This window comes from Mesorhizobium sp. B2-4-13 (assembly GCF_006658535.1).
GTDB classification, from domain to species: domain Bacteria; phylum Pseudomonadota; class Alphaproteobacteria; order Rhizobiales; family Rhizobiaceae; genus Mesorhizobium; species Mesorhizobium australicum.
The window spans coordinates 511,932-568,027 of the sequence record NZ_VFVB01000003.1; the positions used below are offsets into that span (position 1 = coordinate 511,932).

The window sequence follows — 56,096 nt, forward strand, 5'->3', positions numbered from 1 at the left end:
TCTGGCCGACCGGCCAGTCCTCATAGAACCAGTTCTCGGCGTTCCACACCGGCAGGGCGGCATGATCGGCGGGCATATTCCTGGGATGCGTCGAGACAACGCCAACGGTTGGCGCGAAATCGCTCATGGCGTAGTCCACCGGGCTCGCGAGAGCGCCCATCCAGCCATTCGAGCACGCTTCAAAGCGCCTGGGTGCACGACGTCTCCTTCCGTCAATCTTCTTTTGTAAATACTATTTTCACATATGGGGTTGCGTTGCAAGCGAGGACAAGCGAAATTTTGGCGGTCCCACGGTACTGAGCACCGGCGGGCAGGGAGGGAAAACATGCGCAAAGCCTGTCTGGTCTTCGTCGGCAGCCTGAACCGCGAAGCGCCTTATTTTCAGAGTGCGCGAGGCGTCGGTCTTGGTGTCTACAGCTTCGACGAGGAAACGCTGCAAACAAGAAAGCTGGCCGAGACGAATGATGTCGACAACCCTACCTTCCTGTCGGTGACACCGGATGGCTCGCGCATCTACGCCAATTCGGAAGTCTTCACCTGGCGCGAGGGCACGGTCTCGGCCTACAGCTTCGATCGCGGCTCGGGCACGCTCGCCTATTTGAACAAACAGCCATCGCTGGGCAGCATCACGGCGCACAATACCGTCACGCGCGACGGCACCAAACTCCTGGTCGCCAATTACGGCATGGGCGAGGGTGGTCCGGACCGAGCGGTGGCTGTGTATGGTTTCGACGGGGAGGGCGCACTGTCCGCGCCATTGGCCAGCGTTTCGCACAAAGGCACCGGCCCCAACGCGACGCGGCAGGAACGCTCGCATGCCCACAGCGTCACCGAAACCATTGCCGGTGGAACGGCAATCGTCGCCGATCTCGGCATCGACCGGCTGGTGTCCTATCGGATCGGACAGAACGGAAGTCTGGTGAAGCTCGCAGAGTCCGCGCTCCCTCCGGGTGCCGGCCCGCGTCACATTGCCTTGCACCCGAACGGCCGCTTTGTCTTTGTCATGAACGAGCTGGATTCGACCGTCGCGTCGATGGCGCTCGACAATGCGACCGGCAGGCTATCGATCATCGACACCAAGCCGGCGGTGCCGGCCGAGGCCCGCGACAGCAATCACTGCGCCGATATCCAGATCTCGCCGGACGGCCGTTTCGTCTATGGCGGCAACCGTGGCCACGACAGCGTCGTCATCATGGCGGTCGACCAGCAGACCGGCAGCTTAAGTCTTGTCGGCTATGTCCCTTGCGGAGGCGCCACGCCACGCAACCTGGCGCTGACGCCTTCGGGCGGCCATCTGTTCTCCGCCAACCAGAATGCCGACCGCATTTCGATCTTCGTCCGCGACGCCGGCAACGGCATGCTGACCAATACCGGGCGCAGCATCGACATCGGCACGCCGATGTGTGTCAAGATCGTCGCGTGACCGCCGGCCAGCAGACTAGCCGGGCTCAAGCCTCTTGGATGGCCGAGAGCTTCCAGGTCGAGCCATTCTGGCGCGTGAACGTCCACAACTCGGTCGTCTCCGTCGGATGCTCTTCGTCGCCCTCGACGACCTTGCCGCTCGCCCGTTCGCGCATCACGTCGCGAGACTCGTAGCGCAACGCCGCCGTGGCGTAGTCGCGGTCATCCTCGCGCCAGCTTTCCGCGATGTCGGCCTGCAGCAGGGTGACGTCGGACACTTCGTTCCTGAGACCTTTCTGGGCATTGTCGGCCAGCTCTTCCGAGAGATAGGATACCATCTCGGGCGTGACCGACCGGCGCAATGCCGCATGGTCTTCGCGCCCGAACGCTTCCTGGACATCGGTCAACAGCTGCTGGAACGCGTCAAGGTCGGCCTGGGCCAGCGTGATCTCTTCGGATCGGGTGGTCTCGTAGCCTCCGCCCGATCCGCCGCCAAACCCGGGAATTGTGAAGGAGCCAGCGCTGCTCGTGTTCTGCTGTGCCGTTGCGCGGTTCTCGAACCGTGAAGCTTGGGCATCGCCCATGCCGGCGAGCGCGGGCGCGGGGCCACGCGCGGATTGCGACCGGAAGAACCTGATGGCCAGCATGATCGCGCCACCGATGAGCAGGGCCTGGAGCAGGAATCCGAACATGCCGGCGAGGCCGCCGAAACCTTGGCCAAGGAGCAGTCCGATCAGGCCGCCGATCAGCAGGCCGCGCATCATCGTTCCACCGAAGCCGCTCATGAAGCCGGGCCTCTGCAGGCCGGTCTGTGGTTGCCGGGCAGCATTGTTGACGCCGGCGTTGGGTGTCATCGAACGCTCGACCGGAGCGGTCGGCGCCGGCGCGGTCCGGGTCGGCGGTGCCGATTGGAACGTGCGTGTGCCTCGGCTGCCGAAACTGCCGCCGCGCCGCGCCTCGGCATGATCGATCGCGACCATGGAGAATGCAAGGAACAGGCCGGCAAAGAGGGTGACAAATCGGCTTGTGCGGGAAATCATCGGGGTGACCTTTATCGCTGTGGTTTCGGGCGTTTTCGGCAAAGGGCCGGCCTTGGAAAGACCGGCCTCATGGTCAATCGAACAGCTCTTCGAAAAATGATTTCTTCCGCTTCGGATAGCGGTGGCCATGCGAGCGGGAATAGTCGCCATCGCGGTCCCGGCTGTGTTGCGGCTGGGCAAATGGCGCCGGCTGTGGCTGCGGCGCGGGAGACGCGTCCCTGGTGGACCGTTCGATGATCTTGTCGAGTTCGCCACGATCGAGCCAGACGCCGCGGCACTGCGGACAGTAGTCGATCTCGATCCCCTGGCGTTCGCTCATCACGAGGGCGACGCGGCAGGAGGGGCAAACCATGCCGAGGAGGGAAGATGTCATGTGGGGCTCCTAACCAGAAAGTAATGAGCCCACTTAACCGAAAGGAATGGAAACGGGCCCGTTGAAGCGGTCCGACATCACGGTCGCCAAAGCGACAGTCAGAGGGGCCCGGCCCGCACACGGGAGTTAGGAATGCGGGACGAAGCCTTCAAGGGGCAATGTTGCCGGTGAGAGCGATTTGCTGCTCAAACCGTCACCACGATCTTGCCGAACTGCCCGTTCGATTCGAGATAGCGATGCGCCTCGACGATCCGGTCGAAGGGAAAGATCCTGTCGATGATCGGCCTGAGCGCGCCGTCCGCGAGGCCTTCGAGGATGAATGCCTTGGCCGGCTCCAACTTCTCCGGGTTGCCGGTGATCTCATGCACGAGATAGCCGCGCAACGTCAGTGTCTTGCCCAGTACCGCAGGCAACGGGAACGGCGTCGGCTGGCTGCTGAGGCCGCCATATTCGATCAGAATGCCGCCTCGCGACATCGCCGCAGTCAGCGGCTCGAAGATCGGCCCGCCGATCGCATCCAGCACCACGCGCACGCCTTGCGGCCCGGCGATCTGGCTCAGTCTGTCGGCAAGTTCCTCTTCCTCAAGGACCACGACATGCGCCGCGCCGGCGTCGAGCAGAGCCTGCCTCTTCACCGATGTCCGCGTCACCGCGATTGCTATCGCACCAACGCTGTTGGCGATCTGGATCGCTGCAAGCCCGACGCTGCTCGAAGCCGCCGTGATGACGACGACCTCTTCGCGGCGCAGCCTGGCGATGTCGATCAGGGCGCCGTAGGCGGTGAGGTACGGCATCCAGACCGCCGCCGCGGTTTGCCAGTCGAGGGACGCCGGATGCTTGACGATGAGCCCCGCGGGAAAGGTGACAAGCTCACCGTAAGCCGGCCAGCGAACCATCGATTGCGGCGGGATGACGCTCACGGCGTCACCATGTGCCAGCCCCATCACGCCTTCGCCAATTGCCTCGATGACGCCCGCCGCTTCCAGCCCAAGCCCGGAGGGCAGGACGGGTGTCTCAATGTAGCTGCCCGCGCGCAGCAGCGCCTCGGCGCGGTTGAGGCCGAGCGCCTTGACGCGGATCTGAACCTCGCCCGGACCCGGTGGCGGAAGGTCGACCTCCTCGATGCGCAGGACCTCGGGACCGCCATGCTGGTGGAAGCGAATGATACGGGCCATTTGGCTCACTCCAAAATATTTGACACTGAATGAGCTATGACGCGAAAGCTTTGTGCGATAAACGGCTGTTTGGATTGTTCAGTAGAAACCAGGAGTTTCGAATATGGATAGGCTGGAAAGCATGGCCGTGTTCGTCAGGGCGGTCGATCTTGGCTCGTTCGCGGCGGCGGCCACCGCGCTCGATCTATCCGGACCGATGGTCGGCAAGCATGTCCGGTTTCTCGAGGAGCGGCTTGGCATGCGTCTGATTAACCGGACCACGCGCCGCCAGAGCCTGACCGATTTTGGCCGCGCCTATTATGAGCGGTGCCGCCTGGTGCTGGCCGAGGCCGAAGCGGCCGATGCGCTCGCCGCCGACCAGCTCTCGGAACCGCGCGGAAAACTGCGTGTCACCATGCCGGCGCATTTCGGGCGCCACTGCGTCACCCCCGTGCTGCTGAAGCTGGCAGGGCAATATCCAATGCTGGAACTCGACCTGTCGCTCAGCGACCGCTTCGCCGATCTCGCCGAGGACGGTTTTGACCTCGCCATCCGGACCGGCGGTCTGAACGACAAGGCTGGCGTGATCGCGCGTCGCCTTGCACGCCAGGACATGGTCGTCTGTGCCGCGCCTTCCTATCTTGAAATTCATGGCGAGCCACGGCGGATCGAGGACCTCGCCGATCACCAGGCGATTGTCTACCGCCGGCTCGGCATGATCGTTCAGCCGTGGCTATTTCCGCGCGAGGGGCAGACTGCGCTCGAGGTAACCCCAAACGGCCGGCTGCGGCTCGACGATCTGGATGCCATCGCCGATGCGGCCGTCGACGGCATGGGGCTGGCGTGGTTGCCTTACTGGCTGGCTCGCGAGCGCATCCAGGCCGGCACGCTGGTCGAGCTGTTGCCGGACCAGCCGCGCTATCCCTACGATTGCCATGCGCTCTGGCTTCGGACGCCGCATCTGTCGCTCAAGGTCCGGCTGGCCGTCGACGCATTGGCGGCCGCCTTGCCGAAAATGATGGCGTGATCGCCAACAGACGGCTTGCGCTCTTTGAGGCGTGACGTTCCGGTGCCATATGAAGGTGGCTGATGGGTGTGCGCATCGCAGGAGAGACGGTTGATGACCAAGGGTTCGGATCTGTTCGTGGCGGCCCTCGAAAATGAAGGGGTCGAACGAATTTTCGGCATTCCGGGCGAAGAAAATCTCGACATCGTCGAATCCATCCGCCGCTCGTCGATCCAGCTGATCCTGACGCGCCACGAGCAGGCGGCGGCCTTCATGGCCGCCACCTATGGCAGGCTCACCGGCAAGCCGGGTGTGTGCATCACAACACTTGGCCCCGGCGCGCTCAATTTGACCACCGGCTCTGCCTATGCGCTGCTCGGCGCGATGCCGATGATCATGATCACCGGCCAGAAGGGCATCCTGTCGTCCCGGCAGGCGCGCTTCCAGATCGTCGACATCGTCGCGGCGATGAAGCCGCTGACCAAGCTGTCGCGCCAGATCGTCTCGCCTAGGATGATCCCGTCGCTGGTGCGCGAAGCCTTCCGCGTCGCCCAGGAAGAGCGCCCCGGCCCCGTGCACCTCGAACTGCCGGAAGACATCGCGGCGGCGGAATGCGAGCCGATCGCGCTGGTGCCGACGCATCCGGTCGAATTGCCCCTGGCCAGCGCTGGCGCGCTCGATCGCGCCGCCCGCATGATCATTGAGGCCAAGCGTCCGCTGCTGATGTTCGGCGCCGCGGCGTCACGGCCGCGCGTGACTCCCGATGTCGCCCAGTTCGTGCTGCGAACGCAGATTCCCTATTTCACCACGCAGATGGGCAAGGGCACGGTGCCCGGCGGCACCGAGCTCTACATGGGAACGGCGGCTCTTTCGGAACGCGACTACGTGCACGAGGCCATCGAACAGGCCGATCTGATCATCACCATCGGCCACGACACGGTCGAGAAGCCGCCCTTCATCATGGGGGCGAAAGGACCGAAGGTTATTCATGTCGGCTACCAGACGGCTGATGTCGAGCAGGTCTATTTCCCGCAAGCCGAGATCGTCGGCGACCTCGGCCCATCGCTGGCGCTGCTGGCGGACCGCATCGAGGGCAAGATTCCCAACGCGCAGGCCCTGCTGCCGCTGCGCGAAGGCATTTTGAGCCGCATCGCCGCGCGCGCCACCGAAGGCCGTTTCACGCCGCAGCGCATCGTACATGACGTGCGCGCCGTGATGCCGGCCGACGGGATCCTCGCGCTGGACAACGGCATGTACAAGATCTGGTTCGCGCGCAACTACCGCACGCGCATGGCCAACACGCTGCTGCTCGACAATGCGCTGGCCACCATGGGTGCCGGCCTGCCGTCGGCGATGATGGCGGCACTGCTCTATCCCCAGCGTCGTGTCATGGCTATCGCTGGCGATGGGGGTTTCATGATGAACAGCCAGGAACTGGAGACTGCTGTTCGGCTCAAGCTCAACCTCGTCATCCTGCTGCTGGAAGACCACGCTTATGGCATGATACGCTGGAAGCAGGCTGTCGACGAATTCCCGGATTTCGGCATGACCTTCGGCAATCCCGACTTCGTCAAATACGCCGAAGCCTATGGCGCCAGGGGCACCAGGGTTGGCGCGATAGCCGACCTGCAACCGGCGTTGGAACAGGCCTTCGCCGGCGGCGGCGTGCATCTCGTCGTGGTGCCCATCGACTATTCCGAAAACACCAGGGTGCTCGTCGACGAATTGCGAGAGCGACTGCCGGCGCCAAAGGCACCCTGACGGCAGCGGCAAAGCCGCCGTCAGGATCGGTTGATGCCTACAGCTTGCAGTAAGGCGTTACCGGCGCGATCGTGCCGAAATCCTTGACGATCTCGTAGCCGATGCCGTCCGCCGCCGCCTTGCCGACATAGGAATGGCAGAGCGTGTGGTTGTTGCTGGCATCGACCCGGATCTTGCCTTGTGGCGCATCGAACTCGATCGTCGGCAGCGCCTTGAGCACATCGTCGTCCTTCAGCGAGCCGGCCTTCTCCGCCGCCAGCGCGTAGAGATGCAGGCCGTTATAGCCGGCCTCGCCGATGCCATTGACCATCTTCTCCTGGCCGAATTTTTCGCGGAAGTTCGCGATGAACTTCTTGTTGACCGGGTTGTCGAGCGCCATCCAGTAGGGCTGCGGCGCGTAGGTGCCGGCGGCGACGCCAGGCGGCAGCGCGTCCTTGTTGAAGACCTCGTCGAGCGGTGCGATCAGAGGCTGCTTCATGTCGAAGCTGCGATACTGCTTGAGCTGCGTGACGGCGTCGTTGCCGACCACCATCGACCACACGACGTCGGGCTTCAGCGACTTGATCTTCTGGAAGGCCGGGCCGAAATCCGTGGTGCCGAACGGATAATAGTCGGCGCCGACAATCTTGCCGCCGGCCTTTTCATAGGCGGCTGTGATCGCCTCGGTCATTTTCTGCGGCCAGGCATAGTCGGACGCCATGATGTAGATGGTCTTGCCGAGGTTTTCGGCCACCCACGGCATCATCGGGTCTACCTGCTGCATCGGGATAGGTCCGGTGGCGACGAAGTAGCGATTGCATTCGCCGCCCTCGAAATTGGTCGGGTAGAAAAACAGCTTCTTGGCCTTCGAGGTGACGGAAAGCGTGGCGCTGCGCTCGGGCGAAATGATCGTTCCCATGATCACGTCGACCTTGTCCTCGTTGAGGAGCTTGCGGGCCTTGTCGATGGAGCCCTTGGTCGTGGTCTGGTTGTCCTCGATGAAGAGCTCCACCTGGCGCCCGCCAATGCCGTTGGCGGCGTTGAGTTCGGCGGCGGCGAGCTTGTAGCAGTTGAGCAGCGTCTCGCCGAGGATCGCCTGCAGCCCGGTGATCGGGATCGACAGCCCGACCTTGACCGTGTCTGCGGCGCGCAGGATTCCCGGCGCGCCGACCATTGCGAAGGCGGCCGCGGCGCCGCCGGATTTCAGAACAGTTCTTCTGTTTATCATTGTTGTGTTCCCTTCCAGTCCAGGCGCGCCCCATGCACGCCTTACAAAGCCAAGAGGTCCTTCAGCAGGATCTCGTCGGCGAATGCTTCCGGCGTGCCCTCATGCACGATCCTGCCCTTCTCCATCACCAGGCAGCGGTCCGCCGCCTTGAGGACGAGATCGAGATTCTGCTCGACCAGGACGATGGCGATGCCGCGCTCGCGCGCGATGCGCGGCACCAGCTCGGCGATCGACTGCACGATGTTCGGCTGGATGCCTTCCGAAGGCTCGTCGAGCAGCAGCACCGACGGCAGGCCGCACAGCGCGCGGCCTATCGCCAGCATCTGCTGCTGGCCCCCCGAGAGCGTACCGGCGATCTGCGCCTCGCGTTCGCGAAGGATGGGAAAATAGCCAAAGATGTCGGCTGGAATGTCGCCGTCGCCACGATCCTTGGCGGCGCGCGTGCCGACTTCCAGGTTCTGTCGCACGGTCAGCTGATTGAAGATGCCGCGGCCCTGCGGCACATGGGCGATGCCCGCCCGCGCGCGGCGGAAGGCCGGCGCGTTGGTGAGATCCTGGTCGCCGAGAACCACCGCGCCGCCGCTCGCCTTCAGGCCGCCAGCGATGACGCGCAGCAGCGTTGTCTTGCCGGCGCCGTTGCGGCCGAGCAGGCCGACCACTTCGCCCGCCGCGACGCCGAGGTCGATGCCGTTCAGCACCGGGAGCAGGCCGTAGCCGGCCGAAACGGCAAGTGTCCGCAGCATGCTCAGCGCCTCCCCAGATAGACGTCGCGGACCATCTCGTCGGCCTCGATGTCGTGGAAGGGACCGCTGCGAAGCCGGCGCCCCTGGTGCAGCACCAGCGTCTCGCAATTCAGCGCCCGCACGAAGCGTATGTCATGCTCGACCGCGACGATCGAGAACTCGCCCTTCAGCCGCAGCAGCATTTCGGCCGTCGCCAGCGTCTCCTGCGGCGTCATGCCAGCGGTTGGCTCGTCGAGCAAAAGCAGCCGTGGCCCGATGGCCAGCGCCATGCCGATCTCCAGCCATTGCTTCTGGCCGTGCGCCAGTTCGCCGACCAATGTGGCGGCACGATTGGTCAGCGCGACCAGTTCCATCAATTCACCGATTGGCCGGGCCGGGGAGGGGGCACCCCATCGTGCGACCTTGAGGTTGTCCTCAACCGAGAGGCTCGGGAAGACCGACGGGATCTGGAACTTGCGGGCAATGCCGAGCCGGGCGATGCGATGCAGCGGCAGGCCGGCAATGTCGCGGCCGAGGAAATGGACGCTGCCGCTGGTCGGGCGCAACGTGCCGGTCAGCACGTTGAGGAAGGTACTCTTGCCGGCGCCGTTTGGGCCGATGATGCAGCAGAGCTCCTTGTCGCGGACCGTCAGGTTCAATCCTTCGAGGGCCTGCAGCCCTCCGAAGCGGATACCGACATTTTCGGCCTGGAGCAGGACGTCGCTCATCAGGCCTGCCTCCTGCCTTTGAACAGGCTCTTCAGCCGCGCATAGATCGACAGGATGCCGTCCGGCAGGACAAAGACGATGATGACGAAGACGCAGCCGAGCAGCAGCGGCCACAGGCTCGGATTGAAGCTGCTGATCGTCTGCTGCGCGCGCTGGATGAAGATTGCGCCCAGCACTGGGCCAAGCAGCGTGCCGCGCCCGCCGACCGCCACCCAGACAATGACCTCCGTCGACAGAAGCAGTCCGGACAGATCGGGGGCAACCAGCCCGGCCATGCAGACATAGAGCGCGCCGGCAAGCCCGGCGATAGCTGCCGAAAGGATGAAGGTGACGAGCAGCCGTAACGGCGCATTGTGGCCGAGTGCCGCCGCCCGGAGCTCATTGTCCTGGATGGCGGTCAGCACCGTGCCCCAGCGGCCACGGCTGATCGACCACAGCGACAGAACGGCCACCGCCACGATGACCGCGACGAAGATATAGCTCGACAGGTCCTGGCTGAGATCGACATGCCGGCCGCCAAGATCGAATTCGATCGGCGGGATCCCGATCAGGCCGCTGTCGCCGCCGGTGACCGAACTCCAGGAGATGGCCGCCTGCTGGCAGATGACGCCCATGGCCAGCGTGACGATGGTGAAGTAGCTGCCGCGGATGCCGCCGAAGAACAGGAAGTAACCGATGATGGCGGCGACGAAGGCAGCCCCCGCAATGGCGCCCACGATGCCGAGCAGGCTGCCGAAAGGAATCGCGTCATTGAGCGTGACCAATGCCATGATGTAGCCGCCGATGCCAAAGAAGGCGGCGTGGCCGAAACACAGGATTCCGGTGCGGCCCCAGAAGAAGTCGAGGCTCGCCGCGAACAGGCCGAAGATCAGCGCGTCGCGGATCACCGTCAGTTGGTAGCCGTCGGCGAAGAAGGGATAGGCGATGGCAAGCGCCACGCAGACGGCGAAGATCAGCAGCCAGTTGCGGTCCCGGGCGATCATCGCGACGCCCCGTTGAACAGGCCGTTGGGCCGCACCCGCACGGCGACGATGGCCGCCAGCAGCACAATGGCCTGCGCCAGCGATGGCGAGATCTGGTAGTTGAGGATGCTGGTCAGCCCGCCGACGAAGACGCTGCCGGCTACGAGGCCGCCAATCGAGCCGACCCCGCCGACGATGACGACGAAGAAGGCGTTGGCGAGATAGTTCACCCCCATCTGCGGCAGCACGATCGCCAGGGGCGCGACCAGTCCCCCAGCCAGCCCCGCGATTGCCGCGCCGAAGGTGAAGGCAATGGCGTAAGTGCGGCGCGTGTTGATACCGACGCCCTCCGCCATTTCGCGGTTCTGGATGACGGTGCGGATGTCGAGCCCGAACGACGTCCGGCTGATCAGCAGGATGACGCCGAGCAAGGTCGCCATGGCGATGCCGATCAGGATCAGCCGATAGGCCGGATAGACGGTGAAGAAGAGGTCGAGCGTGCCTTCGACCGGCGGCGTCACCGGCTTGGCGCCGAGCCCGAAGGTCAGTTCCAGCCCTTGCTGCAGGATCAGGCTGACGCCCCAGGTGGCGAGCACGGTCGAGACCGGCCGCGAATAGAGATGGCGGATGATGGCGAATTCCAGGATGCAGCCGACCACGGCACCGGCGATCGGCGCCGCCGCCAGGCCCAGCCAGAACGAACCGCCCATGCTCTGGATGAAGTATACCGCGAAGGCGCCGACGGTCACAAACTCGCCATGCGCCAGATTGGTCACGTTCATCAGGCCGAAGCTGATCGCCAGCCCGAGCCCGACCAGCATCAGGATGCTGATCAGCGTCAGCGCATTGAGCAATGTCGTGATGGCAAAATCCATCGCTTCAGGCCGCGCTGGCGAGGCGTTGGCGCAAGTCCGCGAGCAGGCCCTCGGCGGCATCGATCACCGCTGCTTGATGCGGCTGCAGGTCCTGCCCCGACCACTCGTCGATATGGTCCGACAGCGGGTCGACGACCTCGGTGCGGTGATTGGCCAGCGTCTCGATGACGGCGTGGCCGCAGAATGGCACATAGCCCTCGGAATAGCCGCCTTCATGGCTCATCATCAGCCGTCCATTCGAGACTTCGGCCGCAAACGCCACCATGCGCGCGGCAAGGCGGCGAAAACATTCGCTGTTGAGCATCATGCGGCCGAGCGGATCGAAGCCGGACGCGTCGAAACCGGAAGCGACGATGACGAGGTCGGGCTTGAACGCGCGCAAGGCAGGACCGATGACGCGGTCGAACGTGGCTTCATAGGCGCCGGTGCCGCTGCCGGCCGGCAGCGGGACGTTGATGTTATAGCCTTCGCCGGGTCCCTTGCCGTTGTCGACGAGCGCGCCGCGTCCGGTCGGGTACAGATTGTCCTGATGGAGCGAAATCGTCAGCACCGACGGATCGGAATAAAACACCGTCTCGGTGCCATTGCCGTGATGCACGTCCCAGTCCACCACGGCGGCACGGCCGAGCAGGCCCTCGTGCTGCAGCCGCCGCACGGCGACGCCGATGTTGGAGAACAGGCAATTGCCCATGGCCTGGTCGGGTTCGGCGTGGTGCCCGGGCGGCCGCGCCAGCGCGTAGGCGTTGTCGACGCGGCCGGTCAGCACGGCTCGCATGGCGGCATAGGTGGTGCCGGCGGATAACAGCGCGATGTCGAAACTGTTGAGGCCGATCGGTGCCTGAGGCCCGGCGAAACCGGATCCGCCTTCGCTCAGCATCCTGATATCATCGACGTGGCGTTGCGTGTGGACGCGCAGCAGGTCTTCCACCGTTACCGGTTCGGCAATGATCGGAACCAAATGGCGTGCCAGGCCACTGACCTGGATGAGATTGTTGAGCCGTCGTTTGGATCCAGGCGATTCCAGGTGGCGTCCGGGTTCCACGAAACGGCCGGGAGGCATCATGTCGGCGCTGGAGCCAGTATCATGCCACATCAGCTGTTCGTGAAAAACGTAGCCTGTCGCCATCCGCGGCATCCTCTAAAAACCAGACGCTAGCAGGCTAACAATCGCCCGGCCCGACCCTAAAGAGGGGCCATGTCAGTCATCTATGCCCCTCCTTTCGGAGGGGTGCGGAGGTTTGCGGCGACCTGCGCGGCGCGCACTGCCTGGACGCGGTTCGATACCGAGAGCTTGCCGAAGATGTTTTTCAAATGCCACTTCACCGTCGTTTCGCTTACCGACAGTGCAACGGCGATATCGCGATTTGACATGCCTTCCGACAGAAAGTGCAGCAGCTCGGACTCGCGCTGGGTGAGCTGTTCTTTCTCGACCGTCGGGGCGGCTGTTTTGCGCGTCGTCACGGGCATCGTCTGCGCGGCATCGATGATGCGCGTCGCATAGGCCGACAGTGACGGGTCGGCCTTTGCCTGGGCCGCCCGGAGCCGCATCAAACCCTCGACGACAGACTTGCCTTCGTCGACGAAGGAGCGGATGAAGCCCGAGGGTTGCGCAAGGCGCAATGCTTCGTGCAGATGGCGGTCTGCTTCCCGCTGGTCATGGCCGGCGCTCTTGGCGCGCAGGATCAGCGCCAGTATGTGCCGGCGCATGCGCCCGCTGCTTTTCGTTCGCTCCAGCAGCGCGTCGAAAATCGCCGCCGCCGCCGCGTAGGATTTTTCCGCCGTAAGCAGCCGGCCTTCGGCGAAGAACTCGAATTCGTTGGCGATGGTAGAGGCGGTTTCACCGCTTTCGCGGCGATGCTCGTCGAGCAGCGCGCGGGCTTCCGGGGTGCGGTTCTGGTCAAGAAGCAGCCGGATGCGATCGTGCACCAGCACCGAAGCGAGGCGGCGGTAGACGGAGCCGCGCACGCGCTGGTAGACGCGCTCCAGCATGTCGAGGGCGGCTTGGCCGCGACCGGTCAGCTGCAGCACCCGGGCATAGGTCGGCACGCTGGCCAGGGGATAGACAATGACCGCTGCGCCCTCGATCAGCGGCCCGAGATTCTCGACCAGCGCCAGTGCTTCGCCGGATGCGTTGGTCTCATAGGCGAGTTCGGCAAGCAGCGTTCCGGCGAGGGCCTCGGCATAGGAGTTGGCGCCGATCCGCGTCCTGGCCTCGATGATCGCGTTGCGCAGCAGCCGTTCGGCCGCGGGCAGGCGGCCGGCCGAGCGCTCGATGACGGCCATGTAGCAGTTGGCGATGGTGACGCCGAGCAGGCTGCCGCTTCGCTCATGGGCCTTGCGCGCCGCGTCCACAGCAGCGCGTGCCCCCTCAAGGTCGCCCAGCGCGTAGAGATTGTAGCCGATGACGTTTGCAGTCGCGCCTTCCATGAACCACGCGTCGGGGGCGATGATGCGCAGGGCCGCCAGTGCTGTGTCGCGCGCGTCCTCGAACTGTTCCAGCGTGCTGTGCACGGCCGCTGCAAGGACCTCGAGTTCCGCCTCGATGGTCGTGCCGGTCAGCGTGCCCGGGTCCTTGCTATCGGTCGGCCCGGTTTCGACGAGCTGGCGCGCATTGGCGAGGGTCTGCTGGGCAATCTCGGGCTGGCTGCTGTGCACCGCAAGCCACAGCACGACGAGTTGCAGCCGGATGCGCTGGTCGATCAGTTTCCTTGGCAGCAGCGCCAGCAGCTGGCGCACATAGAGAAGCTGGCATTGGGCGATGAGTTCGAGCGCGTTGTTCTCGATGAACACCGCGGCACGGGCTTCGTCGCCGGCGGCGAGCGCATGGCCGATGGACTCGGTCAGCATCTTGCGTTCACCGAACCATTCCGAAGCCGCCAGGTGCAGCGGTGCGATCATCTCCGGCTCGCGCCGTTCCATTTCACGGCTGAGGAAGTCGTGGAAAAGGTGATGATAGCGGAACCAGCGCCGTTCCTCGTCGAGCGGAACCAGGAACAGGTTGCGGGTCTCGATCTCGGTGATGGCAACCTCGGCGTCCGCCGCCCGCATCACCGCGCGGCAGGCCTCGGCGCTGAAGCGCTCGAAAATCGAGGAATAGAGCAGGAACTTCGCCAGCGCCGGCGGCAGTTCCAGGAACACTTCTCCCATCAGGAAGTCGGCGACGTTGCGGTTGGCGCCGGTGAAATTGCCGATGACTGTTTCGGGCGCATGGGCCGCACCGAGCGACAGCGAGGCGAGCTGCAGGCCGGCGGCCCAGCCTTCGGTGCGCGAGCACAGTGTTTCCACCGTGCCGCTGCTGACAGAGAGGCCAAGCTTGTCGTTGAAGAAGGCTTCGGCTTCCGACGAGGCGAAACGCAGATCGTCCGGGCCGATTTCAAAGATATCGCCGAGCACCCTGAGCTTGCCGAGCTGCAGCTCGGGCAGGTTGCGCGAACCGATGACGAAGACGACGTTGGTTGGTGCCTGCCGGGTCAGCCGTTCCATGAACCGCTTCACCGCCGGTGCATCGATGGCGTGATAGTCGTCGAAGAACAGGGTGATGTCGGCGTGGCGTGCCGCCAAACCCGACACGAGTGCCGCAAGCACCACGTCGAGTTGCGGGATGGGGCTCGACTGGAAGGCGAGGTCGAGCTCGGCCGGGTTCTGGACGAGATGGCGCAACGCCCCCACCAGATGCGACAGGAAGGCGCCTTCGTCATTGTCCGTCGCCTCGCACGACAGCCAGGCCGTCAGCCGGCCGTGGCGCGCGACCTCGGCCGCCCATTGCGCCATCGTCGTCGATTTGCCGAAGCCAGCGGGCGCGGCGAACAGCACGATGCGCGTGTCGACATGCCGCTCCAGCCTCGACAAGATGCTCTCGCGCCGTACCCACCGGCGATGGTGAGGCGATGCCGGGCTGGCGGGTTGCGACGACGGTCTCATCTGGCGCCGGGCACCCATTCCGTTTCGATCAGCGGAATTTGCGGCGCGCAATCGCGCGGCAGGGTGCCCTTGATCCTGGGATCATCGGTGATTTCGAACCCCGTTGCATAGGGTTCAAATCCGCAAGCCCGGTAGAAACCGATAACGCTGTGATGATCGAAGCTGCTGGTGTGCAGCCAGATGCGGACGGGGCCCAGGCGCCATGCCTGGTCGAGCGCGCCCGCCATCAGCCGTTTGCCGAAGCCTTGGCCAGTCAAGGAGGGAAACAGGCCGAAATAAGTGATCTCGATCTCGTTGCTGTCGGCGACCGAGAATTCGACCATGCCGACATGGCCCCCACTCTCATCATGGCCGTAGTAGAGATGCTGACGTGGGTCGGCGAAATGCGCCGCGATGTCGGCGTCCGACATTTCGGCGGCGCGGTCCCAGAGCCAGGGAGCGCCGATCTCGAGGAAGACTGCGCGGTAGACGGCGGGATCGGGCTTGGTGACGCGGGTCATCGCCAGCGGATGCGCGAGACCGGGCACCGGGGCACGTGCCTCCATCCACGTCACCGCATTGATGATTTTGCCTGCCGGCACGCGCCGGTAGCCCGGGACGAGATCGGTGGTTTCATCCGGCAATGAGCCTTCAGTGACTTGCATCTGTCCTCGGTCTTCCGCCGCGCAGCTTAGCCGGCATGTCAAGAAGCTGATGCCAACTCTGCGGCCGCCTGCCAAGTGGCTCCAGAGGTGGGCCATGATTTTGACCCGCCTGTCGCCTTGCCTTTTCGAAGAATGGCATATGAGATATGATACACCATCCATGGAGAAGCGGAATATCATGCCTGAACGAATTGCGGACGAGGCCATCTTGCGGGCGGTCGACGATGGCTTCGACCGCCAGCTCGCCTTCTTGGCGGACCTCGTACGCTTTCCCTCGCAGCGTGGTGAGGAACACGCCGCGCAATCCTTCATGGCGGCCGCCTATGAAGCCAATGGCTATGCGGTCGATATGTGGCGTGTCGATGTCGATGCGATCCGCGACCTGCCTGGATTCTCGCCCGTAGCGGTTTCCTACGATGACGCGTTCAACGTCGTCGCCACCCACACGCCGAAAAACGTCACCGGTCGCTCGCTGATCCTCAACGGCCATATCGATGTGGTGCCGACCGGACCGCTCGACCGCTGGGTGCGAGATCCCTACGATCCGGCGATCGAGGATGGCTGGATGCATGGGCGCGGCGCCGGCGACATGAAGGCCGGCCTGTCGGCCTGTCTCTATGCGCTGGCCGCCTTGCGCGGCCTCGGCTATCAGCCGGCGGCGAAAGTGTTCCTGCAGTCGGTGGTCGAGGAGGAGTGCACCGGCAATGGCGCGCTTGCTTGCCTGCAGCGCGGTTATCGCGCCGACGCCGCCTTCATTCCCGAACCGCTGGAACCAAGACTGATGCGGGCGCAGGTTGGGCCGATCTGGTTCAGGGTCGAGGTCGACGGCGATCCGCAGCACGCGTCGGGCGCCTTTTCCGCCGGCGCCAATGCCATCGAGAAGGCCTTCCTCATCATCCAGGCGCTGAAGCAGCTCGAAATCGTCTGGAATGCCAGAAAGGTTGACGACAGGCATTTCTGTAATCACCCGCACCCGATCCGATTCAACCTCGGCAAGATCCAAGGCGGCGAATGGACATCGAGCGTTCCCGCCCGCTGCGTCTTCGAGATGCGGGTCGCGACCTATCCCGGCCAGAAGCTCGAGGACGCCAGGGCCGAACTCGAGGCCTGCATCGCCGATGCCGCCCGCGCCGATCCGTTCCTCGCCAATCGCCCGCCCAGGATGACCTACAACGGCTTCATGGCCGAGGGCTATGTGCTGGAAGGCGCCGACGAGATGGAAGCCGTGCTGCGCCGCAGCCACACCGCCGTGTGGGGTGAGCCGTTGACGGAACATGTCACCTCGGCGACCACCGATGCGCGCTTCTTCGGCCTTTATGCCGACACGCCGGCAATCGTCTACGGCCCGATCTGCCGCATGCCGCATGGCTATGACGAGGCTGTCGATCTCGATTCCGTGCGCAAGGTCACCCAGACCATTGCGCTCTTCATCGCCGACTGGTGCGGCCTCGAACCCATCGATGCCGAGGTCAGGCCATGAACGCGGCCGCATCGGATGCTTTCGGCGAGACGCTCGCGGACGATGCGCCCGATGTCTCGATCGCCGAGGCGCTTGCCCTGTTGCGTCGGCACTATGGGCTCACTGGCAGCGCGCGCACGCTGCCAGGCGAACGCGACCACAATTTTCACATCCAGACGGAAGGCGAGGGCGAATTTGTCCTGAAGGTCTCGCATCCGGCGGAAGAGGCTGATTTCACCGATTTCCAGAACAAGGCGCTCGACCACATACTGATCGTCGACCCGGCTTTGCCGGTTCCCTCGGTGCGCAAGAGCCTTGAAGGCGAAGCGCAGTTCATGGTCGACCTCGGCGGATCGGTGCCGCGCATCGTGCGGCTCGTCACCTATCTGCCGGGCCAGCTGCTTTCGCGCTCGCCCACCTCATCGGCACAGGATCGCAATCTCGGCATCTTCCTCGCCCGGCTTGGCCGGGCGCTGCGCGGCTTCTTCCATCCGGCCGCCGGCAGCGACCTTTTGTGGGACATCCGCAAGGTCGCCAAGACGCGGCCCATGCTGGCGCATATCGTCGATGCCGGCCACCGCGCCATGGTCGAGCGCGCCATCGACGCCTACGAGGAGCACGCGGCGCCGGTTATTCCCGGACTGCGCGCCCAGATCGTCCACAACGACATGAACTCCTACAATGTGGTGATGGACGCTTCGCGACCGGAAATGGTCAACGGCATCCTCGATTTCGGCGACACGATCCATTCGCCGCTGATCTGCGATCTCGCCATCGGGGCCGTCTATCGCTGGCCGGCCGAAGGTCATCCGCTGGCGCCCGCCGCGCGCTTCGTCGCCGGCTATCAGTCCGTGCAGCCGCTCGAGATCGAAGAACTTGGCATCCTCTTTCACCTCATTCGTGCCCGCCTCGCACTCATCGCCAACATCGCCAGCTGGCAGGCCGAGCGTTTTCCAGCCAAGCGCGACTATGTCCTGCGCCTCATCACCGAGGTCTGGGCCTCGCTTGAGCGGCTGGACGGACTGTCGTCCGCGGACGCCCGCCGCTATTTTCTCGACCATTCCAAGCCGGAGTAGATGCCGTGTCCCTGTCCTCGCCACATCCTGCAAATGTCGATTCGGCGGCATCCGAGCAAGCGCTGCTCGAACGTCGCGCCAGATTGCTCGGGCCGACCTATCGCGCCTTCTACAGCAGCCCGATCCATCTGGTGCGTGGCAGCGGTGTCTGGCTCTACGATGCCCAAGGCCGAAAATACCTCGACGCCTATAACAACGTCGCCTCCGTCGGACACTGCCACCCGCGCGTCGTGGAGGCGCTGTCTGGGCAGGCCGCCACGCTCAACACGCACACGCGCTATCTCAGCGAGATCATCCTCGACTACGCGGAAAGGCTGCTCGGTACGCTTCCCTCCCATCTCGGCCATGCCATGTTCACCTGCACCGGCAGCGAGGCCAACGATCTCGCCATCCGCATCGCCCAGCACTCGACCGGCAACACCGGCGTGATCATCACCGACTTCGCCTACCACGGCGCGACCATCGCGACAGCACGGCTGTCGCCGGCTGCGGTCGGGGCAGCGGGCGTGCCCGCGCAGCATCGGGCCGTGCCGGCGCCGGACACGTTCCGCGACGGCGGCCGCGCCGCGCATGATTTCGCCAGAAATGTCGCCGCTGCCATCGAGGATATGCGCGCGCAAAACATCCGCCCGGCGGCGCTGCTGCTTGATTCCGCCTTTTCCAGCGACGGCATTTTCTTCCCCGAGGCTTCCGTCATGCGCGAGGCGGCCGATCATGTCAGGAAGGCCGGCGGCATCGTCATCGCCGACGAGGTCCAGTCCGGTTTCGGCCGGCTCGGCCAGGGCATGTGGGGCTTCGCCAACTATGGCCTCGCGCCTGACATCGTCACCATGGGCAAGCCGATCGGCGACGGGCATCCCATGGGCGCGGTGATCGTGCGGCCGCAGCTGGTGAGCTCGTTCGGTTCGAACACCGGCTACTTCAACACTTTCGGCGGCAATCCGGTCGCCGCCGCGGTCGGCATCGCCGTGCTCGATGTGATCGAGGGCGAGGGGCTGATCGAGAACGCGCGGACGGTTGGCGCCTATACAGGAGAATTGCTGCGCGCCTTGCAGAGCCGGCACGGCATGGTCGCCGATGTCAGGCACAACGGCCTCTATTTCGGCGTCGAGCTGATGGCGGAGGATGAGGCCACTGCTGCTGCCAAGACTTCATCCGTCGTTGAAGCCATGCGCGAGGACGGCGTGCTGATCTCGTCGTGCGGTCCACGCGGCAATGTGCTGAAGATCAGGCCGCCACTGCCCTTTGCCAGGGACAATGCCGAGCAGCTGGCCGAGGCGCTCGATCGCGCACTGTCGAACTGGTGAGCTGAGCGGGCACGCATGCTGAAGCTCGAGCATCAAACCCTCAATGACCGGGCCTACGGCGCGCTCAAGCAGGAGTTGATCTCGGGCGGCTTCAGCCCGGGCCAGATACTGGTCATCCGCAAGCTTGCCGAGAGCTTTGGCATTTCGACGACGCCGATCCGCGAGGCGCTGCAAAGACTGGTCGCCGAGCGACTTCTGGAAATGCAGAACAACCGCTCGATCATCGTGCCCTTGCTCTCCGCGCCCGCCTTCTCGGAACTGACGCGCATCCGCATCGCCGTCGAGGGACTGGCAGGCGAGATGGCCACGTCACGGATGACTGAAAGCGGGCTGGCCGACATCCAAGCCGCGCTCGCCGACATGCAGCGGGCCATCGAGGCGCAGGACGCCACGGCCTATCTGGCCCTGAACGAAGCCTTCCATTTTGCTATTTATGAGCACGCCGGCGCGCCGATCCTCTTGAACATGATCCGCGATCTCTGGGGGCGAGTCGGACCCTATCTCAAGCTCCTGATGCGGGCCGATCGCTACATTCCGCAATCCAATGACGCACACCGCGGGATCGTCGCCGCGCTGGAACAGCGCAACGGCCCGGCCGTTCGGGCTTCCCTTGAAGAGGATATCTCCGTGGCGGCCGCGGTCCTCTGCGACAATCTCCACATGGCGCACTGATCGCGGGCAGGCTCGGTCAGCCTATGCCGTCTCGTCCATCCGGTCGCGCAGGATGCTCCAGCCGAGCAGCATGTTGGGCGCGTGCCGCAGCAGGGCATGGAACGGAATTGGCGCCGGCGGTGCGAAGGGCAGCGGCAAATCACGCGCTTCGGTTCCAGCGGCCCAGTCGGCCAGCACCTTGCCCATCGCCGTGGTCATGGCAATGCCGCGTCCATTGCAGGCGCGACCGGCGATCAGCCCCGGTCCGAGGTCCAGGAGATGCGGCAGGAAATCCGGTTCGACCGCCGCCATCCCCGACCAGCTGTAGGCAAGGGGGGGCAAATCAGGCAGGTCGAGGCGCCGGCCGAGCCGTCGCCAGATTGTTTGCGGCACGCGCGTATCGGCGCCGGCGCCAAGAATATGCATGCCGCCGCTGATCAGCCGGTTGTCGGCGTCGAAGCGAAAGGTGAAGAGGTTGCGCCTGGTGTCGCCGACGCCTTGTCCGCCAGGCAGCAGACGCGTTCGGATTTCATGCGGCAGGGGCGCGGTCGCAATCTGGAAGACCTTCAGCGGAATATAGGTTCGCCGCAGCAACGGATCGAGCGACCCGCCATAAGCGTTGGTAGCGATCAGCACCTTGGCCGCGCGTACCAGGCCCAACCGTGTTTGAAGTGCCCAACCATCGGCGACGCGATCGATCGAGGTGACCGGCGTGTGCTCGAAAATCTTCGCGCCGGCCTTCTCCGCCGCATCGGCGAGCCCCCGCGCATAGGCGACCGGATTGAGCACGCCGCTGGAACGATCCATCCAGCCACCGACATAGCCGCGCGCGCCGGTCAGCGCTTCGACCTCTTGCCGATCCAGGGTGACGACAGGCCGGCCGCGCCGCGCCCATTGGTCCGCGCGGGATTTGACCTTCTCCAGGGCCGCCGGCGAGTGCGCCGGCTGGATCCATCCGTTCTGCACCGCGTCGCAGTCGATGCCGTGCCGCCGGATCAAGCCGAAGACGAGGTCGGCACTGCCGGCGGCAAAATCGATGAGCCGTTCGCCGCGCTCGGGGCCAAGATGCGCGAGGATGCCATCGGGATCCATCCTGGCGAAGTTCGGCACGACGAAACCGGCATTCCTGCCGGTCGCGCCCCAGGCGATGATCTCGGCTTCGAGAACGGTGATGGAAAGTCCTTTTCCGGCGGCGTGCAATGCGGTTGAAAGGCCAGAAAATCCGCCGCCGACAATGGCAAGGTCGACATCGAGGTTGCCACTCAGCGCAGGCCGCTTGCGGCGATCGCGGCTGATGGCATGCCAAAGCGAAGTGCCGTTCGCACTCTGCCGGACCAGGGCATTCATGAACCGGAACCGCTTTTGTCCGTGGCGATCCGCTTGCGCTTGCCGAAGCGCGTCCGCAGCGGCCTGTCGCCGAACAATCCGTTCGGCCGCATCAGCAGGATCACGCAGAGCATCACGCCGATGGCGACGATCTGCAGCGAGGCGGCGCGCGCCTGCTGCTCGGGCGGGAAGAACACGCTGGTCAGCGTGCCCGATCCGGCCCAAATCCCCCAGACCAGGACACTGCCGATGACCGCGCCGAGATTGCTGCCCGAGCCCCCGACGATCAGCATCACCCAGACCTGAAAGGTGAGGATCGGCAGGTAATTGTCCGGCGCGATGAAGCCGGTGAAATGCGCCTGCAGCGCGCCGGCCAGCGCCATGATGGCGCCGCCGACGGCAAACGCCTGGACGCGGTAGAAGCGCGCGCTCTTGCCGAGAGAAATCGCCGCCCGCTCGTCTTCGCGGAGCGCCTTCAGCACACGGCCCCACGGACTGCGCGACAGGTGCTCCAAGGCGAGATAGGCAATCAGCGTCACAGCACAGACGACGGCGAGGTTCGACAGGTTGAACAGCAGCGGCGTCTCCGCCAGGCCGCCGAAGGGGCGCGGGATGAAGCCGATGCCGAAAGGTCCGCCGGTCAGTTTCTGCGCGTTGAGCGCGACCAATTGCACGACGACGGCCACGCCGAAGGTGGTGATCGCCAGATAGTCGGATCTAAGACGCAACGTCGCCATGCCGGTAAGCGCGGCCGCAATGCCGCCAACGATCATGGCACCCACCCAGCCGGCGAGGATGGGCAGGCCAAAGCCGCCGAGCCGCGCGGGATCGTCCGGTGTCGTCAGCAGCGCCGAGGTGTAGGCGCCGATGGCGACGAAGCCCGCCAGGCCGACATTGAACAGGCCGGTCAGGCCCCATTGCAGGTTGAGCCCCAGCGTGACCAGTGAGAAGATCAGCGCCGTGGTCAGGAAGAAGGCGCCGTAGCCGACCAGATCGATCATCTTTCCCGAACTCCGAAAAGGCCGATCGGCCGCACGAACAGCACAGCCATCAGGATGACGAAGGAAACGGCGGCGCGCCATTCGGCGCCGATCAGCTGCACCGCGCCGGCTTCGGCGAGACCGATGATCAGGCCGCCGAGCACCGCGCCCGGGATGCTGCCGATGCCGCCTAGGATGGCGGCGGCGAACATCGGCAGCAGCATGTCGAAGCCCATGAACGGGCGGATCTGCACCAGGATGCCGATCATCACGCCAGCCACGCAGGCGAGCGCGCCGCCGATGATCCACGTCACCCGCACCACGCTGGCAACGTCGATCCCGACGACGCGGGCCAGTGCCGCGTTCTGGCTCAAGGCCTGCATGGCGCGGCCAGTCTGCGTGCGCGTCATCAACAGATGCACGCCGAGCACGAGTATGGCGGTCAACACGAGCAATGCGATCTGGTCGGGCGTGATGCGGATGCCGAAGCCGACCGGCATGGCGATCTGGATCGCCCGGCTGAAATAGGTCGGCCGTGAGGTGAAGGTGAATTCGAGCAGGCTGCGTAGCGCCATCGAGGCGCCGAAGCTCGCCATCACCACGATGATCGCCTGGCCCTGCGAGCGCAGCCGCGAAAACAGGATCTTGTCGAGCAGCAGTGCGAGCAAGGCGGTGAATGCCATGCCGACGATCAGGGCAACAAGAAGCGGCCAGCCGAAGGACAGCGGCCCGATCGGCGTCACCTTGCCGAACATCGCACCGATGGCACTGACCACGGCCAGCGTCGCATAGGTGCCCCAGGCCATGAAGTCGCCATGGGCGAAGTTGGAGAAACGCAGGATCGAATAGGTGAGCGTCACGCCGATGGCGCCGAGGCCGATCATCGAGCCGGTCAGCAATCCGTCGACGATGAATTGCAGGCTCATGCCGCGCCTCCCTTACCTGCGTGAGAAGGGCGCTGACCAAGATAGAGTTCGGCGACGACAGGGTCGTTCCACAATTCGGAGGCTATGCCTTCGTGCCGGTCCTTGCCTTCGGCCAGCACATAGGCACGGTCGCCGATGGCAAGCGCTGCCTTGGCGTTCTGCTCGACCAAAAGGATGGTGACTCCGGACTTGCGGATGCCGGCCAGCATCTCGAATACCATCGCGACGAACTTCGGCGACAGGCCGGCGGACGGCTCGTCCAGCACCAGCACCTTGGGATGGACGACCAGCGCCCGCGCCACGGCAAGCATCTGCCGCTGGCCTCCCGACAGATTGCCGGCGGCGGTGCGGCGCTGGCGGACAAGGTCGGGGAAGGCGGCGTACATTTCCTCGATGCGGGCCGGGATATCGCGCCGCTCGAGGATGCCGCAGGACACCTTGAGGTTGTCCTCCACCGACATCAGCGGAAAGATGTTCTCGGTCTGCGGCACGAAGGCGAGGCCAAGCCGCACCATGGTGTGGGCCGGCGCGGCGGTGATGTCCCTGCCGTCCAGCAGCACCGTGCCGCCGGTGATCGGCACGAGGCCGGCGATCGCCTTGATGAAGCTCGACTTGCCGGCGCCGTTGGGGCCGAGCACGACGACGATCTCGCCTCTGTCGACGGTGATCGAGGCGCCGCGCACGATCGGCACGCCGGGCTCGTAGCCGGCTTCGAGGTCGCGTACATCGAGGACGGTCTCGCTCATGCGGTGCCTCCGAGATAGGCCTCGATGACGCGCGGGTCGCGCGCGACCTCTTCTGCCGTGCCTTCGCTCAGCAGTTGGCCGCTCGCCATAACAAGGACGCGGTGGCAGAGCCGCGTCACAATGTCGATGTTGTGCTCGATCAGCAGGAAGGTGATGCCGCCCGCGTTGATGTCGCGGATGCGGTCGATGATGACTTCGAGCAACGTCGCATTGACGCCGGCGGCGGGTTCGTCAAGCAGGATGATCGCCGGGTCGGCCATCATGACCCGGGCAAGTTCGAGCAGCTTGCGCTGGCCGCCGGACAGCACGCGCGCCGGCTCATGGGCGAGATGGCTGAGGGTGACGAGTTCGAGCAGGTCGAGGGCTTTCGTCCGGGCGGCTTTTTCCTGTGCCGCCACCCGCCACGGCGTGAGGAAGTTAGCCAGCAGCTTTTCGCCGGCCTGGCCCTGTGCCGCGAGCATGATGTTTTCGATCAGCGTCAGATTGGGCAGCGGGCGCGGGATCTGGAAGGTGCGGCCGAGCCCACGGCCGATGCGCAAATGAGCGGCTTCGCCGGAGACGCGCGTGCCGTTGAGAAGGATGTCGCCGCTGGTCGGCAGGATACTGCCTGCGAGCAGGTCGAACATGGTCGTCTTGCCGGCCCCGTTGGGTCCGATCAGGCCGAGGATTTCGCCGGCTTTGACATGAAACGAGACATCGTTGACGGCGACAAGGCCGCCGAACCGCCTGACGACGTTGCTTGCCGTCAGAACCGGGACACGGGTCTCCTTCCCCTGCCTTTCCGCTGCCTCGCTCATCAAACCCTCTGGCCGAAGACGGTCGTCGAAGTCTTCTGATTATGATTTGTGATCACACTTGCTTTGATCACGCTATTCGGCTTTAATTTCATCCGCAAGCCGAAAACCCGCCGATAACGGATTCCATGCAAAAGGCTGCCATCGAAAAAAACAACGAGGCGATCGCGGCCCAGCTCGCGCCGGTCGGCCGCGAGACGGTGCAGGATCGCGTCTATTCCGAACTGCGTCGCGCCTTGATCGGTGGCCTGTTCGAACCAAGCCAGGTGCTGACCATCCGCGGTCTGGCCGATGCGCTGGTCACTTCGACAATGCCGGTGCGGGAGGCGCTTGGCCGGCTGATCACGGAAAAGGCGCTGGAGGCGCTGCCCAACCGCTCGGTGCGCGTGCCGCCAATCACGCTGGAACGCCTCGACGATCTCCTGCGCGCCCGCATCCTGATCGAGGGCGAGGCGATCGCGCTGGCTGCCGCCCGCATGGGACCGCGCCAGATCACCACCATCGAAACCATTCTCGGCGAGTGGGACGAGATGCGGGCGCTGAAACACAAGAAGGATGTCGACCGCGAAGTGACGCTCAACCAGAGCTTTCACTTCGAGATCTATCGCTCCTGCGGCTCGGCCGTGTTGATCCCGATGATCGAGAGCCTGTGGCTGCAATCAGGTCCATGCATCCGCGTCGCCATCTACGCTTTCTCGGAAGCCGGCGAGGTCGACACCGCCCAGTATCACCGCCGCATCGTCGAGGCGCTGGCCACGCAGGATGCTTGGGCGGCGCGCGAAGCACTGGTCGCCGACATCAGCCGGCCCTTCACCTTCCTGCGCAGCAAGCTGCAATCCGCGGCTGGGAAAGATCAGACATGACCTCCATCCGGATCAGCGAGCCACGCTCGAAGCTTTCCGTCACGGCGCTGCTGCTGCCGGAAAAGGCGCCGGAGAACGCGGCCTTTCTCACAACCCATCTCGCCACGCCACGCGTCGTCCCCGCCATTCACGCCATGTGGACGGGACCTGAGATCTCCTGCCCGGTTCCATCAGCCGATCTCGAGGGGCAGGCCTATGCCCAGCCGCTGCCGGCGGAGAACGCGACCCTGACGCCGCAGCCGGGCGACATCGTATTGTCCTACGTGCCGCCGCGCATGTGGGGCGGCAACCCCAACGCAATCTTCGACATCGGCCTGTTCTACGGGCAGGGCGCGCGTCTGCTGTTCCCGATCGGCTGGCTGGCCGGCAGCGTCGTCGCGCAGGTGGAGCCCGAGGAGCGCGATCAATTCGCGGCTGCCTGCGGCATCATCCGCCGCAACGGCGCCTGCGACATCACCTTCAGCTTGGTGGAGGCCTGAAATGGCTGACGACAGTTTCGAGCTTTTCGATCTCCGCGTCGAGGCGGTCATTCCGCGGGGCAAGCCGATCTATTGCGGCGCCAGAGCCGGCGATTATTTCGAGCTCAAGGGCGAGATGCTGTCGATGCCGGCGGGGCAGGGCTTTTCGATCTATTCGATCTCGGCGGTGCTGCCGCTGCTGGCGGCGAAGCAGCGCCCGACCCACCCGAATGACTGGATGACCTCGGACGCGGAGATCGCCTGTCCCGATCCCAACTGCGCCAGCAGGCTGCGGATCGTCAGGCTGGCCAAGCGGCGGTTCAGTCATGCCGAAACCACGGCCGTGCCGTTGCCGAAGGGGAATGACGAGAGATGAGTGTCAAAACCTTCGAGCTCAGCCCGGGCTACGCGATTTCGCGCGTCATACGCGGTGGCTGGCAACTGGCCGGCGGCCATGGCGCCATCGATCGCAGTCAGGCCGTAAGCGACCTGATCGCCACCTTCGATGCCGGCATCTGGACCTATGACTGCGCCGATATCTACACCGGCGTCGAGGAATTGATCGGCGCCGCGCGCTTGCGGCTGGCCAATGAGCGTGGTCTCGATGCAGCCGCCAAAATGAAGGTGCACACCAAGCTCGTGCCCGACCTTGAACGGCTCGCTACGATCAGCCGCGACTATATCAGGGGCATCGTCGACCAGTCGCTGCGCAGGCTTAAGACCGAGCGGCTCGACCTCGTGCAGTTTCACTGGTGGGATTATGCGCAGCCGCGCTATATCGAGGCGATGGGTTGGCTCAACGAGCTTCGGCGCGAGGGCAAGCTGCGCAATCTCGGCACCACCAATTTCGATACGCCCCGGCTTGCCGAAATTCTGTCAGCCGGCATCCCGTTGGTCAGCCAGCAGCTGCAATATTCGGTGCTCGACCAGCGTCCGGCGAACAGCCTCGCCGGGCTTGCGGAGGAAAACGGCGTCAGCTTTCTCTGCTACGGTTCTGTGGCCGGCGGCTTTCTCAGCGACAAATGGCTTGGTGTCGCCGAACCCGGCACGCCGCTCGAAAACCGCTCGCTGGTCAAGTACAAGCTGATCATCGACGATTTCGGCGGCTGGGACCTGTTCCAGCAACTGCTTCGCGCGCTGAAGGCGGTGGGCGACCGCCACGCCGTCGACATCGCCACCATCGCCAGCGCCTGGGTGCTGGAGCAGCCGCGAGTGGCCGCGGTCATCGTCGGTGCCCGCAACCAGGCGCATGCGCTGGCCAACGCCAAGATCATGGATGTCGTACTCGACGCCGATGACCGTGCGCGGATTGCAGCCGTGATAGCGAGGGGCAACGGCCTTGAGGGAGATGTCTACACGCTGGAGCGCGACCGCCACGGCCGCCACGGCTCGATCATGCACTACAATCTCAACGCGGGCCGGATATGAAGACCATGGACGACAGGTTGTTTTCGCAGGCCAGCGCCGAAGTCGTCGATCTGCATCGCTTTTTCGTCGACTGGTTCGTCGCCTCGCGCGCCGACAAGGTGGATTTCGGCCGCTTCGAAGCCGTCATGGGCGAAGGCCTGACCATGATCGCACCAGGCGGCCAGATCCTCGACCGCGATGCCGTGATCGACCATGTGCGCTCCAGCCGCGCCACTTGCGACGACGGCTTTGCCATCTCGATCGAGGACATCCGGCCCGGCTGGCAGGATGGCGACACGATCGTCGTCCTCTATGTCGAGGCGCAGCTGCGCGCGGGCAAGCACAGCCGCCGCCAGTCGAGCGCGGTCTTCACCACCCGTTCATCGGCGCCCAACGGCGTCCAATGGCGGCATCTGCATGAAACCTGGCTGCAGGTGCCGGAACACTGAGACTTTCCAGACGTCAAATCAGTTCGTGTAACTCAAGGGGAACAACAATGAGAAAGACGTTACTCCAGCTCACCACGGCACTTGCTCTCGTGACGATGGCGGGTGCCGCACAGGCCGCCGACTGCAAGATCACCATCGGTCTCGTCATGGAACTGACCGGTCCGGCCGGTGAATACGGCCAGGCCGGCGCCAAGTCGGTCGAAATGGCCTTCCGCGACATCAACCAAGCCGGCGGCGTGCGCGGTTGCGATCTCGCCACCGACACGCGCGACAGCCAGAGCCAGGGCAACATCGCGGTCGATGCCGCCACCCAGCTGGTTCAGGTCAAGAAAGTGCCTGTGATCATCGGCGGCATCATCTCCTCGGTGTCGATCCCGATCCTGACCTCGGTGACCGCGCCGGCCAAGATCGTCCAGGTCTCGCCGGCGTCGTCCTCGCCGACGCTGACGACACTCGGCCGCGACGGCAAGACCAACGGTATCTTTTTCCGCACCATCACCTCGGATGCGCTGCAGGGCGTGGCCGCCGCCAAATATGCCGTCGACAAGGGTTTCAAGAAGCTGGCGATCATCCACGTCAACAACGACTTCGGCGTCAACATGGTGGCCGAATTCTCGCGTGCCTACAAAGCGCTCGGCGGCACCATCGTCTCCGACACGCCCTACAACGAGAAGCAGTCGAGCTACGCCTCGGAAGTCACCGCGGCGATGGGTGGCGAACCGGATGGACTGTACCTGGTCAGCACGCCCGTCGACGGCGCCACCATCGCCCGCACCTGGATTTCGCAGGGCGGCGTGCAGAAATTCCTGCTCAATGACGGCATGAACAGCCCCGATTTCATCGAGTCCGTCGGCGCCGATTATCTGAAGGACGCCTATGGCACGTCTTCCGGCACCAGCCCGACCGCCTCGACGGAGTATTTCACCAAGAACTACAAGGCGTTTTCCGGCATCGAACCGTCAAATCCCGCGGCAGACCGCTCCTATGATGCCGGCGCCATTGTCGGGCTCGCCATCGCGATTGCCGGCTCCGAGGACCCGGCCAAGATCAAGGACGCCATGTACAAGGCAGTCGATCCCGCCGGCACGCCGATTTATGCCGGCAAGGAAGAATTCGCCAAGGCGCTCGGCCTGATCAAGGACGGCAAGCCGATCCGCTATGAAGGCGTCATCGGTCCCGTCGCCTTCGACAAGTTTGGCGACATCACTGGCCCGTTCCGGCTGTGGAAGATCGCCGACGGCAAGGTGACGACTGATGGTGAAATGACCACCGACGACGTCAACGCGCTGCAGGCCAAGCTTCAGTAAGCCGACGCTGTACTTCCGGCATCGATCTCGCCCATCGCGATCGATGCCGGCATAGTCTGAGACAGGTCGATATCGCTTGCACGAGAAGCGGGCGCGAATAGGATCGGCCGGCTGCAGTTCAAGGGATGGCGAGCGTGCTGGACAAGGATACTCATCGGGCCATCCGGTTGTTGGACGCTGACGATGCGCCTTGTCACGCAGGCGCCTGAGCCGGATGTCGCCTGAAACACAACGGCTTCTCTCCGCGCTTGGCAACAGGCTGGGCGCGGGCGGCATGCTCGCCGGCTCCGACGTGGACCAGCGCTATCGTGACGATCCCGACGGCAAGCTCGGCGTGCTTCCCGAAGCCGTGCTGCGCCCGCGCGATGCCGAGGATGTCGCGGCGGCACTCGCCGCGTGCAACGCTCTTGGCCAGCCGGTCGTCGTCCAGGGCGGGCGGACCGGGCTGGCCGGTGGCGCCCGCGTCCAGCCGGGCGAGGTCGTGCTATCGCTGGAACGCATGACCGGCCTTGCCGCCCCGGATCGTCAAACCGCCACCATCGTCGCCGAAGCTGGCGCGACGCTGCAATCGGTGCAGGAAGCGGCCGACGGCGCCGGGCTGATGTTCGGCGTCGATATCGGCGCGCGCGGCTCCGCCACGGTCGGCGGCAACATCGCCACCAATGCCGGCGGCATCCGCGTGCTGCGTTATGGCATGTACCGGGCACAGGTGCTGGGGCTGGAGGCGGTACTCGCCGATGGCACCGTGCTGACGTCGCTCAAAGGCCTGCCCAAGGACAATTCCGGCTACGACCTCGGCCAACTCTTCATCGGCGCGGAAGGGACGCTTGGCGTCGTCACCCGCGCCGCGCTCCGGCTGCATCCCAAGCCCGCATCCGAGGTGAACGCCTTCTGCGCGCTGCCTTCGCTCGATGCGGCGATTGGCCTGCTTGGGCTGCTGCGGCAAAAGCTCGGCCCGCTATTGTCCGCCTATGAGGTCAATATCGCGCCGCTCTATGACGTCATGGTCGCCAGCATGGCCATGCCGGCGCCGCTTCCGGCCGGATCACCCGTCTATGTGCTGGCCGAAATCCAGGGCAGTGAGCCAGAACGTGACGGCGAGCGCTTCGCCGAGGTCTTGATGCAGGCGGTCGAGGACGGCGTCGTCGACGATGTTGTCGTCTCCCAATCGCCGCGCGAATTCCGCGCGCTGTGGGATGTGCGGGAGGACGCCAACCGCGTCCTGTTTTCGATGAAAGGCCTGATCGGCGTCGACATCAGCATCCCGTTGGCGCGAATGGGGGCGTTCCTGCAAGAAGCGGATGCCGCCATCCGCGCGGTCGATCCCGGTGCCGACATCTACGTCTTCGGCCATCTCGGGGACGGCAACCTGCACTATCAGGTGCTGACGGCGGACCCGGCGGCGGCCTACGGTATCATCTATCGCGGCGTGGCGGCGGCCGGAGGTGGCGTGTCGGCCGAGCATGGCATCGGCCTCGACAAGAAGCAGTGGCTGAATCTGGTGCGCAGTGACGCCGAGATCGCCACGATGCGGCGGCTGAAGACGGCGCTCGATCCGAAGAACATCCTCAATCCCGGACGAGTCTTCGACCTTGACCCAACCGTTTGAAACTCAGGTACGTTCCGTCGCCATTTGCCTGGGAATGAGAAAACGGGCGGCGAGCACGCACAGCAGCACGGTGAACATCAGGATCAGCGCCACCAGCGCGTTGATGTCGGGCGAGAAGCCTAGCCGCATCATCGCCCACAGCCGCACCGGCAGCGTGCTTTGCGTGCCGGTGACCAGGATGGTGATCATCGTCTCGTCGAACGACAGCGCGAAGGCCAGGATGGCGCCGCCGACCATGGCGCTCGACAGGTTCGGCAGGATGATGCGCCAGAAGGTCTGCCAACCGCTGGCGCCGAGATCGTAGGATGCTTCGACCAGCGTGCGGCTCATCGACTGCAGCCGCATCAGCACAGTGCGGTAGACGATCGCCAGCACGAACACGGTGTGGCCGATGACAACCGTCAGCAGCGAGCGTTCGAGGCCGATCTCGCGGAAGAAGATCAGCAGCGCCAGGCCGCTGATGATAGGCGGCATCAGGAATGGCAGGAAGATGATGAACTGCAGAACCGAACGTCCCGAGCGGCGGCCGTGATAGTAGAGCGCCAGCAGCGTCCCGCTGACCACCGACAGGATCACGGTACAGACGCCGACGATCAGCGTGGTGCGCAACGCGGTCAGGATGTCATGGTTTTCAGCCAGCGCCACATAGGTCGAAAAGGTCGGCGACGACCAGTCGACATTGCCATGCGAAATGGTGAAGAACGACGACACGATCGGCACGAACAGTGGGCTGTAAAGCAGTACCGCGACCAGCGTCGTAATCGCGGCCAGGAAGACAGTGGAAGGCCGGGGCAGCGCGCTCATACCGACGTACCCCGGCTGCGCCCGAACCGTTCGCCAATGAGAATGGCGGCGATCACCACGATCGCAAGCGCCACCGACAGCGCGGCGCCGAACGGCCAGTTATAGGCCGTGCCGAACTGGCTGTAGAGGATGCGGCCGAAGGTGAAGCCGCTGATACCGCCGACCATCTGCGGTGTCAGGAAATCGCCGATCGCCAGTACGAAGACGAAGCTCGCCGCCGAGGCGACGCCGGGCAGGCTCAGCGGCAAGGTGATGCGCAGGAATGTCTGCAGGCTGCTGGCGCCCAGGTCATCCGAGGCGCGCAGCAAGGTCTGCGGAATCCGCTCCAGCGACAGGAAGATCGGCAGGATGGCGAACGGGATCAAAAGCAGGCTCAGCGTCAAGAGGATGGCGTTCATGTTGAAGACGAAAAGCGTCGATTGCTGATCCAGGATCCCGAGCGCCACCAGCGCCTTGTTGAGGAAGCCGTTGAGGCCGAGGATGCTGCGGATCGCGTAGATCTTGATGACGTAGCTCATCAGCAGTGGCACCAGCAGCAACATCAGCAGGGCATAGCGCCACCGCCCCTTCAGCGTCGTCAGGAAATAGGCGGCGGGATAGGCGAGAAGGATGCAGATGACGGCCACCGATACGCACAGCACGATTGTGTTCCAGAACACCGGCAGAAAGATCGGATCGGTGAAGAACCTGACATAGTTGCCGAGCGTCGGTGCATGGACGATCGTACCCTGGTCGACGCTGAAGAAGCTGTAGACCAGGAAGATCGCCAGCGGCACGAGGACGAAGATAACCGGCAAGGCGAATGCCAGCACCGTCACCAGCCCTGACAGTCGCCGTTGCGCGGCGTGTGTCGAGCCGGTTCCGCTCATGCCAGCACCAGATGGCCTTCATGCGGCGCAAACGAAAGCGAGACCGTCTCGCCGGATTTCAAGATGCTGCCGTCGATCCGGCTCGGCATGCGCAGCCGCAGGCGCTGCGCGGCATCGTCCGCCCCCGCCATGATCGTGGCGACCGTCGACGAGCCGGCAAAGGCGAGATCGGCAATGGCACCGGAAAAGCGATTGGCGCCATCACGGGCGTCCGCGAGATGCAAGGCTTCGGGGCGGAACGCCGCGAAAGCCGCGGCGCCATCCGGGGCAATCTTCAGATGCGGCTGGTCGCTGATCGAGCAGACCAGCCGTCCGAGTGCCGTCTCGATCGGTCGCTGCTCGCCTTGCACCGGACCGAGTTTTCCAGCCACCAGATTGTTCTCGCCGAAGAAGCGCGCCACGAATTCGCAATTCGGCTTGTAGTAGAGCTCATGCGGCGTGCCGAGCTGGCGGATATGGCCGGCCTGCATGACGCAGATCCGATCGGCCATGCCGATCGCTTCTTCCTGGTCGTGGGTGACGAACAGGAAGGTGGTCTTGATCTCGCGCTGGATGGATTTCAGGAACTCCTGCATCTGCCGGCGCAATTCGAGATCGAGTGCCGCCAGCGGCTCGTCGAGCAGGATCAGGCGCGGCTGGCAGATCAGCGCCCGGGCGAGCGCGACACGCTGGCGCTGGCCGCCGGAAAGCTGTGCCGGAAAGCGCTCGGCGAAACGTCCGAGCTGCACCAGATCGAGGGCTTGCGCCACGCGGCTGGCGATCTCCTTGCGCTTGATATGGCGCACCGAAAGCCCATAGCCGACATTGCCGGAGACGGTCATATGGGGGAACAGCGCATAGTCCTGGAACACCGTGTTGAACGGCCGCTTGTTGATCGGCATGCGGCTGATGTCCTGGCCGTCCAGCCGGATCTCGCCTGACGTCAGCGGCTCCAGCCCGCCGATCAGCCGCAGGACCGTGGTCTTGCCCGAACCCGACGGCCCAAGAACGGTGAGGAACTCACCGTCCCGGAGCGACAGGTCGATGCCGTGCAGCACGGGAACCGTGCCGTAGGATTTCGAGACGGACCGCAGCGTCAAGAGGTCGGTGTTCTGGCTCATGGGATATTCTCGCATACGCTTCGGCGGTCCGGAACGTCCGGACCGCCGGGTCCTTCGAAGTCAGGCGCGGAAGGGATCAGGGCGTCGCCTTGACCTCGTTCCACAAGTCCGAACGCTTGAGGGGATCCTCGACATTGTTGAGCCAGACCAGCTTGTCGTTGCCGCCCGCACTGCTCGACTCGACCACCGTGTTGCCGAATCCGGTGCGCTCGGAAAGCGCGCCGCTGACCTTCTTCGTCAGCATGAAGTCGATCCATTTCTCGGCCGCGGCATTGTCGCGGACACCCTTGGAGATTACCCAGTTGTCGAGCCAGGCAAGCGCGCCTTCGCTCGGATTGACGTAGGCGACATGGGCGCCGATCTTCTGCAGTGCCTTCACCTGCTGCTGGCCATAATTGGCCCAGATCAGCGCAACATCATTGTTCTGGTAGATCTGCTGCGCCTCGTCGGCGGTGGTGTAGAAGCTCAGCACATTGCGCTTGAGCTCGACCAGCTTGGCCTTCACCGCCGCCATCTGTTTTTCGTCGAGGTTGAACGGATCCTTGTAGCCGAGCGTCAGCGCGGTGAACGAGAAATTGTGCTCGCCATTGTCGTAGGCGAGGATCTTGCCCTTGTAGGCCGGATCCCACAGGACGGACATAGAGGTCGGCGCCGGCTTGACCTTGTCGGTGTCGTAGATCAGCCCGATGGAATCGAAGCAGAACGGAATACCGTAGACCTTGCCGTCCTTGGTGTCGCCGCTGACCTTAGACAGATCACGGAAGCGCGGCAGCACGTCCTTCTGGTTCGGCAGCTTGGTGATGTCGATCGGCGACACCAGATCGGCCTTGATGTAGCGCTGCAACTGGGCGGTATTGACGGCGAAGACGTCGAAGTCCTGCCCTTCGCTGCCCTTGATCTTGGCCCAGATTTCGTCATCGCTGCCGATGAAGACGACATCGACGCCGATGCCGGTGGCGGCGGTGAAGTCCTTCACCCAGTCCGGGTCGGCATAACCGTCCCAGGCCAGCACGCGAAGGTTCGCGGCCAGCGCCGCCGACGTCATCAGGCCGATGCCGAGCCCGATGGTCGCTAGTCTCAGAAACGCTTTCTTCAGTCCCATTTTTAATCTCCCATTGTCGTTCTGGTGGACCGTAATTTCCGGGGCTATCGCCGTCACAGCTGGGTGACTGCGACCAGTCCCTCGTCCGGCACCGACACCATCCGGTTGCGCAACGGCTTGCCGAATGTCTGTGCCTGGATTTCATACTCGTCGCCGGAAGCCGTCTTGACGCCGGAGGCGTAGCTCATCACCGCCGCTCCGAAGAAATAGGCGTGCAGGTCGCCCGCCCTGCGGTGCATCGGGTAGCGGAAATGGAAGTGTTCGAGATTGGCGATCGAATGCGACATGTGCGCTTCGCCCGACAGGAATTCCTGTTCCCAGATAACAGTGCCGTCGCGCAGAATGCGGGAATGGCCACGCACTTCTTCGGGCAGGTCGCCGATCAGAAGCTCCGGTCCGATCGAGCAGGAGCGGAGTTTCGAGTGGGCGAGATAGAGGTAGTTCTCGGCCTCCGTCACATGGTCGGAATATTCGTTGCCCAGCGCATAGCCGATGCGATAGGGGCGGCCATCCGGCCCATTGAGGTAAAGGCCGACGATCTCGGCTTCTTCGGCGCCGGCTTTCGCGAAGGCAGGCATCGGCAGATCGGCGCCAGGCGGCACGACACAGGTGCCGACGCCCTTGAAGAACCACTCGGGCTGGATGCCGATCTTGCCGGCGCCGGGCTTGCCGCCTTCCAGGCCCATGCGGAAGATCTTCAGCGAATCCGATTCCTCGGCGTTCTCGCCATGGGTCAGCACATGCATCTTGTCGCGCGCGGCGGCACTTCCGGTGTGGGTGAGGCCGGTTCCGGTGACCAGGAAGCGCGCCGGTTCCGGATGGTCGACGGGAGCGAGCACGCGGCCATCGCGCAGCAGTTCGCCATAGTCGATCGTGGCCGCACCCGTCCGCTTCTCGACCAGCGCCGCGATCGATGCACCCTGGGCGATCGCCGCTTCGGCGAGCTCCAGCACGGTGCTTGTCTTGTCGAGTGGATGCAGGCGATTGCCGTCATCGGAAACGCGGCCGGCCCGCCTGCCGCCATCGATCGTTGTGTACTGAACAAGACGCATGAAATACCCTTCTTCCCTAGAGGCCGTACGGGGTCACACCCAGCCCGCGTCGACGATGAACTGTTGGCTCGTGCACATCAGGCTGTCGTCGGCGGCGAGGAACAGCGCCATGCGCGCAATGTCGGATGGCTGCAGCCGGTCGGGCAGGCACTGCCGCTCCGCGATCTGGCGTTCGCCGGCGGGGTTCAGCCATAGCCGCATCTGGCGCTCTGTCATCACCCAGCCAGGCACCATGCAGTTGACGCGGATGCGCTCGGGGCCGAGTTCGCGGGCCAGCGCCCGCGTCATGCCGTAGACAGCGGCTTTCGCAGTGACATAGGCAGGGCAGTCGGGATCGCCGACCATCCAGGTAATGGAACCGAAATTGATGATCGAGCCGCCGCCCAGCGAGCCCATCTGCGGACGCACCGCCTGGGCGGCGAAGAACTGGTGGCGCAGATTGACCGCCATGCGGTCGTCCCAATAGGCCACCGTGACGTCCTTGGTCTGGTGGCGGTCGTCATTGCCGGCATTGTTGCACAGCACCTGGATCGGGCCGTTGTGCCGCATCGCCTCGACGGCCGCCGCCTGCAGCTGCTCGACATTGCGCAGGTCGCAGGGAATGAATAGCGGCGCGGCATGCCCTTCGGCCGCGATCGCATCGACCAGGCGCCGTGAAGGCTCCTCGGCCAGATCGACGAAGGCGACGCGGCTGCCTTGCGCGCAGAAATGGCGCACCAGGCTTTCACCGATGCCGCTGCCGCCGCCGGTTATGAACACGCTGCGGCCCTTCAGGCTGGGGTAGGTCGCGTAGCTGCCGATCTGATCCGTCATCGCGCCCCTCTCTAATGGGAATGCCGGGGAATGCCGGCATCGCGCCGACCGACGAGAAAGTCGAAGTCGCAGCCCTTGTCGGCCTGCAGCACGCGCTCGACATAGAGGCTCTGGTAGCCACCCTGCGGCGGCTCCGGCGGCTTCCAGTCACGGCGGCGGATCGCCAGTTCCTCGTCCGAAACCAAAAGCTCGAGACGGCGGCCGGCGACGTCGAGCTCGATGAGATCGCCGTCGCGCACCAGGGCCAGCACACCACCGGCCGCGGCCTCCGGCGCCACATGCAGCACCACCGTGCCGTAGGCGGTACCGCTCATGCGCGCGTCCGAAATGCGCACCATGTCGGAAACGCCTTGTCTGAGCAGCTTGGCTGGCAGCGGCATGTTGCCGACCTCGGCCATCCCGGGATAACCGCGGGGTCCGCAATTCTTCAGCACCATCACCGAGGAGGCGTCGATATCCAGCTCCGGATCGTCGATGCGGGCATGGTAATGCTCGATGTTCTCGAAGACGACCGCCTTGCCGCGATGCTGCATCAGTTCGGGCGTTGCCGCGGACGGCTTGATGACCGCGCCGTTGGGAGCCAGATTGCCACGCAGGATCGAGATACCGCCCTCCTTGGTCAGCGGCTCGCGCAGCGGCCGTATGACCTCTCGGTTGTAGTTGGGCGCGCCGTCGATCAGTTCACCGATGGTCTTGGCGCTGACGGTCATGACGTCGCGATGAAGAAGCCCCACTTCATCAAGCGACGCCATGACCGCAGCTAGCCCCCCGGCATAGTAGAAATCTTCCATCAGGAACCGGCCCGACGGCATCAGGTCGACAATGGTTGGCACGCCGCGGCCAAGGCGGTCCCAGTCATCGAGGCCGAGGTCGACACCGACCCGGTTGGCGATGGCGATCAGGTGCAGCACCGCATTGGTCGAGCCGCCGATCGCGCCATTGACGCGAATGGCATTCTCGAAGGCTTGCCTGGTAAGGATCTTTGCAATCGTCACGTCGCGGTGGACAAGATCGACGATCTGCCGTCCGGCCAACTGGGCAAGCACGCCTCGGCGCGAATCCACCGCCGGGATCGCGGCGTTGTCCGGCATGCCGATGCCGAGCGCTTCCACCATGCTGGCCATGGTCGAGGCGGTGCCCATCGTCATGCAGCTGCCGGCCGACCGGCTCTGGCCCTGCTCGGCGGCAAGGAAGTCGGCGACCGGCATGCGGCCGGCCTTGACCTCCTCGGCGAATTTCCAGACATGCGTGCCCGAGCCGATATCCTGTCCGCGGAACTTGCCGTTCAGCATCGGCCCACCGGAGACGGCGATGGTTGGCAGGTTGCACGAGGCAGCCCCCATCAAGAGCGCCGGCGTGGTCTTGTCGCAACCGACAAGCAGGATGACGCCGTCGATCGGATTGCCGCGGATGGATTCCTCGACATCCATGCTGGCCAGGTTGCGAAACAGCATGGCGGTGGGGCGCATGTTGCTCTCGCCCAGCGACATCACGGGAAATTCGAACGGCAGGCCGCCGGCCTCATAGACGCCGCGCTTGACGTGATCGGCGAGCGCCCGCAGATGCGCATTGCACGGGGTCAGTTCCGACCACGTGTTGCAGATGCCGATGACCGGGCGGCCGTCGAAAGCATCAGCGGGAATGCCCTGGTTTTTCATCCAGCTGCGGTGCATGAAGGCGTTCTTGCCTTCGCCGCCGAACCAGGCTTCAGACCGCAATTTGCGTTTGGTCTCGGTCACGATTGCAGGCCCCGCTCGTTGCGGCGTTTGTTGCGGTTCTCGACGCTGCGGCGCACGTCATCCTCGGCATTGTCAATGAGCACCAGCAATGCCTTCTGCGCGCCGGCGGCGTCGCCGGCGGCGATCTTCTCGGCGACTTGCCGGTGCAGCGGCAAGGAATGGCGCTGCCCTTCCGGATTGTCGTTGGAGAGGCGAAAGCTCATTACCAACGCAGTCTCGACCAGTGCGGCCAGCGAGCCGATCAGCTCGTTGCCGGTCATGCGCAATATGGTCTGGTGGAACACCAAATCGGGCTTGGCGAAGCGGTCGCCGTCATCGCTCAGTGCTTCCATTTCGGCCAGCGCTGCGTGGATCTCGGCGATCTGCGCCAGCGTCGCGCGCTGCGCGGCAAGGGCCGCCGACATCGGCTCGATGGCGCGGCGCAGTTCAAACAGCGCCCGCACATCCTCGGCACTGACACCGCCGGCATAGCGCCAGGACAGGACGTCGGGGTCGAGAAAATTCCAGTCGGCGCGAGGACGTACCCGCGTGCCCGTCTTCGGCCGCGATTCGACAAGGCCCTTGCCCGCCAGCACCTTGATCGCCTCGCGCAGCACTGTGCGGCTGACCCCCAGCATCTCGCTGGAATCGTCGGCATTGGGCAGCGCCTCGCCGGGCAGGAAGTCGCCCTGCACGATGCGCAGCCCGATCTGCTCGACGACGGTGGCGTGCAGCGCGGTGGAACCGCTGGAAACCGCGACCGCGACCCGTGACGTACGGGCTGTGCTGAACGATTTTCTATTCTTCATACTATTCATATGATATGTCCTATCGCCATGGCGGTTGGAGTCAAGGGATTGGGAGTGCCGATGACAAAGAATTCCGCTGTGGCCGTCGCGCAGCACACGGAACTGGTCTCGATCAGCGATGGCATCGCGACCGTTGAAGTTGCTCTAGCCGCTGGTGGAGCGCTGGCATCGTATCGGTGGTGGCGGGATGGTTCGGCCGTGGATTGGCTGCGTGCGGCCGACCCAGCGGCGATCGGCCGTCGCGATGCCGGCGCCATGGCCTGCTTTCCGCTCGTGCCCTATTCCAACCGCATCAGGAATGGCCGCTTCGAATTCGCGGGAGGCCCCATTCAATTGCCGACGGCTTCGGACGATCCACACCATGAGCACGGGCATGGCTGGCGTCACCCGTGGACGGTCGTGAGCCATGGAGCGAGCATGATCGTCCTGCGCTATCGGCACGCCGCCGATTCCTGGCCATGGAGCTACGAAGCCGAGCAGAAAATCTCGCTGGCCGAAGGCGGGCTTTGCATGACCATTGCCGTGCGCAACCTGTCGGACGCGCCGATGCCGGTTGGCCTCGGTCTCCATCCTTACTTCCCGTCGACACCGTGGACGCATGTCCAGGCACGAGTATCAGGCATGTGGGAAACCGATGCGGAGGTGCTGCCCATCCGGCATGTCCCGCCGCCCGTGGGGGCCGATCCATCCATCGGCTTTGACGTATCGGAAGTGGACTTCGACACTGTCTTCACCGGATGGGCGCGCCGCGCCCGGATTACCTGGCCCGAACACGGACGGCAACTGGACATCGAGGCTGAGGCGCCGCTCGACTTCCTCGTCCTCTACACGCCGCCGGGCGAACCGTTCTTTTGCGCCGAGCCGGTCAGCAACATCACCGATGCTTTCAACCGGATGGGCGGCAAGGAGATCGACACCGGCCGCATTGTGCTGGCCCCTGGCCAGAAACAATCCGCAAGCGTCCGCTTCATACCGTCGCTGGCTGTTTGATCTTCGCCGCGACTTGCCCGAAGCGAGGCCATGTCAGAACGGATAGTGCTGGCCCGGGTCCTCCATCGTCATCCAGCGCAATCGGTGAATTCGGCGATCGAGGCCTTGCCGCCGAAGCGACCATAGCCGGAGCCCTTGACGCCGGCGCTGACGCGCATCGCGATCTGGAGTTGCGCCGCACCACGCGCGCCTGATCCTGGTGCCACAGCCATGAAAGTCGGGATCAGCCGGTTGCGCCGGCATAGATGTCGAGAACGTTCGTCACGCCTGCGATGAGGAGTTCCCTGGCCTTTGGCGCGACGGATCCGCTCGCCACCGCGCCGTCGAGGCGGCCGAGATACTGGCTGATCAGGGGTGAGGGGATGTCGCGCTCGCCCAGCGCCTGCATCAGCGCGTTCACAGCCTGCCGCGCCGCCGACGCAGGCCAGTAGTAACGGATGCGGTCGCTGTAGGAAAAATGCCGCTCGATCCGCTGCTCGGCCTCGGAGCCGTGATAGTAATTTTTCCAGTTGCCGGGCGCCGCCAGCATGACGCGCTCCATGGCCGCCGGCAGGCTTTCCCGCGACGGGTCGGGAACCAGAATGTCGGCGATGTGGCCCAGGCCGTAGAGGGCTTCGCGCAGTGCGAAGGTCAGCCAGGGTCCGACTTTGAGCATGGCAAAACCATCGTCGACCAGCGCGCCCAACGCCGCTGTGGGCTGGTAGTCGGTCGAGTGAGCCTCGAAGACGAATTGCGGCAGGTCTCGCAGCGTGCCGGCAAGCGCCCGGGCGCGTTCCGGTCGGTAGGCGATGACCTCGGCATTGCCGAATTCGACGCCCGGCTGCACGACGACGCCGATCGCCCGCGAGAAAGCCTGGTCGAGGCCGCGCCGGCTAAAGGCATCGTGGTGGATGCGAACCGTCTCACCCGCGGCCTCCGGTGTCGTCACCGCCAGATGGTCCATCGCCTCCTGTGCGCCGCCCGGCACCGGCACTTCCGTGCCGATGACATAGAGAGGCCCGGTGCCGCCTGTTCGTTCAACCGCGGCCTCCGCCACCTCGGCCAACTCGGCGGCGCGCGCGGCGATGGTGGCGTCGGGCGGTGCCGCCCCTTCGCCGGCGCAGCCCATGCTGGCGTCCAGGTGGATCTTGGTGAAGCCGGCCTCGGCATAGGCATCCACCATGCGTGCGGCTTTTTCCATCGCCTCGGGCGCCGGCAGGTGCTTCCAAGGATTGGGTCCCAGATGGTCGCCGCCGAGCACCAGCCTGTCCAGGGGAAAGCCGGCCTTGCCAGCGATCGTCTCGACGAAGCGGCGGAAATCGCCCGGTGTCATGCCGGTATAACCGCCCTCGTGGTTGACCTGGTTGCAGGTGGCCTCGATCAACACATCGGCGTCGCGCGCCTTGCCGTGGCGCAGCGCCGCTTCGATCACCAGCGGATGGGCCGAGCAGATCGAGGCGATGCCGCAGCGTTCGCCGGCCGCGCGGCGCGTGGCGATGCTAGCCAGTCGGCCGGTCGCCTGGCTCATGCCGGTGCTCCGGTCCTGGCGGTCGCGATGAACGCCTCGACGGTGGCGAGCGAGGCGATGCCTTCCATTGGTCCCTTCTTCGTCACCGCCAGCGCGCCGCAGCCATTGGCTATTCGCAGCGCCCTCTCCGGTGCCTCTCCACGCAGCCAGAAGGAGACGAAGGCTGCGGCAAAGCAATCTCCGGCGCCGGTCGGATCGATTTCCTCGACGACGAAGCCGGGTGAGGCTGTGCGCCCTGACTGGTCGTAGTGGACGGCGCCCTGCGCGCCCTTCTTGACGACGACGGCGGAGATGCCGCGGTCCAGCATTTCGCGTACCGCGCTTTCCTCGTCGGTTGCCTCGGCGAAGGTGAAGAGTTCCGGCCCGCTCGGCAGGAACACGTCGGTCTTTGACAATACGAAGTGCAAGGCGTCGCGCATGCCCGGTAGATCGAGCATCTCCTTGCGGATGTTGGGGTCGAAAGAGACCGTGCCGCCGCGCGTCTTGACGGCTTCGATCCCGTTGCGGGCAATTTCGATCACCTTGGGCGAGAACAGCGATGTGCCCATGACGTGAAAATGGTCGGCGCCGGCCAGCAGCGCGCGCGCTTCCGCGCCCATCTCGATCAGGCCGGCGGCACTCTGCTTGATGTTGTAGACGAAGTGCCGGCTGCCATCGCTCTCATAGGTGACGAAGGCGGTTCCGGTCGCGGCACCCTGATGGACGGCGATGGCCGAGATGTCGGCGCCGTCGGCACGCAGGCGCTCGATGTTCAAATGGCCGAAATCGTCGTCGCCCACTGCCGCGATCAGCCCCGCCGGCTGGCCGAGCCGCGCCGCCTGATCGATGAAGATGGCGGGAGCGCCTGAGGGAAACGGACCGACCAGCGGGCCGGGAACGCGAAAACTCTGGCCGATCCGCTCGGCCATGATCTCGACCAGGATCTCGCCGGCACAAACCAGTTTCTTCATGTCCTCACCATCTGCCGGCCGGACGGCCTCCGCTTGCCCAGAGCGTCCATGTCCATGCATGTTCAAAACCTAAGTTGTCGTTTTCTGAGCGTCAATAAATAATTTGACGTGCGCAATGCTTTTACGTTGTACTGGAAACATGGAAATTTGACTGAATAAGTTCGCTCAAGCAATGCTGCCTCACCGCGACGATCACAGACTGATTCTGGCTAGAGCGTTAAGGCTGGCATTGAGGATAAGGGGCCTGAAATAAAGATGGCGGAAAAGACCCACCGGACGATGGATGACTTCGCCAGGGCGTCCGGCGTTTCGCGGCCGACCCTGTCGAAGTATTTCGACGATCCGGCCAGCGTGAAGCCGGCGACACGGGCGCGCATCGAGGCTGCGCTTAGTTCGTCCGACTATCAGCCGAATGTTTTTGCCCGCAACCTCAACCGCAAGCGCACCCGCAATGTCGGCATCGTCGTACCGGCGATCACCGATCCGTTCTACGCCGAGATGGTCAGCCGCATCGAACGGCGCTGTCGCGACGAAGGGTTTTGGCCGATCGTCATCTCCTCGCACGGTTCGCCGAAGCTGGAGGCGGAATCGGTCAGGACGCTGATGTCGCTGAAGGTCGCCGGCGCCATTGTCGCGCCCTTGGGCTTGGTCTCCGAACCCGGCGTCTTCGAACGGATGAGCGAGGACATCCCGATCGTCTATTTCGACACCTATATCGAAGGCGACACACCATTCGTCGGCAATGACAACCACCAGAGCACCTCGACCATCGTCGATTATCTCTGCCGGTCCGGCGAACCGCCTGTCTATGTCGACATCCCGCACGTCAACCACAATTCGGGCGAACGCCTGCAGAGCTATATCGACACGATGCAGGCCGCGGGCCTGGAGCCCACCGTTCTCAAGGCGGCTGGCGACTATAGCTGGGACTTCGAGCGCATCGGCCATGAATGGATGGACAGGACGCTCGAGAAAGGCGGCCTGCCGGCCCGCACGCTGCTCTGCGCCAATGACCGTCTCGCCTTCGGTGTGATGGCGGCCGCCTTTTCGCGCGGGCTGAAGATCGGCCGCCGCGCCGATTGCGATTTTCGCGTCGCTGCCCACGACGATCATCCGCTGAGCCGCTACACCTGTCCCGCGCTGACCACCATGGCGCAGGACTTCGCCGCCATGGCCGGCCGCAGCGTCGAGATCCTGCTGGCCTTGCTGGACGAGGCCGATCCGCCGGGCCAAGATCTGGCGCGCAACGTCAAGCTTGGCGCGACCCTGGTGATGCGTCAGTCGGCCTGAGTGATCGGCTCCGGCGTCTGCAGGCGGAGCCAGGCCGACGCCTCGCTTACCGTTTGCCGCGCGGCCAGGATGTGTCGGCCCATCGAGACGAAGCCGTGGATCTGACCCGGCCAGTGTCGCAACACCAGCGGCACTCCGTCGGCGCGCAGGCGCTCGGCATAGGCCGTGCCTTCGTCGGCAAGGATGTCGTGGCCGGCGATCACGACGAAGGCCGGCGGCGCGCCGGCGAGGCTGGAAGCCAGCAGCGGCGATACGCGCCAGTCTGCGATATCATGGGGCGTTCGCACATAGTGGTCGCGGAACCAGGCCATGGTGGCGGCGGTGAGCCCGAAGCCGTCGCCGAAACGCCGGTAGCTGTCCGCCGTCTGGCGAGCATCGGTATTGGGATAGATCAGGATCTGGGCGGCGAGCGGCGGCGCCAGCCTGTCGCGGGCGAACAACGCCAGCACGGCGGCAAGGTTGCCGCCGGCACTGTCGCCGGCGACGGCAATGCGGGTCGGGTCGATGCCGAGTTCTCCAGCAGCCATGAAGCGCAGCGCTGCCGCGCAATCCTCTAGCCCGGCGGGAAACTTGTGCTCCGGCGCCAGCCGGTAATCGGGACAGAGGACGACGGCGTTGCCAAGATTGGCCAGCCAGCGGCAGATCTCGTCATGCGAGGAGAGATCGCCGATCACCCAGCCGCCACCATGCAGATAGAGCACGGCGCGCGCCCCGGTCCGCGGCGCGCCGATACCGCGATGGACGCGGATCGTCACCCGGCCGTTCGGCCCGTCGATCTGCTGCTGCTCGGTTGCCGCGACCGGCTCGTGCTCGCCCTGCAGCGCCGGGAACGAAGCGTTGTACGTGGCCCGCGCCGCCGCGACGCTGCCATTCTCGAAGGGTTCGCCGCCGGCGGCACGGCCGATTTCCAGGGCACGCAGTGCATCTGGGTCGAGCGTCATCGTCATCTCCGTCAAAGCAATTCCAGGAAAAGTGTGCAGCGGTTTTCCGTCCGGAATTGCGTGAAAACAAAGAACGCTTAGGCGAGCAGGCCGCGCGCTTCGTCTTCGCCAAGCATGGCCGGCTGGACGACGTCACCTGTTATGGCGACCGAACTCTTCGTCTCGCCCGAATGCAGGATCGCTTCCATAATCTCCAGCACATGCAGCGCCAGATTGCCGGAAGCTCGGGGCGTCGCGCCTGTCTGTAGCGAACGCACCAGATCGGCGACGCCGAGCATGCGGTAGTTGGCGCGGTCGGGGGCCGCGTAAGGCCAGTTGCGGGCGCCGTAGAGCTCGCCTTCGCTGGCGAAATCCTTCCACTCGGCGCCGCGTTCCGACAGCGACACCGTGCCGCCGAACGTATCCGGATCGGGCAGCCGCAGCGAGCCTTCCGTGCCGTGCAGTTCGATCGGATGGTTGGAATGCCTGAAGACATCCCATGAAGCGCCGAAAGTGACGGTCGCGCCGGAGCGGAATTCGAGCAGCAACAGCACATTGGTCGGCGTGCCGACCTTGAATGTGGTGTTCTTGAACGGCCCTTCGGCCGATATCAGCCGTTCCTCCTGACCCTTCGTCGCCATCGCCACGACACGCGCGACCGGGCCGAGCAGGTTGACCAGCATCGTCAGATAGTAGGGACCCATGTCGAACACCGGGCCGCCGCCCGGCTGGTAGTAGAATTGCGGATTGGGATGCCAGTGTTCCATGCCGCGCCCCATCATGAAGGCGGTGCCGGTGACAGGGCGGCCGATAGCGCCCTCATCCATCAGGCGGCGCGCTTTGCGTCCGGCTGCGCCAAGGAAGGTGTCCGGAGCCGAGCCGAGCAGCAGACCGCGTTTGGCCGCCTCCGCCACCAGGTGGCGGCCGTCGCTGGCCGAGGTTGCGAGCGGCTTTTCAGTGAAGACATGCTTTCCCGCCGAAAGGGCGGAGAATGAAATTTCGAAATGCGCCGCCGGAATGGTCAGGTTGAGGACGAGGTCGATCTCGGGATCGGCCAGCAGTGCATCGACGCCGAGGGGCCGGATGCCGTATTCCTTGCCCCGCAGCGCCGCCATCTCGGCTGAAATATCGGCGCAGGCGCGCAATTCGATGCCGCCGAAAAGCGCGGCATTGCGCAGGTAGGTCATCGAGATGTTGCCGCATCCGATGACGCCGATGCCGAGTTTGGCCTGTGATTTTGCCTGCATTTTCTGTCGTACCTCCCAATGCGATCACGTCTGCCCGATCCGTCGCGACGGTGCCGGATCGGGCTCGAAATGGCTATACAACATTTTAAATATTGACGCGCGTAAAATTTTTATAGAACATGCGGAAATGCTGGCACGGTATCGGGAGGCTGCCAGCCCCGGGAGGAGAAAATGACGGACATGAAAACCGCCGATCGCGGGCGCCAAAGCCCCGTGGGTTATTTGCGCGTCGGATATTTCGAGGGCGGCCAGGGACCGCGACGGGTTCAGGCATAGATCACCATGGCCCCGATCCTATCAAGCTGGCTACGTATTGGACCGGGCAGGCCATCGTCCGTGATCACAGCGAAAAGGCCTTGGAGGTCCCGCTGACGCCCTTGCTCGAATCCGCATGACCCAGGCTCGGTCAAGTAGGATGTCCCTCCCAAGGAGACTGACGGAGCAGGGTCCGTGTGTTGCAATGGATGATTGGACCCTGTCTGCTGGCGGGCGATATCGCCGCGCCTCCGCCGTCGTCACCGTTCCGCTGATTGCACTCGTGCCGTTCTTCCATCATCGAAGGGCTGACGCAGGGCAGCATCAAGGAATGGGCGGGATCAAGGAATGAAAGGATGAACGTGAAAGACCTCAAAGTCGGCTGCCAGACCTTCACCTGGGAAATGCTGGGAGACCGGTTCACCGGCGGCCCCGACGATCTGTTGAAGGCGATCGCCGATGGTGGCTATGCCGGCATCGAGATCACCGACACCATGATCGGCCACTATGCCGGCAAACCCACCGAGTTCGCCGCCGCGCTGAAGTCGTCCGGTCTGGCGCTCATTTCCTTCGCCTTCGGCTCCAGGAGCGGCTTCACGCTCAAGGACGGGATCGGCACCGATCTCGAAACCGCCAGGCGCTGGATCGATTTCGTGGCAAACTTTCCCGATGCGCTGGTGTCGATGGGCTCGGCCACCGTCGTCTCCGACGGGCCACGCCACGACAAATTCGCTGTCGCGGCCGAGGTTTACAACAAGGCCGGCGAACTCGGCCGCAAGGCGGGTGTCCAGGTGGCGGTGCATCCGAGTTCGCACCACAACACGCTGCTGTTCGACCGCGCCGATTACGACGCGATTTTTGCCTTGCTCGACCCCGATCTGGTCGGCTGGGTGCCGGATACCGGTCACATCCTGCGCGGCCACAGGGACATGGCCGACACGCTCACCACCTACCGCGACCGCATCCGCTACATCCACCTCAAGGACGTCGATGCCGACGGCACCTGGGCGATGCTGGGCCAAGGCGTATGCGACACGCCTCAGGTCATCGAGATCGCCGGTACCGCGCCGAACTTCAACGGCTGGCTGGTGCTGGAAGAAGAATCCGACACCGCCGCCGCCGATCCGGCCGGCGCGGTCAAGACCAACCGCCGGACGATGCGCGGCTACGGGGCCTGAGACGATGATCAAGAAACAGGACAGACGCCTCAGGGTCGGTGTGCTCGGCTGCGGCCCGATCGCCCAGTTCGCGCATCTGGAATCCTGCGTCAAGGCCGGCAATGCCGACCTCTACGCCATCTGCGATGCGGCACCCGATTTGCTCGCCCGCATGGGCGCGACCTATGAACCAAAGAAGATGTATGCCGACTATGACGCCATGCTCGCAGATCCCGAGCTCGAAGCAGTCATCGTCGCCACGTCGGATGCCTATCACGTGCCAATGTCGATCAAGGCGCTCGATGCCGGCAAGCATGTTCTCTGCGAAAAGCCGATCGGCACCTCGGTCGAGGAAGGCGAGGCGCTGGCCGAGGCGGTGAAACGCTCCGGCAAGGTGCTGCAGGTCGGCCACATGAAGCGCTTCGATCCGGCGCTGGAGGCCGCCCGCGACTTCGTTCGCGACGAGATGGGCGAGGTGCTGGCACTGAAGGCCTGGTATTGCGATTCCACCCACCGCTACACCAACACCGACGCCGTGCAGCCGCTGCCCGTCACCAGCAAGCTCGCGAAAAAGCCCGGCGGAAACCCCAAGGCTGATCTCAGGCAATATTTCATGCTGGCGCACGGATCGCATCTGGTTGACACCGCCCGCTTCCTCTGTGGCGACATCGTTGCCGTGCGCGCGCGCCTCAACGAGCGCTTCGGCGCCTATTGCTGGTTCGTCGAAACCGAATTCGCCAGCGGCGCGCTTGGCCATCTCGACCTCACCGTCGCCGTACGCATGGACTGGCACGAAGGGTTTCAGCTCTATGGCGAGAACGGCTCCGTCATCGCCAGGACCTTTAACCCCTGGTATTTCCGCGCCAGCGAGGTCGACATCTTCCATGAGAAGGACGCGACCTCGCGAAAACCGCTTGGCGCCGACGGCCACTTCTTCCGCCGCCAGCTCGAGGGCCTTGCCGACACCGTGCTCACCGGCGCGCCGATGCGCGGCGCCAATGTCGGGGACGGCATCGCGTCGATCCGCGCCATGGTGGCGATTGCGCGCTCTGTGGAGACTGGCGAGCGGATCGAGCTTGCCTCGGTTTCGGGTGCGGTCTGATGCGCCTCGGCATCTTCGCCAAGACATTTGCGGGCACCGACCCGGCCACCGTGCTGGCTGCCGTGAAGCAGGCCGGCTACGAGACGACGCAGTTCAATCTCGCCTGCGCCGGCCTGCCGTCGATGCCGGATGCCGTACCGGCGAATGCCGTCGCCGCCATTGGTGCCGCCGCGCGATCGTCAGGCGTTTCGCTGGCCGCGCTGTCGGGCACCTACAACATGGCGCATCCTGACAAGGCTGCGCGCGACGACGGGCTGAGGCGCCTGGCGGTGGTCATCGACACTGCAGCCAAGCTCGACATCCCACTGGTGACGCTCTGCACCGGCTCGCGCAACGCAGCCGACCAATGGGCATACCATCCCGACAATGCCGGTCCGTCGGCCTGGTTCGACATGGCCGTCGAAATGGCGAAGGCACTGGCGCTGGCCGAGGAGGCCGGCGTCGATCTCGGCATTGAGCCCGAGCAGGCCAACATCGTCACCTCGGCCATGGATGCGACCCGGCTGATCGCCGAGATGGGTTCGAAGCATCTGAAGATCGTGCTCGACCCCGCCAACCTGTTCGAGCATGCAAAGCCCGATGAAGCGAGAGCCATCGTCGCCGCCGCGATCGATGAGGCCGCTGGCCACATCGCCATGGCGCACGCCAAGGATCGTTTTGCCGACGGCCGCTTCGCCACATCAGGCCAGGGTGTCGTCGACTTCCCGGATTTCGTCGCGCGATTGAAGGGGGTGGGTTTCGATGGCGCGCTGGTCACGCACGGCTTGTCCGCCGACGAGGCTCCTGGCGTCGCAACCATCCTGCGGGGGCTGCTCTGATGGGTGCCGCGCCGACGATCATGCTGCGCGACGACGCTGCGCTCCACGTCTTCGACACCCAGGTCTTCGACACCCAGGTCTTGGACACCCACGTCTTCGACACGGGGCAGGGGCTTCCCATCGTCTTCCAGCATGGTCTCGGCGGCGATGCCGCGCAGGTGGCGCTGAACTTTCCCGACAGTCCGTCGCGCCGCCGGCTGACGGTGGAATGCCGCGCGCAGGGGGGCTCAGGTGCCGGCAGCAAGCGTCCCTTTTCGATCGGGATGTTCGCCGACGATGTGCTCGCCGCTGCCGATGCAGCTGGCATTGAGCGCTTCGTTGCCGGTGGCATCTCGATGGGGGCGGCGATCGCGCTGAACCTGGCAAGCCGCCACCCCGACCGTATCCTCGGCCTGGTGCTGGTGCGCCCGGCCTGGACCTTCGACGCGGCCCCGCAAAACATGCGCCCTTACGTCGAGGTGGCGGAACTCCTCCGCGACCACCCGCTGGAAGAGGCGCGCGACATCTTCGCGGCTTCGGCAACGGCGGCCTGCTTTCGCACGGAGGCCCCGGACAATCTCGCCTCGTTGCTCGGCTTCTTCGCGCGTGACAACGCGACCGTTTTTGCCGAGGTGATGCAGGCGATCGCCAATGACGGGCCTGGCGTGACGCGGGCGATGGCGACCGGCCTCGCAATCCCGACGCTCGTCGTCGGCAGCGGCATAGACCTCGTCCATCCCCTGGCGACCGCCCGCGAACTGGCTGAGACCATCCCCGGCGCCGCCTTCACCGAGGTGACGCCGAAAGCCCTCGACAAGGATCGCCACTTCACCGAAATCCGCGCCGCCATCGGCGGCTTTCTCGATAGAAATTTCAACAACCAGGACCAATCATGATCTCGAAGCCTTTGTCAGGCCCGGCCGCCATCGCCGCACTGCCGCGCGACCGTCTGATCGCCGAATTCTCATCGTGGTCGGCCAATCTCGCCAATTTCGAGAGCGACTTGCAGCGCATCGAACCCTATGTCGATGTGCACCACATCGACGTCGCGGACGGCCATTTCGCGCCGTCCTTCCTGTTCTTCCCCGATCTCGTCGCCCGTATCGCCAAACTGACGGCCAGGCCCGTCCACGTCCATCTGATGGTCGACCAAGCAATCGTCGAAGAACAGACGCGCCAGTTCATCGAGGCCGGCGCCGACATGATCAGCGTCCACGCCGAGAACGGCGAGGCGGGTCTGCGCGCGGTGCGGCTGGCGCATGAACTCGGCGCCGAGGCCGGCGTCGTGCTGAGGCTGGAGACCCCTGTAGAGGCGATGAAGCCTTTCGTCTCCGAAGTGGCGTTCGTCACGCTTCTTGGAACCGCGATCGGCGTCAAGGGCCAGGGCCTGTCGGAGAAGGCCTGTGACAGGCTGGGCGAAGCCCGCGCCATCCTGAGGAACGCTGGTCGTGAGTCGGCCGTGGTGCTCGCCGCAGATGGCGGCATCCGCCACGAAACCGTGCCGCTGCTGCGCGCCGCCGGCGCCGAGACCGTGGTGCTCGGTTCGCTCGCTTTCGGCGACAAGGATCTCGCCGGCCGCATCGGCTGGTTGCGTGGTCTGAAGGTCGCGGCCTGATGAGCATTGAAGTCGCCCTCGCGATCGATCTTGGCGGCACCGAGCTTCGTGCCGCCCTGGTCGACCGTGACGGCAAGATCCTGGCCTTCGCGGCTGTGCCGACGCAGGCGCAGGCCGGCCCCGACGTGGTGATCGCCCAGATCGAGGCGCTAGCCGTGACCGTCCATGCCGAAGCGCCGGGGCTGTCGATCCTCGGCGTCGGCGTCGGCGCGCCGGGCCCGCTCGATCCGCTGGCCGGCATCGCCGTCGGACCGCCGACGCTGGCCGGCTGGCAGGACGTGCCGCTGGCCGACATCCTCGAGCGGCGGCTCGGCCTGCCGGTGCGGCTGGAGAACGACGCCAATGCGGCAGCGCTCGGCGAATGGCGCTTCGGCGCCGGCCACGGTGCGCGCTCCCTGGTCTTCGTCACCGTCTCGACCGGGATCGGCGGTGGCGTCGTCGCCGACGGACGCATCCTGCACGGCCGTCGCGGTCTTGCCGCGGAGATCGGCCACATGACCATCACCAACGAAGGCGAGCGCTGCGTGTGCGGCGTCGTCGGCTGCTTCGAGGCGATCGCTTCGGGAACCGCGCTCGGCCGCCGCGCCAATGCCGCAACGTCTCCTTTGGACGGTTCGACGCTGCGCCGCCTCTCGGCCAACGCCGAGGTCACGGGTCGCCACGTGGTCGAGGCCGCAGGGCTGCAGGACGACCTCGCTCTGGCTCTGCTCGAGGAGGAGGCGCGCTGGCTGGGCGTTGGCTTCACCAACCTTTTGCACCTCTATTCGCCCGACGTGCTGGTCGTTGGCGGCGGCATCGCCAATGGCCTGGACCTGATGGCGCCCGTCATCGAGGCGACCATCCGCCAGCGCGCCATGCGCGCCTATCGCGACGTGCCGGTCGTCCAGGCCCAGCTCGGCCGCCACGCCGGGCTGGTCGGCGCGGCGAGCCTCGTCCTGTCCGATGATTTGGGCACGTTGGCGGCTCCCATGCCGGTCGGCCCAAGCACATATCCGGACACGCGGAAGGACTTCAACGGCTGAGCTCAAGCTTGCGCGGCCCTGTCTCGCCGCAAGCCGGTCCGTCGCGCTGCGACCCCTTCGCGGGGGGTGGCAAGGCCGTGCCACCGCTGCGCAAAGCCGTCTGATAGCGATGAAACATGACCATGGCCGCAAGCGGCGTGCTTGCGGCCATTATCCGTCGTATGAAACGGTGGATCACTCGGCGGGAACGATGTCCGCCGGCAGGCTGTCGTCGGCGCTCCCAGCCAGCGCTCTCGCCAGCTTGGCCTCATCGAGTTCGCCTTCCCAGCGCGCCACGACCAGCGTCGCCACCGCATTGCCGACGAAGTTGGTCAGCGCCCGGCATTCCGACATGAAGCGGTCGACGCCGAGGATCAGTGCCATGCCGGCGACCGGCACCGAGGGAACCACCGAAAGCGTGGCGGCCAAGGTGATGAAGCCTGCCCCGGTGATGCCGGCGGCACCCTTGGACGACAGCATCGCCACCAGCAGCAGCAGGATCTGGTCTGATATCGACAGATGGATGTTCGTCGCCTGGGCGATGAACAGGGCGGCAAGCGTCATGTAGATGTTGGTGCCGTCGAGATTGAAGGAATAGCCGGTCGGGATGACCAGGCCGACCACCGAACGCTTGGCGCCGGCCTTTTCCATCTTCTCCATCAGCGAGGGCAATGCCGCTTCCGACGATGAGGTGCCCAGCACCAGCAGCAGCTCTTCCTTGATGTAGCGGATCAGCGACAGGATCGAGAAGCCGTTGTAGCGGCAGACGGCACCGAGCACGACGAACACGAACAGGAACGAGGTCGCGTAGAAGGTTCCGACCAGCATGGCGAGGTTGATGACCGAGCCGATGCCGTATTTGCCGATGGTGAAGGCCATCGCACCGAAGGCGCCGATCGGGGCTGCCTTCATCAGCACGCTGACCAGCTTGAACATCGGCGCCATCAGCGCCTGCAGGAAATTGAGCACCGGCGTGCCCTTCTCGCCGACCAGCGCCAGCGCGATGCCGAACAGGACCGAGAAGAACAGCACCTGCAGGATGTCGCCGTCTGCGAAGGCGCCGACGATCGTGCCGGGAATGATGTTCATCAGGAAGCCGGTGACCGACTGGTCATGTGCCTTGGCCGCGTAAGTGTTGACCGTCGAGGCGTCGAGCGTCGCCGGATCGATGTTGAAGCCGGCGCCTGGCTGCACGACATTGGCCACGACAAGGCCGATGATCAGCGCCAGCGTGGAGAAGGTGAGGAAGTAGAGCATCGCCTTGCCGGCGACGCGGCCAACCTTCTGCAGGTCGCTCATGCCGGCGATGCCGGTTGCCACCGTCAGGAAGATGACCGGGGCGATGATCATCTTGACCAGCTTGATGAAGGCGTCGCCCAATGGCTTCATGCTCTCGCCGATCGACGGATAATAGTGGCCGAGCAGGATGCCCACGGTGATCGCCACCAGCACCTGCACGTAGAGCTGGGCATAGAGGGGCTTGCGCTGCGCGGCGGGCGCGGCGGATTGGTCTGCGATATGCATCGAACTCTCCCTGGCCGGATGGACGGAACCCGCCCTGCGTGACTTCTCCCATCGCGGCGTTCCGGTCGCCCGCCGCTGCAAGAACTTTGCAAGCGCTGTGCCAGATGCCGGATAGGCCGGAATCCCTGGGTTCAGCCGTTCCTGCCTTGCCTTTGACGGGGAGTTGTGCGGATTTCCGCACAGGCCTTGTTTGCCCGGGCGGAATTTCGCATTAGACTGGGGGCAAAGCCGGGGAGCAAAGGGAGAGGGCCGACGCCACAACAGCGCATCGATAGCGGATCCCCCGGGTTTGCCGGCCGCGACCTGCTGCGCGAAGCGGTAGCGCGCCTGCGTGGCCGTTGGCTGTTTACGGCAATAGCGCTCTCTGTGCTTGCCGGCGCGGTTGCAACCGCCGGGCGCATCGCCGAGGGTCAGGCCGCCGATGACCTGCGCGACGGGGCATTGGCCGCCTTGCCGCTGGCGGCCGGAACCCTGACCGGCGAAATCGAAAAGCAACGTCTCGTGCCGCTGGTGCTGGCGCGCGACGATGCGGTGCGTGATGCGCTGCGCCGCGCCGGGAAAGTCGAGGAAACAGCGCTCGACGCCAAGCTGAAGGCCATAGCCGGCGATGCGTCGGCGTCCGCCATCTATGTCATCGACACGGCGGGCATGGCGATATCGGCCAGCAATGCCGGCCAGCCGGACAGCTTTGTCGGCATCGATTATAATTTTCGCCACTATTTCACCGATGCGATGGCCAAGGGCGCGGCCAGCCAGTATGGCCTCGGCACGATCAGCGGCAAGCCGGGACTCTACCTTGCCGGCCGTGTCGACGACGGTGGCAAACCGCTTGGCGTCGCGGTTCTGAAGGTCGAACTCGGCGGTGTCGAAGCCAATTGGCGGGCGAGCGGCTTTCTCGTTTTCGTCACCGACGAGCGCGGCGTCGTTCTGGCCACCAGCCAGCCCGACTGGCGGTTCCATGCGCTGGCGCCGCTCTCCGCCGCGGATGCCGCCGCGGCGCATGACCAGCTTCAACTGGTCGACGCCGCCTTCGAGCCGCTGCTGATACGGCGTGGCGCCGGTGACGGCCTGGCGACGATCGAAGAAGCCGGAAAATCGCGTCGGTTCGTCGAGGTGGTGCAGGACTTGCCCGGTGCCGTCCCCGGCTGGCGCCTGTGGCTGCTGACGCCCGCCGATGCCGCATTGACCGCCGCCGCCAACACGGCGCGCCTGACGACACTGCTCGGGCTGCTGCTGATGGGGCTGCTTGCCTATGCGTTCACCCGGCGCCGGCGCACACGCCGGCTGCGGCAGGAGGCGCTGGCGCGCATGAATGCCGAACTCGAAAGCCGGGTCAGTTCCCGGACCGCCGAACTGACGCGATCGAACACGGCCCTTGCCGGCGAAATCGCCGAGCGCGAAAACGCCGAGGCCAAGGTCCGCCGGCTGCGCGACGATCTTGCCCAGGCCAACCGGCTCTCCATCCTCGGCCAGATCGCCGCCGGCGTGGCGCATGAGATCAATCAGCCGGTCGCCGCCATCCGCACCTATGCCGAGAATGCCCGCCGCTTTCTCGAGGCCGGCAAGACCGAACCGGCAAGCGGCAACCTGACCTCGATCGTCTCGATGACCGAGCGCATCGGCGCGATCACCAGCACGCTGCGCACCTTTGCGCGACGGCCTGGCGTCGCTGCCTCGCCCTTGCCGGTACGCGAGGCGATCGAGGGCGCGCTGTCGCTGCTGTCCGGCCGCATCCGCGATTCCGGCGTCACCATCGTCAAGCCGGGCGGCACCGCATCGCCATTGGTGATGGCAAGCCGCATCCGGCTGGAGCAGATCCTCGTGAACCTGTTGCAGAACGCGCTGGACGCCATGAAGGACCGGCCTGATCCCCGCATTGAGATCGACCTCGCCGAACGCGGCGACCGCGTGCTGATTTCGGTGCGCGACAATGGCCCCGGCCTCGATCAGGACGCCGCCGCCAATCTGTTCATGCCGTTCCAGACCACCAAGGAGAAGGGGCTTGGCCTCGGCCTGGTGATCTCGCAGGAGATCGCCCAGGAATTGGGCGGCACGCTGCGGCTCGACCCCGGCACCGCCAGCGGCGCATCCTTCACCATCGACTTGAGGCGGATCGAATGACGCAGGGATCAGGGCTGGTCGCGCTCGTCGACGACGATGCGGATCTGCTGCATGCCACCACGCAACTGCTCGAACTTGCCGGCTTCACGGTGATCGGGCTCGACGCCGCCGAGGCAGCGCTTGGTGTCGTCGACAGGGACTTCGAGGGTGTGGTCGTCAGCGACATCCGCATGCCCGGCATGAATGGGCTGCAACTCTTCG

Annotated in this window: 55 protein-coding genes (2 of these 55 cut by a window edge); 24 read left to right on the plus strand and 31 right to left on the minus strand. The window is 64.8% G+C overall.

The genetic code is table 11. The features are described from left to right. Positions 1-127, minus strand: partial view of a MaoC family dehydratase gene (locus FJ936_RS10490; protein WP_140794024.1) — the start only. Its footprint begins 425 nt before the window's first position; 127 of the gene's 552 nt are visible here — the first part of the coding sequence; its start codon is at positions 125-127; its stop codon lies off the left edge, out of view. A gap of 198 nt (positions 128-325) precedes the next feature. On the opposite strand from FJ936_RS10490, the gene FJ936_RS10495 reads away from it, so the two are divergent. Continuing rightward, positions 326-1,423: a lactonase family protein gene (locus tag FJ936_RS10495; RefSeq protein ID WP_141906532.1), complete on the plus strand. Its 1,098-nt coding sequence runs from the start codon at positions 326-328 to the stop codon at positions 1,421-1,423. Positions 1,424-1,448: 25 nt separating this feature from the next. Here the strand turns inward: FJ936_RS10495 and FJ936_RS10500 are convergent, their stop codons facing one another. From FJ936_RS10500 to FJ936_RS10510, 3 genes are all read right to left on the minus strand, one after another. Next, positions 1,449-2,441, minus strand: coding sequence for a Tim44 domain-containing protein (locus FJ936_RS10500; protein ID WP_140617466.1), 993 nt, complete (start codon positions 2,439-2,441; stop codon positions 1,449-1,451). A 73-nt stretch (positions 2,442-2,514) separates the two neighbouring features. Then, a complete protein-coding gene (locus FJ936_RS10505) occupies positions 2,515-2,814 on the minus strand; it encodes a zf-TFIIB domain-containing protein (RefSeq protein ID WP_140617465.1) in 300 nt (99 codons plus the stop codon). Positions 2,815-2,999: 185 nt separating this feature from the next. Continuing rightward, the gene (locus tag FJ936_RS10510; protein WP_140877936.1) at positions 3,000-3,989 is read right to left on the minus strand and encodes a zinc-dependent alcohol dehydrogenase family protein; all 990 of its coding nucleotides are present in this window, start codon (positions 3,987-3,989) and stop codon (positions 3,000-3,002) included. 103 nt (positions 3,990-4,092) lie between these two features. On the opposite strand from FJ936_RS10510, the gene FJ936_RS10515 reads away from it, so the two are divergent. Further along, complete coding sequence (locus tag FJ936_RS10515) at positions 4,093-4,995, plus strand: LysR family transcriptional regulator (RefSeq protein ID WP_140792192.1); 903 nt, start codon at positions 4,093-4,095, stop codon at positions 4,993-4,995. A gap of 93 nt (positions 4,996-5,088) precedes the next feature. Beyond that, positions 5,089-6,735 (plus strand): acetolactate synthase large subunit, encoded by a 1,647-nt coding sequence (locus FJ936_RS10520; RefSeq protein ID WP_140792194.1) that lies wholly within the window; start codon positions 5,089-5,091, stop codon positions 6,733-6,735. Between the two features lie 37 nt (positions 6,736-6,772). Here FJ936_RS10520 and FJ936_RS10525 read toward each other — a convergent pair whose 3' ends face one another. The 8 genes from FJ936_RS10525 to FJ936_RS10560 all read right to left on the minus strand — a co-directional run bounded on the left by FJ936_RS10525 (position 6,773) and on the right by FJ936_RS10560 (position 15,794). Then, positions 6,773-7,942 (minus strand): substrate-binding protein, encoded by a 1,170-nt coding sequence (locus FJ936_RS10525; protein WP_140792196.1) that lies wholly within the window; start codon positions 7,940-7,942, stop codon positions 6,773-6,775. A gap of 41 nt (positions 7,943-7,983) precedes the next feature. Then, positions 7,984-8,685: an ABC transporter ATP-binding protein gene (locus FJ936_RS10530; protein WP_140792198.1), complete on the minus strand. Its 702-nt coding sequence runs from the start codon at positions 8,683-8,685 to the stop codon at positions 7,984-7,986. Between the two features lie 2 nt (positions 8,686-8,687). Further along, entirely contained in the window at positions 8,688-9,392 is a 705-nt protein-coding gene (locus FJ936_RS10535; protein ID WP_140792200.1) for an ATP-binding cassette domain-containing protein, read from the minus strand. After that, positions 9,392-10,375 carry a branched-chain amino acid ABC transporter permease gene (locus FJ936_RS10540; protein ID WP_140792202.1) on the minus strand — a complete coding sequence of 328 codons (984 nt, stop codon included), beginning with the start codon at positions 10,373-10,375 and terminating at the stop codon, positions 9,392-9,394. The genes FJ936_RS10535 and FJ936_RS10540 overlap by 1 nt, the downstream gene beginning before the upstream one ends. Further along, positions 10,372-11,229: an urea ABC transporter permease subunit UrtB gene (urtB, locus tag FJ936_RS10545; RefSeq protein ID WP_141906533.1), complete on the minus strand. Its 858-nt coding sequence runs from the start codon at positions 11,227-11,229 to the stop codon at positions 10,372-10,374. Before urtB ends, FJ936_RS10540 begins: the two co-directional genes overlap by 4 nt. Positions 11,230-11,233: 4 nt before the next feature. Beyond that, positions 11,234-12,355, minus strand: a complete 1,122-nt coding sequence (locus FJ936_RS10550; protein ID WP_140792206.1) for a class II histone deacetylase — start codon at positions 12,353-12,355, stop codon at positions 11,234-11,236. 80 nt (positions 12,356-12,435) lie between these two features. Continuing rightward, positions 12,436-15,078, minus strand: coding sequence for a LuxR C-terminal-related transcriptional regulator (locus FJ936_RS10555; RefSeq protein WP_246680448.1), 2,643 nt, complete (start codon positions 15,076-15,078; stop codon positions 12,436-12,438). Positions 15,079-15,146: 68 nt separating this feature from the next. Beyond that, the gene (locus FJ936_RS10560) at positions 15,147-15,794 is read right to left on the minus strand and encodes a GNAT family N-acetyltransferase (protein WP_141906535.1); all 648 of its coding nucleotides are present in this window, start codon (positions 15,792-15,794) and stop codon (positions 15,147-15,149) included. Between the two features lie 178 nt (positions 15,795-15,972). Between FJ936_RS10560 and FJ936_RS10565 the strand changes: the two genes are divergently transcribed. The 4 genes from FJ936_RS10565 to FJ936_RS10580 are packed head-to-tail and all read left to right on the plus strand — an operon-like array spanning position 15,973 to position 20,308. Then, a complete protein-coding gene (locus FJ936_RS10565; RefSeq protein ID WP_181171430.1) occupies positions 15,973-17,274 on the plus strand; it encodes an ArgE/DapE family deacylase in 1,302 nt (433 codons plus the stop codon). Further along, positions 17,271-18,329 carry a phosphotransferase gene (locus FJ936_RS10570; RefSeq protein WP_140792212.1) on the plus strand — a complete coding sequence of 353 codons (1,059 nt, stop codon included), beginning with the start codon at positions 17,271-17,273 and terminating at the stop codon, positions 18,327-18,329. Before FJ936_RS10565 ends, FJ936_RS10570 begins: the two co-directional genes overlap by 4 nt. A gap of 5 nt (positions 18,330-18,334) precedes the next feature. Next, on the plus strand, positions 18,335-19,636 hold the full coding sequence (locus tag FJ936_RS10575; RefSeq protein WP_141906536.1) for an aspartate aminotransferase family protein: 1,302 nt from the start codon (positions 18,335-18,337) through the stop codon (positions 19,634-19,636). A 15-nt stretch (positions 19,637-19,651) separates the two neighbouring features. After that, on the plus strand, positions 19,652-20,308 hold the full coding sequence (locus tag FJ936_RS10580; protein WP_140715250.1) for a GntR family transcriptional regulator: 657 nt from the start codon (positions 19,652-19,654) through the stop codon (positions 20,306-20,308). A 21-nt stretch (positions 20,309-20,329) separates the two neighbouring features. Here the strand turns inward: FJ936_RS10580 and FJ936_RS10585 are convergent, their stop codons facing one another. The 5 genes from FJ936_RS10585 to FJ936_RS10605 are packed head-to-tail and all read right to left on the minus strand — an operon-like array spanning position 20,330 to position 25,062. Further along, positions 20,330-21,634, minus strand: coding sequence for an FAD-dependent oxidoreductase (locus FJ936_RS10585; RefSeq protein WP_140792216.1), 1,305 nt, complete (start codon positions 21,632-21,634; stop codon positions 20,330-20,332). Beyond that, on the minus strand, positions 21,631-22,614 hold the full coding sequence (locus FJ936_RS10590; protein WP_181171260.1) for a branched-chain amino acid ABC transporter permease: 984 nt from the start codon (positions 22,612-22,614) through the stop codon (positions 21,631-21,633). Before FJ936_RS10590 ends, FJ936_RS10585 begins: the two co-directional genes overlap by 4 nt. Continuing rightward, entirely contained in the window at positions 22,611-23,519 is a 909-nt protein-coding gene (locus FJ936_RS10595; RefSeq protein ID WP_140792218.1) for a branched-chain amino acid ABC transporter permease, read from the minus strand. The genes FJ936_RS10590 and FJ936_RS10595 overlap by 4 nt, the downstream gene beginning before the upstream one ends. After that, a complete protein-coding gene (locus FJ936_RS10600; RefSeq protein ID WP_140724478.1) occupies positions 23,516-24,265 on the minus strand; it encodes an ABC transporter ATP-binding protein in 750 nt (249 codons plus the stop codon). The genes FJ936_RS10595 and FJ936_RS10600 overlap by 4 nt, the downstream gene beginning before the upstream one ends. Continuing rightward, a complete protein-coding gene (locus FJ936_RS10605; protein WP_140792220.1) occupies positions 24,262-25,062 on the minus strand; it encodes an ABC transporter ATP-binding protein in 801 nt (266 codons plus the stop codon). Before FJ936_RS10605 ends, FJ936_RS10600 begins: the two co-directional genes overlap by 4 nt. A gap of 125 nt (positions 25,063-25,187) precedes the next feature. Here FJ936_RS10605 and FJ936_RS10610 point away from each other — a divergent pair, with 125 nt between their 5' ends. The 7 genes from FJ936_RS10610 to FJ936_RS10640 all read left to right on the plus strand — a co-directional run bounded on the left by FJ936_RS10610 (position 25,188) and on the right by FJ936_RS10640 (position 31,152). Then, positions 25,188-25,922, plus strand: coding sequence for a GntR family transcriptional regulator (locus FJ936_RS10610; protein WP_140792222.1), 735 nt, complete (start codon positions 25,188-25,190; stop codon positions 25,920-25,922). Beyond that, the gene (locus tag FJ936_RS10615) at positions 25,919-26,401 is read left to right on the plus strand and encodes a DUF3830 family protein (protein ID WP_140792224.1); all 483 of its coding nucleotides are present in this window, start codon (positions 25,919-25,921) and stop codon (positions 26,399-26,401) included. Before FJ936_RS10610 ends, FJ936_RS10615 begins: the two co-directional genes overlap by 4 nt. Position 26,402: 1 nt before the next feature. Beyond that, positions 26,403-26,756, plus strand: a complete 354-nt coding sequence (locus FJ936_RS10620) for a TIGR04076 family protein (RefSeq protein WP_140792226.1) — start codon at positions 26,403-26,405, stop codon at positions 26,754-26,756. Further along, positions 26,753-27,808 carry an aldo/keto reductase gene (locus FJ936_RS10625; protein WP_140792228.1) on the plus strand — a complete coding sequence of 352 codons (1,056 nt, stop codon included), beginning with the start codon at positions 26,753-26,755 and terminating at the stop codon, positions 27,806-27,808. The genes FJ936_RS10620 and FJ936_RS10625 overlap by 4 nt, the downstream gene beginning before the upstream one ends. Beyond that, complete coding sequence (locus FJ936_RS10630) at positions 27,805-28,236, plus strand: DUF4440 domain-containing protein (protein ID WP_041163518.1); 432 nt, start codon at positions 27,805-27,807, stop codon at positions 28,234-28,236. Before FJ936_RS10625 ends, FJ936_RS10630 begins: the two co-directional genes overlap by 4 nt. Before the next feature lie 47 nt (positions 28,237-28,283). Then, complete coding sequence (locus tag FJ936_RS10635) at positions 28,284-29,543, plus strand: ABC transporter substrate-binding protein (protein ID WP_140792230.1); 1,260 nt, start codon at positions 28,284-28,286, stop codon at positions 29,541-29,543. Positions 29,544-29,757: 214 nt separating this feature from the next. After that, entirely contained in the window at positions 29,758-31,152 is a 1,395-nt protein-coding gene (locus FJ936_RS10640) for an FAD-binding oxidoreductase (RefSeq protein WP_140792232.1), read from the plus strand. Between the two features lie 3 nt (positions 31,153-31,155). Here FJ936_RS10640 and FJ936_RS10645 read toward each other — a convergent pair whose 3' ends face one another. The 8 genes from FJ936_RS10645 to FJ936_RS10680 form a co-directional block, all read right to left on the minus strand. Then, positions 31,156-31,956: an ABC transporter permease gene (locus FJ936_RS10645; protein WP_140724495.1), complete on the minus strand. Its 801-nt coding sequence runs from the start codon at positions 31,954-31,956 to the stop codon at positions 31,156-31,158. Continuing rightward, positions 31,953-32,825 carry an ABC transporter permease gene (locus tag FJ936_RS10650; protein ID WP_141906537.1) on the minus strand — a complete coding sequence of 291 codons (873 nt, stop codon included), beginning with the start codon at positions 32,823-32,825 and terminating at the stop codon, positions 31,953-31,955. Before FJ936_RS10650 ends, FJ936_RS10645 begins: the two co-directional genes overlap by 4 nt. Then, entirely contained in the window at positions 32,822-33,925 is a 1,104-nt protein-coding gene (locus FJ936_RS10655; protein ID WP_140792236.1) for an ABC transporter ATP-binding protein, read from the minus strand. The genes FJ936_RS10650 and FJ936_RS10655 overlap by 4 nt, the downstream gene beginning before the upstream one ends. 76 nt (positions 33,926-34,001) lie before the next feature. Then, positions 34,002-35,027 (minus strand): ABC transporter substrate-binding protein, encoded by a 1,026-nt coding sequence (locus FJ936_RS10660; protein WP_141906538.1) that lies wholly within the window; start codon positions 35,025-35,027, stop codon positions 34,002-34,004. Between the two features lie 53 nt (positions 35,028-35,080). Further along, entirely contained in the window at positions 35,081-36,079 is a 999-nt protein-coding gene (gene araD1, locus FJ936_RS10665; protein WP_140792240.1) for an AraD1 family protein, read from the minus strand. 33 nt (positions 36,080-36,112) lie between these two features. Further along, positions 36,113-36,892, minus strand: a complete 780-nt coding sequence (locus tag FJ936_RS10670; RefSeq protein ID WP_140792242.1) for an SDR family oxidoreductase — start codon at positions 36,890-36,892, stop codon at positions 36,113-36,115. An 11-nt stretch (positions 36,893-36,903) separates the two neighbouring features. Then, a complete protein-coding gene (locus tag FJ936_RS10675) occupies positions 36,904-38,631 on the minus strand; it encodes an IlvD/Edd family dehydratase (protein WP_141906539.1) in 1,728 nt (575 codons plus the stop codon). Then, positions 38,628-39,428, minus strand: a complete 801-nt coding sequence (locus FJ936_RS10680; RefSeq protein ID WP_246680449.1) for a FadR/GntR family transcriptional regulator — start codon at positions 39,426-39,428, stop codon at positions 38,628-38,630. Before FJ936_RS10680 ends, FJ936_RS10675 begins: the two co-directional genes overlap by 4 nt. Before the next feature lie 51 nt (positions 39,429-39,479). Here FJ936_RS10680 and FJ936_RS10685 point away from each other — a divergent pair, with 51 nt between their 5' ends. Then, positions 39,480-40,409, plus strand: coding sequence for an aldose 1-epimerase (locus tag FJ936_RS10685; RefSeq protein WP_141906540.1), 930 nt, complete (start codon positions 39,480-39,482; stop codon positions 40,407-40,409). Between the two features lie 68 nt (positions 40,410-40,477). On the opposite strand, the gene FJ936_RS30495 is transcribed toward FJ936_RS10685, so the two are convergent. The 3 genes from FJ936_RS30495 to FJ936_RS10695 are packed head-to-tail and all read right to left on the minus strand — an operon-like array spanning position 40,478 to position 42,866. After that, positions 40,478-40,621 carry a hypothetical protein gene (locus FJ936_RS30495; RefSeq protein ID WP_181763130.1) on the minus strand — a complete coding sequence of 48 codons (144 nt, stop codon included), beginning with the start codon at positions 40,619-40,621 and terminating at the stop codon, positions 40,478-40,480. 11 nt (positions 40,622-40,632) lie between these two features. Continuing rightward, complete coding sequence (locus tag FJ936_RS10690; RefSeq protein WP_141906541.1) at positions 40,633-41,916, minus strand: D-tagatose-bisphosphate aldolase, class II, non-catalytic subunit; 1,284 nt, start codon at positions 41,914-41,916, stop codon at positions 40,633-40,635. Beyond that, positions 41,913-42,866: a sugar kinase gene (locus FJ936_RS10695; protein WP_141906542.1), complete on the minus strand. Its 954-nt coding sequence runs from the start codon at positions 42,864-42,866 to the stop codon at positions 41,913-41,915. The genes FJ936_RS10690 and FJ936_RS10695 overlap by 4 nt, the downstream gene beginning before the upstream one ends. A gap of 255 nt (positions 42,867-43,121) precedes the next feature. Between FJ936_RS10695 and FJ936_RS10700 the strand changes: the two genes are divergently transcribed. Next, on the plus strand, positions 43,122-44,156 hold the full coding sequence (locus FJ936_RS10700) for a LacI family DNA-binding transcriptional regulator (RefSeq protein ID WP_141906543.1): 1,035 nt from the start codon (positions 43,122-43,124) through the stop codon (positions 44,154-44,156). Here FJ936_RS10700 and FJ936_RS10705 read toward each other — a convergent pair. Then, entirely contained in the window at positions 44,144-45,097 is a 954-nt protein-coding gene (locus FJ936_RS10705) for an alpha/beta hydrolase (protein ID WP_141906544.1), read from the minus strand. The two genes, FJ936_RS10700 and FJ936_RS10705, sit on opposite strands and share 13 nt — an antisense overlap. 77 nt (positions 45,098-45,174) lie before the next feature. Continuing rightward, positions 45,175-46,323: a Gfo/Idh/MocA family oxidoreductase gene (locus FJ936_RS10710; RefSeq protein WP_141906545.1), complete on the minus strand. Its 1,149-nt coding sequence runs from the start codon at positions 46,321-46,323 to the stop codon at positions 45,175-45,177. Positions 46,324-46,934: 611 nt separating this feature from the next. On the opposite strand from FJ936_RS10710, the gene FJ936_RS10720 reads away from it, so the two are divergent. Genes FJ936_RS10720 through FJ936_RS10745 form a run of 6 tightly spaced genes read left to right on the plus strand, consistent with a single transcriptional unit; the run spans position 46,935 to position 52,271 of the window. Beyond that, positions 46,935-47,756, plus strand: a complete 822-nt coding sequence (locus FJ936_RS10720; RefSeq protein WP_140715216.1) for a sugar phosphate isomerase/epimerase — start codon at positions 46,935-46,937, stop codon at positions 47,754-47,756. Between the two features lie 4 nt (positions 47,757-47,760). After that, positions 47,761-48,837: a Gfo/Idh/MocA family oxidoreductase gene (locus FJ936_RS10725; RefSeq protein WP_140617434.1), complete on the plus strand. Its 1,077-nt coding sequence runs from the start codon at positions 47,761-47,763 to the stop codon at positions 48,835-48,837. Next, complete coding sequence (locus tag FJ936_RS10730; protein WP_141906546.1) at positions 48,837-49,655, plus strand: sugar phosphate isomerase/epimerase; 819 nt, start codon at positions 48,837-48,839, stop codon at positions 49,653-49,655. The genes FJ936_RS10725 and FJ936_RS10730 overlap by 1 nt, the downstream gene beginning before the upstream one ends. Beyond that, positions 49,655-50,530, plus strand: a complete 876-nt coding sequence (locus FJ936_RS10735) for an alpha/beta hydrolase (RefSeq protein ID WP_141906547.1) — start codon at positions 49,655-49,657, stop codon at positions 50,528-50,530. Before FJ936_RS10730 ends, FJ936_RS10735 begins: the two co-directional genes overlap by 1 nt. After that, complete coding sequence (locus FJ936_RS10740; RefSeq protein ID WP_141906548.1) at positions 50,527-51,249, plus strand: ribulose-phosphate 3-epimerase; 723 nt, start codon at positions 50,527-50,529, stop codon at positions 51,247-51,249. The genes FJ936_RS10735 and FJ936_RS10740 overlap by 4 nt, the downstream gene beginning before the upstream one ends. Further along, complete coding sequence (locus FJ936_RS10745; protein WP_141906549.1) at positions 51,249-52,271, plus strand: ROK family protein; 1,023 nt, start codon at positions 51,249-51,251, stop codon at positions 52,269-52,271. Before FJ936_RS10740 ends, FJ936_RS10745 begins: the two co-directional genes overlap by 1 nt. Before the next feature lie 174 nt (positions 52,272-52,445). On the opposite strand, the gene FJ936_RS10750 is transcribed toward FJ936_RS10745, so the two are convergent. Next, entirely contained in the window at positions 52,446-53,774 is a 1,329-nt protein-coding gene (locus FJ936_RS10750; RefSeq protein WP_141906550.1) for a dicarboxylate/amino acid:cation symporter, read from the minus strand. A 165-nt stretch (positions 53,775-53,939) separates the two neighbouring features. Between FJ936_RS10750 and FJ936_RS10755 the strand changes: the two genes are divergently transcribed. Both FJ936_RS10755 and FJ936_RS10760 read left to right on the plus strand, forming a co-directional pair. Further along, entirely contained in the window at positions 53,940-55,895 is a 1,956-nt protein-coding gene (locus FJ936_RS10755; RefSeq protein ID WP_141906551.1) for a sensor histidine kinase, read from the plus strand. Continuing rightward, positions 55,892-56,096 carry the start of a sigma-54 dependent transcriptional regulator gene (locus tag FJ936_RS10760; RefSeq protein ID WP_140787962.1) on the plus strand. 1,151 nt of this gene lie beyond the right edge of the window, so only the first 205 of its 1,356 coding nucleotides appear in the window; the start codon lies at positions 55,892-55,894; the stop codon falls past the right edge of the window. Before FJ936_RS10755 ends, FJ936_RS10760 begins: the two co-directional genes overlap by 4 nt.

Coding starts and splice junctions, on each gene's coding strand:
- FJ936_RS10495 (WP_141906532.1), top strand. CDS start 326: ATGCGCAAAGCCTGTCTGGTCTTCGTCGGCAGCCTGAACCGCGAAGCG.
- FJ936_RS10500 (WP_140617466.1), bottom strand. CDS start 2,441: ATGATTTCCCGCACAAGCCGATTTGTCACCCTCTTTGCCGGCCTGTTC.
- FJ936_RS10505 (WP_140617465.1), bottom strand. CDS start 2,814: ATGACATCTTCCCTCCTCGGCATGGTTTGCCCCTCCTGCCGCGTCGCC.
- FJ936_RS10510 (WP_140877936.1), bottom strand. CDS start 3,989: ATGGCCCGTATCATTCGCTTCCACCAGCATGGCGGTCCCGAGGTCCTG.
- FJ936_RS10515 (WP_140792192.1), top strand. CDS start 4,093: ATGGATAGGCTGGAAAGCATGGCCGTGTTCGTCAGGGCGGTCGATCTT.
- FJ936_RS10520 (WP_140792194.1), top strand. CDS start 5,089: ATGACCAAGGGTTCGGATCTGTTCGTGGCGGCCCTCGAAAATGAAGGG.
- FJ936_RS10525 (WP_140792196.1), bottom strand. CDS start 7,942: ATGATAAACAGAAGAACTGTTCTGAAATCCGGCGGCGCCGCGGCCGCC.
- FJ936_RS10530 (WP_140792198.1), bottom strand. CDS start 8,685: ATGCTGCGGACACTTGCCGTTTCGGCCGGCTACGGCCTGCTCCCGGTG.
- FJ936_RS10535 (WP_140792200.1), bottom strand. CDS start 9,392: ATGAGCGACGTCCTGCTCCAGGCCGAAAATGTCGGTATCCGCTTCGGA.
- FJ936_RS10540 (WP_140792202.1), bottom strand. CDS start 10,375: ATGATCGCCCGGGACCGCAACTGGCTGCTGATCTTCGCCGTCTGCGTG.
- urtB (WP_141906533.1), bottom strand. CDS start 11,229: ATGGATTTTGCCATCACGACATTGCTCAATGCGCTGACGCTGATCAGC.
- FJ936_RS10550 (WP_140792206.1), bottom strand. CDS start 12,355: ATGGCGACAGGCTACGTTTTTCACGAACAGCTGATGTGGCATGATACT.
- FJ936_RS10560 (WP_141906535.1), bottom strand. CDS start 15,794: ATGCAAGTCACTGAAGGCTCATTGCCGGATGAAACCACCGATCTCGTC.
- FJ936_RS10565 (WP_181171430.1), top strand. CDS start 15,973: ATGCCTGAACGAATTGCGGACGAGGCCATCTTGCGGGCGGTCGACGAT.
- FJ936_RS10570 (WP_140792212.1), top strand. CDS start 17,271: ATGAACGCGGCCGCATCGGATGCTTTCGGCGAGACGCTCGCGGACGAT.
- FJ936_RS10580 (WP_140715250.1), top strand. CDS start 19,652: ATGCTGAAGCTCGAGCATCAAACCCTCAATGACCGGGCCTACGGCGCG.
- FJ936_RS10585 (WP_140792216.1), bottom strand. CDS start 21,634: ATGAATGCCCTGGTCCGGCAGAGTGCGAACGGCACTTCGCTTTGGCAT.
- FJ936_RS10590 (WP_181171260.1), bottom strand. CDS start 22,614: ATGATCGATCTGGTCGGCTACGGCGCCTTCTTCCTGACCACGGCGCTG.
- FJ936_RS10595 (WP_140792218.1), bottom strand. CDS start 23,519: ATGAGCCTGCAATTCATCGTCGACGGATTGCTGACCGGCTCGATGATC.
- FJ936_RS10600 (WP_140724478.1), bottom strand. CDS start 24,265: ATGAGCGAGACCGTCCTCGATGTACGCGACCTCGAAGCCGGCTACGAG.
- FJ936_RS10605 (WP_140792220.1), bottom strand. CDS start 25,062: ATGAGCGAGGCAGCGGAAAGGCAGGGGAAGGAGACCCGTGTCCCGGTT.
- FJ936_RS10610 (WP_140792222.1), top strand. CDS start 25,188: ATGCAAAAGGCTGCCATCGAAAAAAACAACGAGGCGATCGCGGCCCAG.
- FJ936_RS10615 (WP_140792224.1), top strand. CDS start 25,919: ATGACCTCCATCCGGATCAGCGAGCCACGCTCGAAGCTTTCCGTCACG.
- FJ936_RS10620 (WP_140792226.1), top strand. CDS start 26,403: ATGGCTGACGACAGTTTCGAGCTTTTCGATCTCCGCGTCGAGGCGGTC.
- FJ936_RS10625 (WP_140792228.1), top strand. CDS start 26,753: ATGAGTGTCAAAACCTTCGAGCTCAGCCCGGGCTACGCGATTTCGCGC.
- FJ936_RS10630 (WP_041163518.1), top strand. CDS start 27,805: ATGAAGACCATGGACGACAGGTTGTTTTCGCAGGCCAGCGCCGAAGTC.
- FJ936_RS10635 (WP_140792230.1), top strand. CDS start 28,284: ATGAGAAAGACGTTACTCCAGCTCACCACGGCACTTGCTCTCGTGACG.
- FJ936_RS10640 (WP_140792232.1), top strand. CDS start 29,758: ATGTCGCCTGAAACACAACGGCTTCTCTCCGCGCTTGGCAACAGGCTG.
- FJ936_RS10645 (WP_140724495.1), bottom strand. CDS start 31,956: ATGAGCGCGCTGCCCCGGCCTTCCACTGTCTTCCTGGCCGCGATTACG.
- FJ936_RS10650 (WP_141906537.1), bottom strand. CDS start 32,825: ATGAGCGGAACCGGCTCGACACACGCCGCGCAACGGCGACTGTCAGGG.
- FJ936_RS10655 (WP_140792236.1), bottom strand. CDS start 33,925: ATGAGCCAGAACACCGACCTCTTGACGCTGCGGTCCGTCTCGAAATCC.
- FJ936_RS10660 (WP_141906538.1), bottom strand. CDS start 35,027: ATGGGACTGAAGAAAGCGTTTCTGAGACTAGCGACCATCGGGCTCGGC.
- araD1 (WP_140792240.1), bottom strand. CDS start 36,079: ATGCGTCTTGTTCAGTACACAACGATCGATGGCGGCAGGCGGGCCGGC.
- FJ936_RS10670 (WP_140792242.1), bottom strand. CDS start 36,892: ATGACGGATCAGATCGGCAGCTACGCGACCTACCCCAGCCTGAAGGGC.
- FJ936_RS10680 (WP_246680449.1), bottom strand. CDS start 39,428: ATGAATAGTATGAAGAATAGAAAATCGTTCAGCACAGCCCGTACGTCA.
- FJ936_RS10685 (WP_141906540.1), top strand. CDS start 39,480: ATGACAAAGAATTCCGCTGTGGCCGTCGCGCAGCACACGGAACTGGTC.
- FJ936_RS30495 (WP_181763130.1), bottom strand. CDS start 40,621: ATGGCTGTGGCACCAGGATCAGGCGCGCGTGGTGCGGCGCAACTCCAG.
- FJ936_RS10690 (WP_141906541.1), bottom strand. CDS start 41,916: ATGAGCCAGGCGACCGGCCGACTGGCTAGCATCGCCACGCGCCGCGCG.
- FJ936_RS10695 (WP_141906542.1), bottom strand. CDS start 42,866: ATGAAGAAACTGGTTTGTGCCGGCGAGATCCTGGTCGAGATCATGGCC.
- FJ936_RS10700 (WP_141906543.1), top strand. CDS start 43,122: ATGGCGGAAAAGACCCACCGGACGATGGATGACTTCGCCAGGGCGTCC.
- FJ936_RS10705 (WP_141906544.1), bottom strand. CDS start 45,097: ATGACGCTCGACCCAGATGCACTGCGTGCCCTGGAAATCGGCCGTGCC.
- FJ936_RS10710 (WP_141906545.1), bottom strand. CDS start 46,323: ATGCAGGCAAAATCACAGGCCAAACTCGGCATCGGCGTCATCGGATGC.
- FJ936_RS10720 (WP_140715216.1), top strand. CDS start 46,935: ATGAACGTGAAAGACCTCAAAGTCGGCTGCCAGACCTTCACCTGGGAA.
- FJ936_RS10725 (WP_140617434.1), top strand. CDS start 47,761: ATGATCAAGAAACAGGACAGACGCCTCAGGGTCGGTGTGCTCGGCTGC.
- FJ936_RS10730 (WP_141906546.1), top strand. CDS start 48,837: ATGCGCCTCGGCATCTTCGCCAAGACATTTGCGGGCACCGACCCGGCC.
- FJ936_RS10735 (WP_141906547.1), top strand. CDS start 49,655: ATGGGTGCCGCGCCGACGATCATGCTGCGCGACGACGCTGCGCTCCAC.
- FJ936_RS10740 (WP_141906548.1), top strand. CDS start 50,527: ATGATCTCGAAGCCTTTGTCAGGCCCGGCCGCCATCGCCGCACTGCCG.
- FJ936_RS10745 (WP_141906549.1), top strand. CDS start 51,249: ATGAGCATTGAAGTCGCCCTCGCGATCGATCTTGGCGGCACCGAGCTT.
- FJ936_RS10750 (WP_141906550.1), bottom strand. CDS start 53,774: ATGCATATCGCAGACCAATCCGCCGCGCCCGCCGCGCAGCGCAAGCCC.